The sequence below is a fragment of the Streptomyces viridiviolaceus genome (genome assembly GCF_014650995.1).
GTDB classification, from domain to species: Bacteria; Actinomycetota; Actinomycetes; order Streptomycetales; family Streptomycetaceae; genus Streptomyces; species Streptomyces viridiviolaceus.
Genome location: NZ_BMWA01000029.1, coordinates 1 through 53,787, shown reverse-complemented (window position 1 = coordinate 53,787; position 53,787 = coordinate 1). Strand labels below are relative to the sequence as shown.

Genomic DNA, 53,787 nt, shown 5'->3' with positions numbered 1-53,787 from the left:
GCCGAGCGTTCGGTGCCGTGTCTGCCCCCGAGCGTGCCGTTGCGTGCCCGTCGTGCCGTGCGTGCCCTCTCGTCCTCGACGCGGCGGGTGTGCCGACCATGCCCGACGCGCCGAGCGCGCCGTCTGGTGCTTTGCGTGCCGAGCGTTCGGTGCCGTGTCTGCCCCCGAGCGTGCCGTTGCGTGCCCGTCGTGCCGTGCGTGCCCTCTCGTCCTCTACGCGGCGGGTGTGCCCGCCGGTGCCCCACGTGCCGAGCGTGCCGTCTGCTGCTTGCGCGTCGAGCGTTCGGTGCCGTGTCCGCCGCCCCGGGTGTGCCGTCGCGTGCCCGTCGGGCCGGGTGTGCCGCTTCGTGCCCTCCGCCCCGAGCGCTGTCGCGCGACGCGCCGAGCGTGCGGTCCCGTTTCTGCCCCCTCCGGGCGTGCCATCGCGTGCCCGTAGCGCCGGGCGTGCCGTGCCCTACGCGCCCAGCGTGCCCTCTCGCGTCCGGACGCCGGCCGTGAGACGAACTCGCCGTCCTGTGCCCTGCGCACCCCTCCGCCGGGTACCCGCGTTCCGTACGCGCGGCAGCCGAACCCCAGGAGCCGAGCCATGTCACTGTTCGGACCGAAGTTCGACGACTCCGTCGTCGTCCGTGACGCCGAGGCCGAGGTCCTCGGCCGTGCCCCCGTCACCGTCAGGCTGCTGGCCGACAGCAGCGCGACCGGCGGGGCGCTGTCCACCCAGCGCGTCACCCTCACCGACGGCGCCGACGGTGCCCGCCCCCACTTCCACAAGGGCTCGGCCGAGATGTTCTTCATGCTGGACGGCGAGGCCCTGCTGCTCTCCGGCGAGGACGTGCTCACCGCCGAACGCGGCGACCTGGTCGTCGTCCCGCCGAACCGGCCGCACGCCTTCGCCGCCGCCCCCGGCGCCGACGCCGACATCCTGATCGTCCTCGCCCCCGGCGTCGAGCGCTTCGAGTACTTCCGCCATCTCCAGCGCATCCGCCTCGGCGAGGTCCCGCCGGAGAGCATCCTCGACGTCCAGGACCTCTACGACAACCACTTCCTGAGCAGCCCGGCATGGGACGCGCGTCGCTGACAGCCCCGGCTCGGGGGAAACCGTTTCACGGGCACCCGGCCCCGCCCCATAGGATTGGGCCAAACCACACACACTCACCCCAGAGGAACGCTGCATGCCTGGCATCACGCGCGAGGAGGTCGCCCACCTCGCCCGGCTGGCGCGTCTGGAGCTGAAGCCCGAAGAGCTCGAGCACTTCGCGGGACAGCTGGACGACATCATCGGCGCGGTCGCCCGCGTCAGCGAGGTCGCCGACCAAGACGTACCGCCGACCTCGCACCCGCTCCCGCTGACGAACGTCATGCGGCCGGACGAGGTCCGTCCGTCGCTCACGCCCGAGCAGGCGCTCTCCGGCGCCCCGGCCCAGGAGCAGCAGCGTTTCAAGGTGCCGCAGATCCTGGGGGAGGAGTAACCCGCCATGAGCGATCCCATCATCAAGCTCACCGCGGCCGAGATCGCCGCGAAGATCGCCTCCGGCGAGCTGACCGCGGTCGAGGTCACCGAGGCGCACCTGGCCCGCATCGAGGCCGTCGACGAGAAGGTGCACGCCTTCCTGCACGTGGACCGCGAGGGCGCCCTCGCCCAGGCCCGTGCCGTCGACGAGAAGCGGGAGCGCGGCGAGAAGCTCGGCCCGCTGGCCGGCGTCCCGCTCGCGCTGAAGGACATCTTCACGACCGAGGGCGTGCCCACGACCGTCGGTTCGAAGATCCTCGAGGGCTGGATCCCGCCGTACGACGCGACGGTCACCAAGAAGCTGAAGGCCGCCGACGTCGTCATCCTCGGCAAGACCAACATGGACGAGTTCGCCATGGGGTCCTCGACCGAGAACAGCGCCTACGGCCCGACCGGCAACCCGTGGGACCTCACCAGGATCCCCGGCGGTTCCGGCGGCGGTTCCTCCGCCGCGCTCGCCGCCTTCCAGGCCCCGCTCGCCATCGGCACCGACACCGGCGGCTCCATCCGCCAGCCCGCTGCCGTCACCGGCACCGTCGGCGTGAAGCCGACCTACGGCGGTGTCTCCCGCTACGGCATGGTGGCCTTCTCCTCCTCCCTCGACCAGGGCGGCCCCTGTGCCCGCACGGTCCTGGACGCGGCCCTGCTGCACGAGGTGATCGCCGGACACGACCCGATGGACTCCACCTCCATCGACGCCCCGGTCCCCGCGGTCGTCGAGGCCGCCCGCAACGGCAGCGTCGAGGGCATGCGCGTCGGCGTCGTCAAGCAGTTCCGCGGCGAGGGCTACCAGGCCGGCGTCATCCAGCGGTTCGACGAGTCCGTCGAGCTGCTCAAGGAGCTGGGCGCCGAGATCGTCGAGCTGGACTGCCCGTCCTTCGACCTCGCCCTGTCGGCGTACTACCTGATCGCGCCCTCCGAGTGCTCCTCCAACCTCGCCCGCTTCGACGGCCTGCGCTACGGCCTGAGGACCGGCGACGACGGCGGCCACTCGGCGGAGGAGGTCACCTCCCTGACCCGCGAGGCCGGCTTCGGCCCCGAGGTCAAGCGGCGCATCATGCTCGGCACGTACGCCCTGTCGAGCGGCTACTACGACGCCTACTACGGCAGCGCCCAGAAGGTCCGCACCCTCATCACGCGGGACTTCGAGAAGGCGTTCGAGCAGGTCGACGTGATCGTCTCCCCGACGACCCCGACCACCGCCTTCCCGATCGGCGAGCGCGCCGACGACCCGATGGCGATGTACCTGGCCGACCTGTGCACCATCCCCACCAACCTGGCGGGCAACGCGGCCATGTCGCTGCCCTGCGGCCTCGCCCCCGAGGACAACCTGCCGGTGGGCCTGCAGATCATCGCCCCCGCCATGAAGGACGACCGGCTGTACAAGGTCGGCGCCGCCGTAGAGGCCGCCTTCGTGGAAAAGTGGGGCCACCCGCTGCTGGAGGAGGCTCCGTCGCTGTGAGCAAGCTGTCGAAGGCCAAGGGCTTCAAGAAGTCCAAGAACGGCCTGTACCTGTCCATGGCCACCACCGCGTTCGGCGCGTTCAGCGTCGCCAAGCAGGCGAAGCTCGCCCGCGCCGAGAGCGACACGCTCCGCCTGGTCGACGCCGCCGTGTCCGCCGCCGCCATCGTCACCGGCCTCGCCATCCTCTACCGCGAGCTGAAGCGGCTGGGCGACGACGACGTCCTGCTGGGCTGAGAGGGAAGTTTCACCGTGACCACCACGACCGACCTGGTGTCGTACGAGGACGCACTCGCCTCGTACGACCCCGTCATGGGCCTCGAGGTCCATGTCGAACTCGGCACCAAGACCAAGATGTTCTGCGGCTGCTCGACCGCGCTGGGCGCCGACCCGAACACCCAGACCTGCCCGGTCTGCCTCGGCCTGCCCGGCGCGCTCCCGGTCGTCAACGCGACCGGCGTGGAGTCCGCCGTCAAGATCGGCCTCGCGCTGAACTGCGAGATCGCCGAGTGGTGCCGCTTCGCCCGGAAGAACTACTTCTATCCGGACATGCCGAAGAACTTCCAGACCTCCCAGTACGACGAGCCGATCGCCTTCAACGGCTACCTCGACGTGCAGCTGGAGGACGGCGAGACCTTCCGCGTGGAGATCGAGCGCGCCCACATGGAGGAGGACACCGGCAAGTCGACGCACGTCGGCGGCGCCACCGGCCGTATCCACGGCGCGTCCCACTCCCTGCTGGACTACAACCGTGCCGGCATCCCGCTCATCGAGATCGTCACCAAGCCGATCGTCGGCGCCGGGGAGCGCGCCCCCGAGGTCGCGCGGGCGTACGTCCGTGAGCTGCGCGAGCTCATCCGGGCGCTCGGCGTGTCCGAGGCCCGCATGGAGATGGGCCAGATGCGCTGCGACGTCAACCTGTCCCTGATGCCGAAGGGCGCCGACAAGTTCGGCACGCGCAGCGAGACCAAGAACGTCAACTCGCTGCGTTCCGTGGAGCGCGCCGCCCGGTTCGAGATCCAGCGGCACGCCGCCGTCCTGAGCGGCGGCGGCACGATCGTCCAGGAGACCCGCCACTTCCACGAGGACACCGGGTCGACGACCTCGGGCCGCGTGAAGGAGGAGGCCGAGGACTACCGGTACTTCCCGGAGCCCGACCTGGTGCCGGTCGCCCCGTCCCGCGAGTGGGTCGAGGAGATCCGCGCCGGTCTGCCCGAGCTGCCGCTGGTCCGCCGCAACCGGCTCCGCGAGGAGTGGGGCGTCTCCGGCACCGACATGCAGGCGATCCTCAACGCCGGTGCCCTGGAGCCGATCGTCGCCACGATCGAGGCCGGCGCCGACGCGGCGTCCGCCCGCAAGTGGTGGATGGGTGAGCTGGCCCGCAGCGCCAACGAGTCCGGCAAGGCGCTGGACGAGCTGGCGATCACCCCGGCGCAGGTCGCGCGGGTCACCGAGCTGGTGGCCAAGGGCGACCTGAACGACAAGCTGGCCCGCCAGGTCATCGAGGGCGTCCTCGCCGGCGAGGGCACGCCGGACGAGGTCGTCGACAAGCGCGGCCTGAAGGTCGTCTCCGACGAGGGCGCGCTCACCGCCGCCGTCGAGGAGGCCATCGCCGGCAACCCGGCCATCGCCGACAAGATCCGCGGCGGCAAGGTGGCCGCGGCCGGCGCCCTGGTCGGCGCGGTCATGAAGGCGACCCGGGGCCAGGCGGACGCCGCCCGCGTCAAGGAGCTGATCCTGCAGAAGCTGGGCGTCGAGGAGGGCTGAGACAGCCCTTCCGCACACCTCTGAGGGGGATGCATCGATCGCGATGCATCCCCCTTGGTGTGCCGTCCTTGTGTGTCTTCCTGGTGAGTCGTCCCGGTTCGGCCTCGGCTCCGGACGAAGGTTCTGGGACGGCGTCCCACGACCCGCGCGAAGCCCGGGGACCGGCCCTCGTCGGCGCGCGGCAGGTCCACCGAGTCGCGCGCCATGGCGGCCATGAACTCGCTCGGGCACTCCTCGGCACACACCTCGCTCCGCAGCAGCCGGTCCCGCCACCCGTCCGGCTGCCGGCCCCCGGCCTCGACCTGCACGGCCCCGCCGCGCGCCCAGCGGCGGCGCCACCACGCGGGGGAGTGGAACGCCCGGAACCCGGGTCCCAGAACGGCGCTTCAGATGCTCCGGCGGCTCCGCGCTCCCTCCGGCTCCTCGCGCAGCGCCGGGACGACCACGCCGGTCCGGCCGCCGGGGCGCAGGTCCTCGAGGCCGAGGGCCGGGGCCGGCCACTCCAGCAGCGACAGCGGGTGCGGGCCCGTCCGGTGGTCGACGATCCAGCCTCCCATTGCTGTGAAGAACGCCACGAAGTCCTCAAACGATCATGCTTGCCTGCAAGAGTGGCTTTGCATTGCTCATGCGTTCTTTGCGGGCTGTACACGTCATGGACGGCTGTTCCCGGTCAAAGATCCACAATCAGACACCCTGGGAGCACGTTCGTGGCAGCCCTTGCACGCTGGTGTGTCCAGCGCCGCCTCGTCGCCGTACTGCTCTGGCTGCTCGCCTTCGGCGGGGTCGCCGCGGCGGCCGCCGTCACGGGCTCCGCGTACTCCAACGACTACAGGGTCCCGGGTACCGACGCCGACCGTGCGTACCAGTTGCTCACGTCCGGCTTCCCCACCGCCGGCGGTGACGGCGACACGATCGTCTGGCACACCGCCTCCGGCACCGTCCGCGCCGCCGACGTCGAACAGACGATGACCCGCACCCTGGACCGCATCGAGGACCTGCCCGGGGTGGCCTCGGTGACCGACCCGTACGACGATCCGGACTCGGGCGGGATCAGCGAGGACGCCCACACGGCGTACGCCACGGTCGTCTTCGAGGAGGCGTCGGAGGACATCGACGCGTCCCAGGCACGGGCCGTAGTCGACACCGCGAAGGCCGCCGAGGCGGACGGGCTCCAGGTCGAGCTGGGCGGCGGGGCCGTCGCGCTCACCGAGGCGCCGGGCGGGCATCTCGCCGAGGCCCTGGGCGTGGCCGTCGCCGCGGTCGTGCTCTTCCTGGCCTTCGGCTCCCTCGCCGCCGCGACGCTGCCCATCGCCACCGCGCTGGTCTCCGTCGGCACCGCGTACGCGGGCATCACCCTGCTCGGCCACGCCATGACCGTCGCCGACTTCGCGCCCATGCTGGGCACCCTGATCGGGCTCGGCGTCGGCATCGACTACGCGCTGTTCATCGTCACCCGGCACAGACGCGGGCTGAAGCAGGGACTGTCCGTCACCGAGGCCGCCACCAACGCCGTCGCGACGACGGGACGCGCGGTCGTCTTCGCGGGTGCCACCGTTTGCATCGCCCTGCTGGGCATGCTGATCCTCCGGCTGAGCTTCCTCAACGGCGTCGCCATCGCCGCATCGCTGACCGTCGTCCTCACGGTCGCCGCCTCCGTGACGCTGCTGCCCGCCCTGCTGTCCTTCATAGGCCCCCGCGCGCTGAGCCGGCGCGAGCGGCGCCGCCTGGCCGAGCACGGCCCCGAGCCCGAGCTCCCGACGGGGCTCGCCGCCCGCTGGTCGGCGTTCGTCGAACGCCACCCCAAGCTGCTCGGCGCCGTCGCCCTGGTCGTCATCACCGTGCTCGCGCTGCCCACCCTCGGACTGCGCCTGGGCACCTCCGACCAGGGCAACGACCCCCGGGGGACCACCACCCGCCAGGCCTACGACCTGCTCGCCGACGGCTTCGGGCCCGGCGTGAACGGACCGCTCACCCTGGTCACGAAGGTCGGCGGGGCCGAGGACCGGCTCGCCCTGGACAACCTCGACGCCTCGCTGCGCGCCACCGAGGGCGTCGCCTCGGTGACGCCGGTGACGTACAACTCCGGCGGCGACGCCGCGTACCTCACCGTCGTCCCCGACTCGGCACCGCAGTCGCAGGCGACCAGTGACCTCGTCGACCGGCTGCGCGGCGAGGTCCTGCCCCGCGCCGAGACCGGCACCGCGCTCGACGTGCACGTCGGTGGCGTCACGGCCGGCTACGACGACTTCGCCGACGTCATCGTCGGCAAGCTGCCCCTCTTCGTCGGCGTCGTCATCGGCCTCGGCTGCCTGCTGCTCCTGCTGGCCTTCCGGTCCGTCGGCATCCCGGTCAAGGCCGCCGCGATGAACGTCGCCGCGGTGGCCGCGGCCTTCGGCATCGTGGTCGCCGTCTTCCAGTGGGGCTGGGGCAGCGAGACGCTGGGGCTCGGCAGCGCGGGCCCGATCGAACCCTTCCTGCCCGTGATCATGGTGTCGGTGCTGTTCGGCCTCTCCATGGACTACCAGGTCTTCCTGGTCAGCCGGATGTACGAGGAGTGGCTGGAGACCGGTGACAACCGCCGCGCCGTCCGCGTCGGCCTCGCCGAGACCAGCCGGGTGATCAACTCCGCCGCGGTCATCATGATCTCGGTCTTCCTCGCCTTCGTGCTCAGCGGGGACCGGGTGATCGCCATGTTCGGCATCGCGCTCGCCGCGGCCGTCGCCCTGGACGCCTTCGTGCTCCGTACGCTCCTGGTGCCCGCGCTGATGCACATGCTCGGCCGCGCCAACTGGTGGCTGCCCCGCCGACTGGACGCCCGTCTGCCACGCATCAGCATCGAGCCGCCCGAGTGCCGCGCCGCCCATGAGAGGCTGGCCGCCGCGACGGACGCCGAAGTGGCGGACGTCCTGGCGGAGGAGGAGCGACAGCGGGATGTACGCGATATCACTGGGTGACGACGGAGCCGAACTGCGCCCCCTGGAGACCTGGCACGCCGAGGAGTTCCTGGCGCACCTGGACCGCGGCAGGGAGTTCATCACACAGCACATCCCCTTCGGGACAAAGGCCACCGACGTCGAATCGGCCCGGGCGCTCCTGCAGTCCTACGCCGACCGGCACGCCGCCGACAGCGGCTTCCTGCACGGGCTGTGGCTGGACGGCAAGCTCGTCGGCGGTCTGCTCTTCCGTGTCTTCGACGCCGCCACCGGCGTGTGCGAGATCGGCTGCTGGCTGGAGCCGGCCGGGACCGGGCGCGGGCTCGTCACGCGCGGCGCCCGGGTCCTGATCGACTGGGCGTTCGAGGAGCGGGGCATGCACCGCGTGGAGTGGCACGCCTCGTCCGCCAACACCCCCAGCGTCAACGCCGCCCGGCGACTCGGCATGACGCGGGAGGGCGTACTGCGCGAGACCTTCCCCTACCGAGGTGTCCGACAGGACACGGAGGTATGGGCCGTGCTCGCGCCCGAGTGGCGTGCGGCACGCGCGCGTACCGCTCACAACGATCATTAAGAGACCTCTCAGACAGCGTCCGTACGGTGCGAGACATGGGAACGAAGACAGTGGACGAGACCGGCCCGAAGACCGACGACGACAAGGTGGACGAGGCGGCGGAGGCGAAGGCCGCCGAGAGCACCGAGACCGCTGAGCACACCGCCGCGGACGAGGACACCACGGAGGGTGACACCGACGCCGGGGCCGCCACCGAAGGGGGCCCGAGCGGCGTCGGCCAGGGCGCGGGCGCCGTCGTCTCCGCCGGGCTCGGCATCGTCTCGCTGACCGGCAGCTGGGTCGGCACCGTGGCCTCCGCCCGCGAGTCGCTGATCGGCCAGCTGGAGACCTCCACGTCCTCCGACGTCGCCACCATGATCGAGAAGGGCTACGGCAACGCCTGGCACGCCACCGCCCTGTGGGGCGGGCTGTTCGCCCTCGTCGCGCTGATCGTCGGCGTCGTGGTCCTCGCCCGGCCCGCGTTCGGGGCGCCGGGCCGGCCGCAGGCCCCCTGGATCAAGTCGGTGGCCTGGGCGGGTGTCGCGCTCGGCGTCATCGGCCTGCTCCTGGCCGTGCTGAAGTACACCGACGTCCTGCTGGGCCTGCCCTCCACGGGCTGAGGTCTCCGCAGGCCGTCCAAGGGGTCTTAGGGCATCCGAGCGCCGATGAGCGCGCCCTAAGACCCCTCACGCGCGTCTGAGGTGCGGACCGCCGCCGAAGATGCGGAACTTACCCGATGTGGCCGGCCCCCCTGGGAGACGAAGGTTGAGGCATCGCAACGAGCGAAGCCGAAACCGACCTCTCACCCAAGGAGACGCCATGTTCGCGTACGAACTCCAGCGCTACCGTTCCGACGATCTGCTCCGCCGCGCCGAGCGGGCACGGCTGGCCCGCGAGGCCGTCCTCGCCCGCCGCGCCGAGCGCCGGGCAGCGGCACGGAGCACCGCCGAGACGGAGAGCCATACCTCCCGCTTCAGGAGGCACCGGTTCGCCCGGGCCGCATGAGCGCCGGAACCCGGGAGGACGACCCTGCGGTCGTCCTCCCGGAAGCCGTTCCTCCCCGAGCCGCACTCCGGAAAACCGGTGCCGCCCCGTCGGCCCCGCATGCGATGCTCGGGCTCGTGGAGACCAGGTCCGTCAGTCCCGTGTTCGTCGGCCGCGCCGGTGAACTGGGCACCTTGAACGACGCGCTCCGCCGCGCGGAAGCCGGGGGCACCTCCCAGGGGTTCGGCCCGGGCGGAGAGCCGCAGGCGTTGCTGCTGGGCGGTGAGGCGGGCGTCGGCAAGACCCGCCTCGTCGAGGAGTTCGCCGCCGCCGCACGCCGGCAGGGCGCCGTCGTCGCACTGGGCGGCTGCGTCGAGATCGGCGCCGACGGGCTGCCCTTCGCGCCGTTCTCCACCGCGCTGCGGACCCTGCGCCGCGAACTGCCCGACGAACTGGCCGCCGCTGCCGCCGGGCAGGAGGAGGAGCTGGCCCGGCTGCTGCCCGAGCTGGGCGAGCCGGCCACGGCCGGCGGCACCGGGCGGCACGACGAGGAGAGCATGGCCCGGCTCTTCGAGCTCACCGCCCGCCTGCTGGAACGCCTCGCAGCCCGGCGAACCGTCGTCGTCGCCCTGGAGGACCTGCACTGGGCCGACGCCTCCACCCGCCACCTCATCGCCTACCTCTTCCGCACCCTGCGCACCGGCCGCCTCGTCGTCCTGGCCACCTACCGCTCCGACGACATCCACCGCCGCCACCCCCTGCGCCCCCTGCTCGCCGAACTCGACCGGCTGCGCACGGTCCGCCGCATCGAACTCGGCCGCTTCACCCGCGAGGAAGTGGGCCGCCAGATCGCGGGCATCCTCGCCCACGAGCCCGACCCGCGCCAGGTCGACGAGATCTTCGAACGCTCCGACGGCAACGCCTTCTTCGTCGAGGAACTCGCCGTCGCCGCCCACGAGGGCTGCTGCACCGGACTCACCGACTCCCTGCGCGACCTGCTCCTGGTCCGCGTCGAGGCGCTGCCCGAGAGCGCGCAGCAGGTCGCCCGGATCGTCGCCGAGGGCGGCTCCACCGTGGAGTACCGCCTCCTCGCCGCCGTCGCCCGGCTCACCGAGGACGACCTCATCGAAGCGCTGCGCGCCGCCGTGAACGCCAACATCCTCATCCCCGCGCCCGACGGCGCCGGGTACCGCTTCCGCCACTCCCTGGTGCGCGAGGCCGTCGGCGACGACCTGCTGCCCGGCGAGCGCTCCCGCCTCAACCGCCGCTACGCCGAGGCCCTCGACGCCGATCCGACGCTCGTGCCCGCCGACGAGCGCGTGATGCGCCTGGCCAGCTACTGGTACCACGCGCACGATCCCGCCAAGGCCCTCCCCGCCGTCCTCGACGCCTCCGTCGAGGCCCGCCGCCGCAACGCCTACTCGGAGCAGCTCCGGCTGCTGGAGCGGGCCATGGAGCTGTGGGACTCCACCCCCGACGACGTACGCGCCACCCTGCGCCCCGTCGACTACACCGAGGTCTACCCTCCGTGCGGCTGCGACCCGGCCACCGCGCCCCTGCGCTACCTCGACCTCATGGCCGAGGCCGCCGTCGCCGGGCGGCTGTGCGGCGAGCGGGAGCGCGCCCTGAAGATCACCAAGCGGGCGCTGCGCCTGCTCGAGGACGAGCAGGACAACGGCCCCGTCACCCGGCCCTCCCCGTCGGGCGGCGATCCCCAGCGCGCCGCCTGGTTCTGGACGCAGCGCTCCCTGCTGGTCCAGGCCCAGGGCCGCGGCGACGGCTGGCGGGAACTGGGCATCGCCCAGGAACTGGTCCGCGGACTGCCCCCGTCCAAGGTGCACGCCGAGGTGCTGGCCATGGCCGCCAACTGGTCGATGCTCCACAACCCCGGCCCCGACGCGGTGACCGCGGCGGAGCGCGCCGTGGAGTACGCACGCATGGTGGGCGCCGCCGACATCGAACTCAACGCCCGGCTCACCCTCGGCGGCCTCATGGTCGACGCGGGCCACATCGACGCGGGACTCGCGGAGATGTACCAGGTCAGAGATCTGGTGGTGGCTCAGGGGCGGTCCGCCGTGGTGGCCCGCAGCCACGTCAACCTGCCCTCGGTCCTGGAGAGCATCGGCCGCTCCGAGGAGGCCGTCGGCATCCTGCGCGAGGGCATCGACCTCACCCGGCGCATGGGCCTGCTGGAGTCCGAGGCCTGGGTGTGGGGCAACCTCGCCGAGTCGCTCATCTCGCTGGGCCGCTGGGACGAGGCGATCGAGGCGGCGGCCACGGCGGGGGCCCCCGGCCGGGGCGCGGGGCCACGGGGTGGCGCCTGCCTCAAACGCGCCGCCGTCGCGCTCGGCCGCGGCGACGTGGACGCCGCCGCCCGACTGCTCGACGAGGCCCGCGCCGCCTACGGCACGCACGACCCCATGCCGCAGAACAGACTGCCGTCGGCCACCCTCGCCGTCGGCATCGCCGCCGCCGAGGGCCGCCTCCCCGACGCCCGCGCCGAACTCGCCCGCGCCGTGGACGCGGGCTTCCCGCCCGGCACCCAGCGCTACGCCTGGCCCCTGCTGCTGTCCGCCGCCGAGGCCGAGGCCGACGCCCGTGGCCTGCCCGCCGCCGAGGAGGGCCGCGCCGCAGCGCTCGAAATCCTCGCCGAGGCCGCCAAGTCGCTCACGACCGGAGCCCCGGTCTGGATCGCCCACGAGAAGTGGGTCCGCGCCGAACTCCACCGCGCCGAGGGCCGGGACACCCCTGACCCCTGGTCGGAGGCGGTCAGCGCCTTCGAATGTCTGCAACGCCCCCACGACCTCGCCCGTGTCCGGTACCGCCTGGCCGCTGCCCTCCTGGCCACCGGCGGGGAGGACGAGCGCGCCCGCGCCACGGAACTGCTCCGCCTCGCCCACACCGTCGCCACCCACCTGGGCGCCCGCCCGCTCGCCGACGCCGTCACGCTGCTCGCCCAGCGCGCCCGGCTCGCCCTGGCCCGCGTCCCCGAGCCTGCCGCCGCTCCCGCCGACCCGGCCGAGGCGCTGGGCCTCACCAGCAGGGAACGCGACGTCCTGCGCCTGGTCTCCGACGGCCGCACCAACCGCCAGATAGCCGAGGAACTCTTCATCTCGCCGAAGACGGCCAGCGTCCACGTCTCGAACATCCTGGCCAAGCTCGGCGTCTCGGGTCGCGGCGAGGCCGCCGCGGTGGCGCATCGGCTGGCGCTGTTCCCGACCGGCACGCTCACCTCCGGGCCGGCGGACTGAGGCTTACGCTGTAACAGACCTCGCCGAGGGAGGCTTTGGTGTTCAACGTCTTCGAGGATCTGTTCGCCCCAGGCCGCAAGCACACCCGCGACGAGCAGAACCGGCTGGAACTGACCCGGGAGGACGTCGGCGACGGCGACCCGGGACACGGACCCATAGACCTCGGCTCGGGCAAGGTCGTCGTACGCCTGCCGGGTCCCAAGGACGCGGAGCCCGCCGACCAGCCGCCCGGGGAGGAGGACCCTCCGGGAGAGGGACGACGTCCCGGGTGAGGGACGGCGCCGCCTACTTCACCTCCAGCTCCAGAATCCGGTCGTCGCCCTCCTTTGCGTCGCCCCGGCCGTCCGTGTTGCTCGTCATCAGCCACAGCTTGTCGCCGCCCGCCGCGACCACCGTGCGCAGACGGCCGTACTCGCCCTCCAGGAACGCCTGCGGCTCGGCGGCGGCCTCCGTGCCCTTCAGCGGTATGCGCCACAGGCGCTGGCCGCGCAGGCCCGCCATCCAGACGGAACCCTCGGCGTGGGCGATGCCGCTGGGCGAGGCCTCGTCCGTGCCCCACTGGGCCAGGGGGTCGTGGAACTCGGTGCCGCCGGACCTGCCCTCCGCCTCCGGCCAGCCGTAGTTGTCACCCGGCTTGATCGCGTTCAGCTCGTCCCATGTGTTCTGGCCGAACTCCGAGGCGAACAGCCGCTGTTCTGAGTCCCAGGCCAGTCCCTGCACATTGCGGTGGCCGTAGGTGTAGACCGGGGAGTCCGGGAACGGGTTGCCCGGCGCCGGCTCGCCCTCCGGGGTCAGGCGCAGGATCTTGCCACCGAGGGAGTCCCTGTCCTGCGACAGGCCCGTGTCGCCGCTCTCGCCCGTGCCCGCGTACAGCATCTTGTCCGGGCCGAAGGCGATCCGGCCGCCGTTGTGGATGACGCCCTTGGGGATGCCCTTGAAGATCGTGTCCGGGGCGCCCAGTTGCTCACCGGACGGCTTCTTCGCGTCGTGGAGCATGCGGACGATCCGGTTGTCCGAGGCCGAGGTGAAGTAGGCGTAGATCATGTGGTCCGAGGCGTAGTCGGGGGAGAGCGCGATGCCGAGGAGACCACCCTCACCGGCCGGTGACACCCCCGGCACCTCGCCCAGCTCGGTCTTCCTGCCCGTCCTGTCGTCGACCCGGGTGATCGTGCCCTCGTCGCGGGAGGAGACCAGCAGGTCGCCGTCCGGCAGCGGGGCCAGGTCCCAGGGGCTCTTCAGGCCCGTGGCGACCGTGCGGACCACTTTCACGGAGCCCTTGGCGGGGGGCGTCTCCTCGGCCGTCCGAGAGGGCGGGGACTGAGCCGCCGTACGGCTCGGGGTGGCGTTGTCCTCCGCGCCCGGCGTCTCTCCGTCGTCGGAGGAGCAACCGGCTGTCAGCAGGAGCGTGGCGGCGGCCAACACGGCCGTCACGGCTCGACGTTGCACGATCATGGTCCCTTCGACGCGGTGGGTTCTACCTGTCTTACACCGCCCGAGCCTTCCAGGTTCCCGATCACCGATCCCCGAATCCCGCGAACGCGCGCCCCCGGGCAGGGGAGAGGCCCCTCACCGAGCGCCGCCCGGGCCCTGTCTGGCTCCTGTGTGCCGTGTGGCGCGCGGCCTGGATTGCGGTGGTCCCAGCAGCGGTTCCTGACCCGGCGCCGACCAGGGAACTGGTGTGGCCTGTGTGGGAGATGTGGTCCTCGGCCCGCTTGTGACGGTTCGTGCGCGGTGTGCTTCCGGCCCAGCGCCCGCCCTGGGGTCCCTCTGTGCTGTGTGGCCCTCGGCCGAGCTTGCGTGACGGTCCCTGTGCGGTGCGGTTCCCGGCCCGGTGCCTCACGTGACCGGTGTGGTCCCAGGTACGGAACGGTCCTTGGCCCGGTCGGCGCGGCCCGTGAACCGAGCGGCCCCAGGCCCGGCGTCCGACGGGATCGGCAAGCCCCGCCGACGGAACAGCCGGAGACCGCGGCCGGACGGGACCCGGGCGTCGGCCCGAGCCGTCACTCCCACGACCCCTGCGCCGCCGGGAGGCCGCGTATCTCCGCCAGGTCCTGCGGGGTCAGCCGCAGCGCGGCCGCCGCGGCGTTCTGCGCCGCCCAGCGCTCCTGCTTCGTGCCCGGCACCGGGACCACGTGCCGTCCCTGCGCCAGCACCCAGGCCAGCGCCACCTGGGCCGGCGTGACATCGTCGCCGTGCCGGGCCGCGATCCGGCGCAGGCCCACCACGATCGGCTGGTTGGCGGCCATCATCTCGGCGGTGAAGCGGGGATGCCGGGCGCGCAGGTCCTCCGGTTCGAAACCCTCGCCGGGCGTCAGCGTGCCGGTCAGGAAGCCGTTGCCGAGCGGCATCGCGGCGAGCAGGCCGACGCCCCGCGCCTCGCACCACGGCAACAGCGACTGAAGGGCCTCCGGCGACCACACCGACAGCTCGGCCTCCACCGCGCTCACCGGGAAGACCTGCTGCAGCCGCTCCAGCTGCCGGACCGTCGCGTCGTGCAGGCGCGCCCCCGGCCGCCGGGCCGACCGCGCGCCGACCGCGCAGAGCCCCAACGCCCGCACCTTTCCGGCCCGCACGAGCTCCGCCATCGCGCCCCAGGTCTCCTCGACGGGCACCTCGGGATCGGCGCGGTGCAGCTGGTAGAGGTCGATGACGTCCGTCTGCAGCCGGCGCAGGGAGGCGTCGCAGGCGCGCTTCACATAGCCGGGGCGGCCGTTGGCCACGATGTGCTGGTCGCCGACCAGCAGACCGACCTTGGTCGACACGAAGGCGTCGGAGCGCCGCTCCTTCAACACCCGCCCCAGCAGCAGCTCGTTGGTGAACGGGCCGTACATGTCCGCCGTGTCCAGCAGGGACGAGCCCAGGTCGAGCGCCCGGTGCACCGCCCTGAGCGACTCGTCGCCCCGTTGCCGCGACGCGCTGTACGCCCAGCTCATCGGCATGCACCCCAGGCCGACGGCCCCCACCGCGAGTGCCGCCGCGCCGATCGTCCTGCGCTCCACCTGGTCGTGACCCTCCCTCTTCAGGTCACCCAACCTAACCTCTGCGCCCACGAGCCCCTGACATAGCCTCCTGACCATGACTGCTGACGTGTGGCTGCCCATCCCGCCGGACGAGATCGAGGGACTCCCCGAGGGCCCCGCCTACCGCTTCTGGGACGGTGCCGAGGACTTCCCCGCGGACCCGGCCGACTGCGCGTACTACGTCGTCCCCTACATGAAGCCCAGCGAGATCGGCGTGCGTCCGCTGCCGGCGATGCGCTCCGTGCAGGTCGTGCAGACCCTGTCCGCCGGCATCGACCACGTGCTGCCGGGGCTGAAGCACCTGCCCGCGGGGGTGCGGCTGTGCAATGCGCGCGGGGTGCACGAGGCCAGCACGGCGGAGCTCACCCTGACGCTGATCCTGGCGTCGCTGCGCGGCGTCCCCGACTTCGTGCGGGCGCAGGACAGAGGGGAGTGGCTCGGCGGGTTCCGGCCCGCGCTCGCCGACCGCAGCGTCCTCGTCGTGGGCTACGGATCGATCGGCGCGGCGATCGAGGACCGGCTCGTGCCGTTCGAGGTCGCGCGGGTGGCGCGCGTCGCGCGCTCCGCTCGCACCACGGCGCGCGGGCCGGTGCATCCGCTCACCGAACTCCCCGCCCTGCTCCCGGAGGCGGACGTCGTCGTCATCTCCACGCCGCTCACCGAGACCACCCGTGGCCTGGTGAACGCGGACTTCCTGGCCCGCATGAAGGACGGTGCCCTGCTCGTCAACGTCGCCCGCGGCCCCGTCGTCGACACCAAGGCGCTGCTCACCGAACTGGAGAGCGGGCGCATCACCGCCGCCCTCGACGTCACCGATCCCGAACCGCTGCCGCCGGGCCACCCCTTGTGGCAGGCTCCGGGAGTGCTCATCAGCCCGCACGTCGGCGGGCCGACGTCCGCCTTCCTGCCGCGTGCGAAGCGGCTGCTGGTGGACCAGTTGAACCGCTTCGTGAACCGGGAGCCACTGCGCAACGTGATGCTTACGACGGGCGAGTGATCCGCTTCAGGCACCCTCCGCATTCCCTCGGACGCGGTGGGTACCCGCATTCCCGCTGGTCGTCACGGAGCGTAGAGAACCTATGTCCCTGAGTGACGAGACTGGTGTATCGTCCCGACAGGGGCTGCGCCGCGGACCGTTCGGCGCCGGGGATGGACATTGCAGACTGTGAGGGGGGCGACGGGCGATGCACGGCCTATGGACGAGCGATCCGACGCGGCGGAGCCGCCGGCGACGGCCCTGGCACGCGACCGCACGCAGACGCGGTCGGCACGGCGGCCACCACAGCCATCACCATCCCCACCAGCGCAGGCCGGGCACCCGCAGGAGGTACGCCCACCCGGTGCACCGGGACGCGCAGGACCGGGGAGCGGCGCGGACCGGGAGGGACCGGTGAGTCCGCCGCCCCCCGTACCGACCCTCGACGGAGCACTGCGGACGCAGACTCCGCCGGGGCCCCTGCTGCCCCGCCGGTCCGTCACCTCCGGCGGGCCGACCCTGTACCGCCAGCTCGCGCTGGCCCTCGTCTGCGCGGGATACGCCGTCGGTTCCGCGCTCGGCTGGGGTTCGGAGCTGCTGGCGAAGGTCATGGGTGACTTCGGGCTGAGCGCGGCTGCCGCGGCGGCGGCCGTGTCCTGCTTCCTCTACGCCCGTAGCCACCTGGTCCGCTTCCGGCCCGCCTGGCTGCTGTTCGCCCTCTCCTCGGCGATGGCTGCCCTGGGCAACCTGGTATGGGGCTGGTACGAGGTCGTCCTGGGGCAGCCCGTGCCCAGTCCCTCCTACGCGGACCTGTTCTTCCTGTGCTTCGCGCCGCCCGCCATCGTGGGGCTGCTGGTACTGGCCAAGCGGCCGGTGACGAAGGCGGGTTGGGTCTGCCTCGTGCTGGACGCCTCGCTGATCGGCGGCTCGCTGCTGACGCTGGCCTGGAGCCTGGCGCTGGCGCAGGCGGCGAAGGCCGACGGGGCGAGCGTGGCGCACACCGCGCTGTCGCTCGCGTACCCGCTGCTCGACATCGCCCTGATCAGCATGGTGCTCGCCCTGCACTTCAGGCGCTCGCCCTTCTACCGGTCCGCGGTCAACACCGCGATCGGCGCGCTCGCCCTGACGGTGCTGTGCGACGCCCTGTTCACCTCACCGCTGCTGCACAACAACTACCGCTCGGGCCAGTTGCTCGACGCGGGCTGGTTCGCCGGCTCGCTGCTGCTCGCGTACGCCCCCTGGGCCGGGTCCCGGCGGGGACGGCCGGCGGGGAACGACGGGCACGCGCGGGCGGTCCACGGGCAGGCGCCCGGACCGCGCACCGCGCGCCCCCAGCCGGTGCCCTCCCCGGGCGGGGAGCACAGCCGCTATCCGGCCGCCCGGCCCATCGCCGGCTCGCTGGCCGCGCTCACGCCCTACCTCGCCGCCGCGGTCTGCACGCTGGGGATCCTCTACAACGTCCTCAACGGCCGCAGCGTCGACCGCGTCGTGCTGCTCACCGGCGGCACGGTGGTGCTCGCGTTGGTGATACGCCAGGGCATCATGCTGCTCGACAACATCACCCTCACCCAGGAGCTGGCCCAGAAGGAGAACCACTTCCGCTCCCTCGTGCAGGGCTCCAGCGACGTCATCATGATCGCCGCGCCGAGCGGCATCCTCCGGTACGTCTCCCCGGCCGCAGCCGGGGTCTACGGACGCCCCGCCGAGGACCTCGTCGGCAGCGAACTGGCCGGGCTCATCCATCCGGAGGACCTCGGCTGCGTGGTGCACGAGGTGCGCCGCTTCCTCGCCGCCAGCCCGGTCGAGGAACCCACCACGCGCATCGAGTGCCGCTTCCGTTCCGGTGACGGCGGGTGGCTCAACGTCGAGTCGACCGTCAACCGTCATCAGGGTGGCCTGATCTTCAACAGTCGTGACGTGACCGAGAGAGTGCGCCTCCAGGCGCAGCTCCAGCACAACGCCGAGCACGACCCCCTCACCGACCTGCCCAACCGGGCCCTGTTCACCCGGCGCGTCCAGCAGGCTCTGTCCGGCCGCCGGGCCTCCGACCGGGGCGCCGCGCTGCGGGGCACGGCGGTCCTCTTCATCGACCTCGACGGCTTCAAGGCCGTCAACGACACGATCGGGCACCAGGCCGGGGACGAATTGCTCGTCCAGGCCGCCCGCAGACTCCAGGAGGCGGTCCGCAAGGGCGACACCGCCTCCCGGCTGGGCGGCGACGAGTTCGCCGCCCTGATCGTCGGTGACGGCGCCCGGGACCGGGCGGCCCGCGAACGGCACATCCTGGAGCTCGCCGACCGCCTCAGGGTGACGCTGTCGCAGCCGTACCTCATCGACGGCAACGATGTCCGCGTCAACGCCTCCATCGGCGTGGCCTTCGCCGAACCGGGCCTCGGGGCGGGCGAGCTGCTGCGCAACGCCGACCTCGCCATGTACCGCGCCAAGGCGGGCGGCAAGGGGCGCGTCGAGCTGTACAAGCCGCAGATGCAGCAGGACGTCGTACGCAAGGCCGAACTGGCCACGCGACTGCGTGCCGCGCTGCACGACGGCGAGTTCGCGCTGCTGCACCAGCCGGTGGTCTCCCTCGCGGACGGCCGGATCGCCTCGGTCTGCGCCCAGGCGCGCTGGCGCTCCTCCCAGGGGGTGCTCTTCACGCCCGCCGAGTTCCTGCGCGTGGCCGAGGACGGCGACAAGACCGCCGAACTGGACCGCTGGATGCTGGAGGAGGCCGTCGAACAGGCCGCCGAACGCGCGGCGGCGGGACTGTCGGCGCCGGTGTCCGTCCGGATCGGCGCCCGCCGGCTGCTGGACCGCTCCATGCCGCTCGGCTCGGTGGAGGCCCTGCTGACCCGGCACGGGCTGCCGCCCGGCTCCCTGGTGATCGAGCTCTCGGACACCGACCCAGGGGTCGGCCTGGACGAACTGGAGCGCCGGCTGAACGCCCTCAGGCGGGTCGGCGTCCGGATCGCTCTCGACGGCTTCGGGAGCGGCTACGCGGCGATCGCGGCCCTCAGGCGGCTCCCCGTGGACGTGCTCAAGCTCGACCGCGGCCTGGTCGAGGGGGTCGTCGAGTCGGCGCGGCTGCACAAGATCACCAGCGGTCTGCTCCGCATCGCCACCGATCTGGGGCTGAAGTCCGTGGCCGACGGGGTGGACCTGCCCGAGCAGGTCGTCGCCCTGCGCGCGATGGGCTGCACGCACGGGCAGGGCATGGCGTTCTCCGGGCCGCTGGACGAGTACCGGCTGCGCAGAGCGCTCGGTACCGGCCGCTACCCGGTGCCGCACGGGCCGGCCGAACCGGCGTTCGCGGGCGGCGGCACGGGGGCCGTGTACACCAACGGCGCAACCAGCGGCACCGCCACCGGCCTGCCCGCCGTCCTCGGAGGCGGCACGGCCCTACGCTCACATAATGAGACTCCCGTCCCACCTACTTGACAGTGGGTGCGTGCCGGGGGGAGGGTCAGTGCCATGCGCACCCGAATTCTCGTACTTGGAAAGCGCGTCGGCTGAAGCTGGTGACGTCCGGACCGACCCGGACTCCCGGCGACCCACACCCGGCGCGCTCCCCTCGCTTGCCTTATGGCACGAGGGGTTTTTTGTTGCACCAGCACCTGCCGTACCGCGGCCACACACCGCGCAAACTACGCAAAAACCCTCAGCATCGAGAAGAGAATGCCGATGACCGAGCAGGCCACCGGGGCCCATCACCCGCAGCCGCGGCCCCGATCCGGAGGACAGCAGTCCGCGCCCGAGCACGTCACGGGTGCGCAGTCCCTCATCCGCTCTCTCGAGGAGGTCGGCGCCGACACGGTATTCGGCATTCCCGGTGGTGCGATCCTTCCGGCGTACGACCCCCTGATGGACTCGACCCGGGTGCGCCACGTCCTGGTCCGCCACGAGCAGGGCGCGGGCCACGCGGCCACCGGCTACGCCCAGGCCACCGGCAAGGTCGGCGTCTGCATGGCGACCTCCGGTCCCGGCGCCACCAACCTGGTCACCCCGATCGCCGACGCGCACATGGACTCCGTGCCGATGGTCGCGATCACCGGCCAGGTCGCCTCGTCGTCGATCGGCACGGACGCCTTCCAGGAGGCGGACATCGTCGGCATCACCATGCCGATCACCAAGCACAACTTCCTGGTCACCAAGGCCGAGGACATCCCCCGGGTGATCGCCGAGGCGTTCCACATCGCCTCCACCGGCCGCCCGGGCCCCGTCCTCGTCGACATCGCCAAGGACGCCCTCCAGGCGAAGACCACCTTCTCCTGGCCGCCGGTCATGGACCTGCCGGGCTACCGCCCGGTGACCAAGCCGCACGCCAAGCAGATCCGCGAGGCCGCAAAGCTCATCACCTCCGCCAAGCGGCCCGTCCTCTACGTCGGCGGCGGCGTGCTCAAGGCACAGGCCACCGCCGAGCTGAAGGTCCTCGCCGAACTCACCGGAGCGCCCGTCACCACCACCCTGATGGCGCTCGGCGCGTTCCCCGACAGCCACCCGCTGCACGTGGGAATGCCGGGCATGCACGGTGCGGTCACCGCCGTCACCGCGCTGCAGAAGGCCGACCTGATCGTCGCCCTCGGAGCCCGCTTCGACGACCGCGTCACCGGCAAGCTGGACAGCTTCGCCCCGTACGCCAAGATCGTCCACGCCGACATCGACCCTGCCGAGATCGGCAAGAACCGCGCCGCCGACGTGCCGATCGTCGGCGACGCCCGCGAGGTCATCGCCGACCTGATCCAGGCCGTCCAGAAGGAGCACAGCGAGGGCCACACGGGCGACTACACCGCCTGGTGGAAGGACCTCAGCCGCTGGCGCGACACCTACCCCCTCGGCTACGACCAGCCGGAGGACGGCTCGCTCTCCCCGCAAGCGGTCATCGAGCGCATCGGGCAGCTGGCCCCCGAGGGCACGATCTTCGCCGCCGGCGTCGGTCAGCACCAGATGTGGGCCGCGCACTTCATCCAGTACGACAAGCCCGCCACCTGGCTGAACTCCGGCGGCGCCGGAACCATGGGCTACGCCGTCCCGGCCGCCATGGGCGCCAAGGCCGGCGCGCCCGGCCAGACCGTCTGGGCCATCGACGGCGACGGCTGCTTCCAGATGACCAATCAGGAGCTCACCACCTGCGCCCTGAACAACATCCCGATCAAGGTCGCCGTCATCAACAACGGTGCCCTCGGGATGGTCCGCCAGTGGCAGACGCTGTTCTACAACCAGCGGTACTCCAACACGGTGCTGCACTCCGGTCCCGACGACGTCAACCCGGACGCCCGCGGCACCCGCGTCCCCGACTTCGTGAAGCTGTCGGAGGCCATGGGCTGCTACGCCATCCGGTGCGAGGACCCCGCCGACCTCGACAAGGTCATCGAGGAGGCGAACTCGATCAACGACCGGCCGGTCGTCGTCGACTTCGTCGTCCACGAGGACGCCATGGTGTGGCCGATGGTCGCCGCCGGCACCTCCAACGACGAGATCATGGCCGCCCGGGACGTCCGCCCCGACTTCGGCGACAACGAAGACGACTGAGCGAGGAAGACCAAGAGATCATGTCCAAGCACACGCTCTCCGTCCTGGTGGAGAACACGCCCGGCATCCTCGCCCGGATCGCCGCCCTGTTCTCCCGCCGCGGCTTCAACATCGACTCGCTCGCCGTCGGCGTCACCGAGCACCCCGACATCTCCCGCATCACCATCGTCGTGGGGGTGGAGGACCTGCCGCTGGAGCAGGTGACCAAGCAGCTCAACAAGCTCGTCAACGTTCTCAAGATCGTCGAGCTGGAGCCCTCGCAGGCCGTTCAGCGCGAACTCGTTCTGGTGAAGGTGCGCGCGGACAACGAGACCCGTTCCCAGATCGTCGAGATCGTCCAGCTGTTCCGCGCCAAGACCGTCGACGTCTCCCCGGAGGCCGTGACGATCGAGGCCACCGGCAGCGGCGAGAAGCTGTCCGCCATGCTCAAGATGCTGGAACCGTACGGCATCAAGGAGCTGGTCCAGTCCGGCACGATCGCGATCGGCCGCGGCGCCCGTTCGATCACGGACCGCTCGCTGCGCGCTCTCGACCGCTCCGCCTGACGATGGAACAGGGGCGGCCGGCGAAAACTCCGGCCGCCCGTATTCCGAGACCCCGAAACTTCCCTTCCCCTCACCGGCATACGGTGGGACGCAACACCTGCACACAAGGAGAGAACCCAAAGTGGCCGAGCTGTTCTACGACGCCGACGCCGACCTGTCCATCATCCAGGGCCGCAAGGTCGCGGTCATCGGTTACGGCAGCCAGGGCCACGCCCACGCCCTGTCGCTGCGCGACTCCGGCGTCGACGTGCGCGTCGGTCTGCACGAGGGCTCCAAGTCCAAGGCCAAGGCCGAGGAGCAGGGCCTGCGCGTGGTGAGCCCGTCGGAGGCCGCCGCCGAGGCCGACGTCATCATGATCCTGGTCCCGGACCCGATCCAGGCCCAGGTCTACGAGGAGCACATCGCCGGCAACCTGAAGGACGGCGACGCCCTGTTCTTCGGCCACGGCCTGAACATCCGCTACGGCTTCATCAAGCCCCCGGCCGGCGTGGACGTCTGCATGGTCGCCCCCAAGGGCCCGGGCCACCTGGTGCGCCGTCAGTACGAGGAGGGCCGCGGCGTTCCCTGCATCGCCGCCGTCGAGCAGGACGCCTCCGGCAACGCCTTCGCGCTGGCCCTGTCGTACGCCAAGGGCATCGGCGGCACCCGCGCCGGCGTCATCAAGACGACCTTCACCGAGGAGACCGAGACCGACCTGTTCGGCGAGCAGGCCGTGCTCTGCGGCGGCACCGCCGCGCTGGTCAAGGCGGGCTTCGAGACCCTGGTGGAGGCCGGCTACCAGCCGGAGATCGCCTACTTCGAGTGCCTGCACGAGCTGAAGCTGATCGTGGACCTCATGTACGAGGGCGGCCTGGAGAAGATGCGCTGGTCGATCTCCGAGACCGCCGAGTGGGGCGACTACGTCACCGGCCCGCGGATCATCACCGACGCCACCAAGGCCGAGATGAAGAAGGTCCTCGCCGAGATCCAGGACGGCACCTTCGCCAAGAACTGGATGGACGAGTACCACGGCGGCCTGAAGAAGTACAACGAGTACAAGAAGCAGGACTCCGAGCACCTGCTGGAGACCACCGGCAAGGAGCTGCGCAAGCTCATGAGCTGGGTCGACGAGGAGGCGTAAGCCGCCCGCCCGAAGGGGCCGGAGCATGTCGCTCCGGCCCCTTCGGCGAACCACGGGTAACGTCGTAGGTACGGCGTTGTCCAACCCGTCCAGCCACGGACGGGTGATCCTTCCGTAGCGGCGTAAGACGACGCCCTCGGCGCCACTACACTGCTGCACAACATACGCGTCAGGCCCACAGCGTCGTGCGTCTTCCACGCGGCTTAGCGACCCCGGAGAAGTGCAGGCACGTCCCCGGTGTCACTCCCCTCCACCGCCTGCGGCCGTCGGGACGGCCGTCCGCATTGGACTTGTGAGGACTCACGTGAGCTCGAAACCCGTCGTACTCATCGCTGAAGAGCTGTCGCCCGCGACCGTGGACGCGCTTGGCCCGGACTTCGAGATCCGCCACTGCAACGGCGCGGACCGAGCCGAACTGCTCCCCGCCATCGCCGACGTGGACGCGATCCTGGTCCGTTCGGCCACCAAGGTCGACGCCGAGGCCATCGCCGCCGCGAACAAGCTCAAGGTCGTCGCACGAGCCGGCGTCGGCCTGGACAACGTCGACGTCTCCGCCGCCACCAAGGCCGGCGTGATGGTCGTCAACGCCCCGACCTCGAACATCGTGACCGCCGCCGAGCTGGCCTGCGGTCTGCTCATCGCCACCGCCCGCAACATCCCGCAGGCCAACGCCGCGCTGAAGAACGGCGAGTGGAAGCGCAGCAAGTACACCGGCGTCGAGCTGGCGGAGAAGACCCTCGGCGTCGTGGGCCTGGGCCGGATCGGCGCCCTCGTCGCGCAGCGCATGTCGGCCTTCGGCATGAAGGTCGTCGCCTACGACCCCTACGTGCAGCCCGCGCGGGCCGCCCAGATGGGCGTCAAGGTGCTGTCCCTGGACGAGCTGCTGGAGGTCTCCGACTTCATCACCGTCCACCTGCCCAAGACCCCCGAGACCCTCGGCCTGATCGGCGACGAGGCGCTGCGCAAGGTCAAGCCCAGCGTCCGCATCGTCAACGCCGCGCGCGGCGGCATCGTCGACGAGCAGGCGCTGTACTCGGCGCTGAAGGAGGGCCGCGTCGCCGGCGCCGGTCTGGACGTGTACGCCAAGGAGCCGTGCACCGACTCGCCGCTGTTCGAGTTCGACCAGGTCGTCTGCACCCCGCACCTCGGTGCCTCCACCGACGAGGCGCAGGAGAAGGCCGGTATCGCCGTCGCCCGCTCGGTGCGGCTCGCCCTCGCCGGTGAGCTGGTCCCCGACGCGGTGAACGTCCAGGGCGGTGTCATCGCCGAGGACGTCAAGCCGGGCCTGCCGCTCGCCGAGCGCCTCGGCCGCATCTTCACTGCACTCGCCGGCGAGGTCGCCGTCCGCCTCGACGTCGAGGTCTACGGCGAGATCACCCAGCACGACGTGAAGGTGCTGGAGCTGTCCGCGCTCAAGGGTGTCTTCGAGGACGTCGTCGACGAGACCGTGTCGTACGTCAACGCGCCGCTGTTCGCCCAGGAGCGGGGCGTCGAGGTCCGCCTCACCACCAGCTCCGAGTCGGCCGACCACCGCAACGTCGTCACCGTGCGCGGCACGCTCTCGGACGGCGAGGAGGTGTCGGTGTCCGGCACGCTGGCCGGCCCGAAGCACCTGCAGAAGCTCGTCGCCGTCGGCGACTACGACGTCGACCTCGCGCTCGCCGACCACATGGTGGTGCTGCGCTACGAGGACCGTCCGGGCGTCGTCGGCACCGTCGGCCGCATCATCGGCGAGGCGGGCATCAACATCGCCGGCATGCAGGTCGCCCGGGCGGCCGTCGGCGGTGAGGCGCTCGCCGTGCTGACGGTCGACGACACGGTGCCCGCCGGTGTGCTGGCGGAGGTCGCGGCGGAGATCGGCGCGACGTCCGCCCGCTCGGTGAACCTGGTCTGAGGCCACCGTCGTCCCCGGGGGCTCGGCCCCCGGGCCCCGTTCGCCTTGAACGGGCTCGTCCTCAGACGCCGGACGGGCTGAGTCGGTCAGCCTGTCCGGCGTTTTCCGTGCCCGATTCCTCCCGCGCCCGGACCCGGCGCAGCGTCACCGACGCGAGTACGGCCGCTGCCGCCAGCACCGTCGCCGCGGCGACCGCCGCCCCCTGCATCCCCTGCGTGAACGCCTCCCTGGCCGACGCGAGCAGGGCGTCTCCCGCCCGCTCGGGCAACTGCTCGGCGACGGCGAGCGCGCCGCCCAGCGTCTCGTGGGCCGGAGCCGGTGCCGAGTCCGGGATGCCGTGGCGGTAGACGGCGGTGCCGATGGAGCCGAGGACGGCCATGCCCAGCGCTCCGCCGAACTCCGCGCCGGTCTCCATCAGGGAGGACGCGGCGCCCGCGCGCTCCACCGGCGCGGCCCCCAGGGCCAGATCCATGATCTGGGACATCACCATGGTGACCCCCGAGGCCAGGACGCCGCAGGCGACCAGAACCAGCACCAGTGAGTCGGTGTCCGCGAGGGCCAGCAGGCCGTAGCCGCACGCGGCGGTCGTGAAGCCCGCGGAGACGACGTGGGCGCGGTTGACGCCCTTCTGCACCAGCAGCGTCGCGAAGGGGGCCGCGAAGCCGATCGGCACCGAGGGCACCAGAGCCCACAGCGCCGCCTCCATCGCGCTGTGGCCGAGCACCGACTGCAGGTACTGAGTGGTGAAGAAGGCCGAGCCCATCATCCCGAACATGGTGACGAGGTTGAGGACGACGGCCGGGGCGAACCCGCGCCCGCGGAACAGGGCCGGGGGGATCATCGGCGAGGCGGCCGTCCGCTGACGGTGGACGAACAGGGCCGCGAACAGCAGACCCACGGTGATCGACACGACGTAGCGGACGTTCCAGCCCTGGGACGGGATCTCCTTCAGTCCGTAGACGACCGGGAGGACCGCCGCCATCGACAGCGGGATGCTCGGCCAGTCGAAGCGGCCGGGGGCGGGGTTCCTGGACTCGGGCAGCAGCACGGGCCCGAGGAGCAGCAGCAGGGCCATCGCCGGCAGGTTGACCAGGAAGACCGAGCCCCACCAGAAGTGCTCCACCAGCACGCCGCTGAGCACCGAACCGAGGGCGACACCGGCCGTCATCACGCCGGACCACATCGCGATCGCCTTGGCCCGCTGGGCGGGGTCGGTGAAGAGGGTGCGGACCATGGCCAGTGTGGACGGCATCAGGGTCGCGCCGCCGATGCCGAGAACCGCGCGGGCCGCGATCAGCATCTCGGCGCTGCTCGCGTACGCCGCCGCGAGGGAGGCCGCGCCGAACGCGGCGGCGCCGATCAGCAGCAGCCTGCGGCGGCCGATCCGGTCGCCCAGCGAGCCCATCGTCATCAGCAGGCCGGCCAGGACGAACGCGTAGATGTCGAAGATCCACAGCTGCTGGGTGCCGGTCGGCTCCAGGTCGGCGCTGATCGCCGGGACCGCGAAGTAGAGGACCGAGACGTCCATCGAGACCAGCAGCAGCGGAAGCATCAGCACACCGAGGGCGGTCCATGCGCGGCGCCCGGCGGGCGCGGTCGGGGTGGTGCTCGTCGGGTTCGTCGTCATGACGGCGACTGTACGCATGTATTAAACGGCTGTCTATGACGCACGTATAATTCGGTTGTCTAGGACGTCTGTATGGGCGAGAGGTAGGGTTTCCGCCATGGGACACCGCGAAGACCTGCTCGAGGGCGCCAAGCGCTGCCTGCTGCAGAAGGGGTTCACGCGCACGACGGCGCGCGACATCGTCAAGGAGTCGGGGACCAACCTGGCGTCCATCGGCTACCACTACGGGTCGAAGGACGCGCTGCTCGCGCGGGCCTACGTGGCGTTGGTCGAGGAGATGGGCGACGCCTTCGACGGCGGCGGGCTGGACGACACCGAGCCCGGTTCCCTGGAGCGCTTCGAGCGGACGTGGTCGAACATCATCGCCACCATGAAGGAGCCCGGCTCCCTGTGGCGGCTCAGCATGGAGGTCCTCGCCCTCGGGGACCGGCTGCCCGAGGTGCGCGACCATCTGGCGGCGGCGCAGCGGGAGGCGGGGCGCGGGCTGATCCCGCTGCTGATGGGCGGCCGGGAGGAGGACGTGTCCGACGAGACGGCGGACACCCTCGGCATGTTCTACGTGACCCTGATGACGGGGCTCATCGCCCAGTGGACCTTCGACCCGAGGACCGCTCCCGACGCCGGGCAGCTGACGGCCGGCCTCCGCCGGGTCGTCGAAGGCATCAGCAACAGCTGACGCGGACTCACAGCCGCGCGCCCTTCAGCGCCATGTGCAGCAGCAGCCGGTCCTCGCCGTCGTCCAGGTCCAGGCCCGTGAGCTGCTCGACCCGGGACAGCCGGTAGTAGAGGGTCTGGCGGTGGATGCCCAGCTCGGCGGCCGTACGGCCGGCCTGGCCCGCGCAGTCGAGGTAGACCTCGGCCGTGCGGGCGAGTTCACGGTGCGCGGGGGAGAGCAGCACCCGCACGACGGGGTCGTGGGCGGCCGTCGCGGGCAGGGCGGTCAGCAGCCGGAACGGACCGATGGACGCCCAGTCGGCGACCGGACCGAGCCGGGGCTCCGCGAGCGCCGCCCGCGCCGCCGCCGACGCCTCCCGCCAGGCGGTACCCAGCTCCGCCAGCCCGGTGCGCGCATCCGCGATCCCGGCCGCGGCACCGGACGCCCCGTCCGCCCCCCGCACCCGCTCCAGCAGCCGGCCCGCCGCCGACGTCGCCGGCGTCAGCACGTCCGTCGAACGCAACCGGACCAGCAGTGCCAGGGACTGGGCCGCCGCCCCCCACGGCACCGTGCACAGCGCCGTCGCCCCCGGCACCGTACGGACCGAGGGCGCGTCCTCCGGATCGGCGGACGGCCAGGGGGCCACGCACACGACGGTGTGCAGGGCGTCGGCGCGGGACCCGAGGGCGGTGCGCAGCTCGGCGACCGCCATGTCCCGCTGCCAGTCGCGCTCGGCGGTCAGCACGGCCCGCAGCTCCCGGCTGAGATCGGCGCCGTGCTGCGCCTCGTCCGCGAGCAGCGCGCCGATCCGGGCGGTGACCTCCATCGCCGCCGCCAGCTGGCGGTCGGTGGGCCCGGGATCGGTGTCCAGCAGCCAGACGTAGCCGAGGACCACGCCCCGGTGGCGTACCGGCAGACAGGTGCGTCCCCGGTACACGCCCGCCTCCGGGGTCGGCGGGATGCGGACCGGGCCGGTGGCGCGGGCGATGCCGAAGCTCTCGAACCAGGCCCGGACCGCCGCCGTCGAGCGGCGGGTGAGGATCGAACGGGTGCGCACCGGGTCCAGGGCCGACGGGTCGAGGTCGCCCTCGCTGTCGTACGCGCCGAAGGCGATCAGCTCGAAGTGGCGGCTCTCCAGGGTCGCGGGCGCGCCCAGCAGCTCCGAGATCTCGTCGACCAGCTCCTGGTAGTCACCCTTGAAATCCGACGTCACCCGGGCATTCTGCCGCATTTGCGCGCGGCCTTCATACAGCTGTCTGAGATCCGTGGCACGGATGCGTGACAGCTGTCGATGGCTGACGATCGGGGGGATCCTTAGATTTCACGGTGGTTCTCCGTGCCGTTCCCGGAAGTCCGGGCTTCGCGGCGCGGCCTCGTGTTGCTTTGTAAGTGGAGGTGCCCCGTGCTGGGTCCCGTGATTCTCGCCGCGTCGCGCAGCGACCGGATGCGACGTCTGGTCTCGGCGGCCCCGGTGACCAAGCCGGTCGTCGACCGTTTCATCCCCGGCGAGTCCGTCGACGAGATCCTGCCGATCATCCAGCGCCTCACCGCCCAGGGCCTGGAGCTGACGATGGACGTCGTCGGCGAGGACATCACGAACCCCGCTCAGGCCGAGGCCGCCCGGGACGCCTACCTCGAGCTGATCGACCGGCTGAAGCCGCTGGACCTCGGCACCCGCGCCGAGATGTCCGTGAAGCTGTCGATGTTCGGCCAGGCACTGGACGGCGGCCACGAGCTGGCCCTGAAGAACGTCCGACCGGTCGTCGAGGCCGCCGCCGAGATCGGCACCACGGTCACCCTCGACGCCGAGGACCACACGACCCTCGACTCGATGTTCGCCATCCACGAGGAGCTGCGCAAGGACGTGCCGCAGACCGGCTGCGTCATCCAGGCGTACCTCTTCCGCACCGAGGCCGACGCGCGCCGGCTCGCCGAGAGCGGCAGTCGCGTACGGTTGGTGAAGGGCGCCTACAAGGAACCCGCCGAGGTCGCCTACCAGCAGAAGCAGGAGATCGACAAGGCGTACGTGCGCATCCTGAGGACGCTGATGGAGGGCGAGGGCTACCCGATGATCGGGTCGCACGACCCGCGCCTGATCACCATCGCCCAGGAACTCGCCAGGCGCGCCGGGCGAAAGCTCGACGAGTACGAGTTCCAGATGCTGTACGGCATCCGCAGCGACGAGCACCTGCGACTGGCCGCCGAAGGCCACCGCATGCGCGTCTACACCGCGTACGGCACCGACTGGTACGGCTACTTCATGCGCCGTCTGGCGGAGAAGCCGGCGAACCTGCGCTTCTTCGTCCGCTCGATGGTCAGCAAGGGCTGAGCCCCGCACCCGCTCGCAACACCGCTCAAGTCAAGGAGTTACGGAACCCATGGACGCTGTGACCCAGGTCCCCACCCCCGTCAACGAGCCGGTGCACGGCTACGCCCCCGGCTCGCCCGAGCGTGCCCGTCTGGAGGCCAAGCTCAAGGAGCTGGCCGACAACCCGATCGACCTGCCCTGCACCATCGGCGGCGTCAAGCGGATGGGCGGCGGCGAGCGCTTCGACGTGGTGCAGCCGCACAACCACAAGGCGCGCCTGGGCACGTACGCGAACGCCACCCAGCAGGACGCGCAGGACGCCATCGACGCGGCCCTCGCCGCCGCCCCGGCCTGGCGCGCGATGTCCTTCGACGACCGCGCGGCGATCATCCTGCGCGCCGCCGAGCTGCTGTCCGGCCCGTGGCGCGAGACCATCGCCGCCTCCACCATGCTCGGCCAGTCCAAGACGGCCCAGCAGGCCGAGATCGACAGCCCCTGCGAGCTGATCGACTTCTGGCGATTCAACGTCCACTACGCCCGCCAGATCCTGGCCGAGCAGCCCCCGGCCAACTCGCCGGGCGTGTGGAACCGTCTGGACCACCGCCCGCTGGAGGGCTTCGTCTACGCGATCACCCCGTTCAACTTCAGCGCCATCGCGGCCAACCTGCCCACCGCGCCCGCGCTCATGGGCAACGTCGTGGTCTGGAAGCCGTCCCCGACCCAGACCCACGCCGCCGTGCTGCTGATGCAGCTGCTGGAGGAGGCCGGTCTGCCCAAGGGCGTCATCAACCTGGTCACCGGTGACGGCCTGGAGGTCTCCGAGGTCGCCCTGAACCACCGCGACCTGGCCGGCATCCACTTCACCGGCTCGACCAAGACCTTCCAGCACCTGTGGAAGACGGTCGGCAACAACATCGAGAAGTACCGCACCTACCCGCGCCTGGTCGGCGAGACCGGCGGCAAGGACTTCCTGGTCGCCCACCCGAGCGCCGACCGTGCCGTGCTGAAGACCGCCCTGACCCGCGGTGCCTTCGAGTACCAGGGCCAGAAGTGCAGCGCGACCTCCCGTGCGTACATCCCGGCGTCGATCTGGAACGACGGCTTCAAGGAGGAGTTCGCCGCCGAGGTCGACTACCTGACCATGGGTGACGTCACCGACCTGTCGAACTTCATCGGCGCCGTCATCGACGAGCGGTCCTTCGCCAAGAACAAGGCCGCCATCGACCGCGCCAAGGAGGACGACGCCTGCACGATCGTCGCGGGCGGCTCCTACGACGACTCGGTCGGCTACTTCGTCCGCCCGACCGTCATCGAGTGCACCGACCCGGAGAACGAGGTCTTCCGCACCGAGTACTTCGGCCCGATCCTCGCCGTGTACGTCTACGAGGACGACAAGTACGACGAGATGCTGACCCAGATGGAGTCGGTCTCCGACTACGCCCTCACCGGTTCGGTCATCTCCAACGACCGCGCGGCGGCGGCGTACACGATGGAGAAGCTGCGCTACGCGGCCGGCAACTTCTACATCAACGACAAGTCGACCGGTGCGGTCGTCGGCCAGCAGCCCTTCGGCGGCGGCCGTGCCTCCGGCACCAACGACAAGGCCGGTGCCCCGCAGAACCTGATGCGCTGGACCCTGACCCGCGCCATCAAGGAGACGCTGGTCGCCCCGACCGACTACAGCTACCCGCACATGGGCTGACGCCCACCCGATCCCGGACGGGCCAGGTCTCCCCCCGACCTGGCCCGTCCGCGTGTCCGCCCGGCGACGGCGTCCGCGGTCTCCGCGGTTGTCCCGTCTAGCCGGGCATCTCCGTGCGCTCCCACCACTCGTACACGGGCAGCCTGCCCTCCGGAGTGTCCGCGCGGCGGTCGGTGGGCCTGAAGTGCTCGTAGCCGTTGCGCAGCTCGATCTTCAGGTCCTCTCCGGGGGTCGTGATCGGGACGATCCGTTCGGGGAGGTCCTGCGGACCGCCCTCGAGAAGTGCCTTTGCCGTGTCGCTCATGCCCTCACCGTTCCCGCGGCCGGAACGCGATGCCACACGCGGTGCACAGGATCAGTCGTGTGGACCACCCGGGGCGTCGGCGAAACCGCAGGTCAACGGCGTGTGGCCCACTGCACCGTCTCAGATAGTAGGAAGTCCGAGTAATTGTGCAGACAGGAGCGCGCCGCTCCCTTAGCTTTGTAGGAGCCGAACGTCTCGCTCGATCAAGCGAATGGCGGTCGTGAGCCGGGCCCCGTGCAGGCAACCCCTGCGGCCCATGGCCCCCCGCCCCTTCCGGCGTCTCGTAACCCCCTTTCCGCACTCCACATCTGTGTCGAAGGAGTCGATTCCCCATGGCCGAGACGACCGTCCGCCGCCGAGTCCGCCACATCTCCCGTACGAGCGACTCCGACCGCAAGAACGCCGCCGCCGCCCTCCAGCGCGCCCTCGACCGCCGCGACAACGGTGGCGCGACGGGGCACTGACGCCGCGCGGTGTCCGGATGACGGACACCGCATGTCATCCCGTGGGACGAGGAGTAGGGTGCGGGCATGTCTCGCAGCCTCAATCTCGCAGTGATCCCCGGTGACGGCATCGGCCAGGAGGTCGTGGCCGAAGGTCTCAAGGTCCTCTCCGCCGTCCTTCCGCAGGATGTGAAGCTGGAGACCAAGGAGTACGACTTCGGCGCCAAGCGCTACCACGCCACCGGTGAGACCCTCACCGACGCCGACCTCGACGCCCTCAAGGCGCACGACGCGATCCTGCTCGGCGCGATCGGCGACCCGTCGGTGCCGTCCGGCGTCCTGGAGCGCGGCTTCCTGCTCAAGCTCCGGTTCGCCTTCGACCACCACGTCAACCTGCGCCCGAGCAAGCTCCTGCCCGGCGTGGCGACCCCGCTCGCCGGGCAGCCGGAGATCGACTTCGTCGTCGTCCGCGAGGGCACCGAGGGCCCGTACACCGGCAACGGCGGCACCATCCGCAAGGGCACCGAGCACGAGGTCGCCACCGAGGTCTCCGTCAACACGGCCTACGGCGTCGAGCGCGTGGTCCGCGACGCCTTCGCCCGCGCGCAGGCCCGCCCGCGCAAGAAGCTGGCGCTCATCCACAAGAACAACGTGCTGACCTTCGCGGGTCACCTGTGGACGAACGTCTTCAACAAGGTGGCCGAGGAGTTCCCCGAGGTCACCACCGAGTACATGCACGTGGACGCGGCGACGATCTACCTCGTCACCCAGCCCGAGCGCTTCGACGTGATCGTCACCGACAACCTGTTCGGCGACATCATCACCGACCTCGCCGCGGCCGTCTCCGGCGGCATCGGCGTCGCCGCCTCCGGCAACATCAACCCGAGCGGCGCGTTCCCGTCCATGTTCGAGCCCGTCCACGGCTCGGCCCCGGACATCGCCGGCCAGGGCAAGGCCGACCCCACCGCCACGGTGCTGTCCGTCGCCCTGCTGCTGCGCCACCTCGGCTACGACGCCGAGGCGACCCGGATCGAGGAGGCGGTCGCCGCCGACCTCGGCGAGCGCGGTGACAAGCCCGCCCGCAGCACCTCCGAGATCGGCGACGCACTCGCCGTACGAGTAGCCGGCTGACCCCGGCGCACTCGAAATCCAACCTTTCGAAGCCGCCGGGTCCGAAAAACAAGGCACCCGGCGGCTTTCTCCTGCGTCCTCCAGGTGCGACCATCGAACCCTGGACCGCATTCACCCCGTTTCATCCGGCGCAGCCCTCGCGCGATAATCGAACGCGAAGCCGCGACATGAGGGAATGCTCGGACGTCCTAGGACCGGCCACCGGCCGTACGGGCGTGACTGCGGCCCGTCACAACCGACCGGTGAAGGACATCAACCCATGACGACGCCCACGATCGAGCTCAAGCCCTCCGCCAGCCCGCTCTCCGACGCCGAGCGCGAGGCGATTCTGGCCAACCCCGGGTTCGGCCGCCACTTCACCGATCACATGGTGACGATCAAGTGGACCGAGGGCCGCGGCTGGCACGACGGTCAGCTCGTTCCGTACGCCCCGCTCTCCCTCGACCCGGCCACCATGGTCCTGCACTACGCGCAGGAGATCTTCGAGGGTCTGAAGGCCTACCGCCGGCCCGACGGGTCCGTCGCCACCTTCCGTCCGGAGAAGAACGCCCAGCGCTTCCAGGCGTCCTCGCGTCGGCTCGGCATGCCGGAGCTGCCGGTGGAGACGTTCCTCGAGGCGTGCGACGCGCTGGTGAAGCAGGATCAGAACTGGGTTCCGGCGCACGGCGGCGAGGAGTCCCTCTACCTGCGCCCGTTCATGATCGCGACCGAGGTCGGCCTGGGCGTCAAGCCCGCCAACGAGTACCTCTTCATCGTCATCGCCTCCCCGGCCGGCGCCTACTTCCCGGGCGGCGTCAAGCCGGTCTCCATCTGGGTCTCCGAGGACCGTGTCCGCGCCGTCCCCGGCGGCATGGGCGACGCCAAGACCGGCGGCAACTACGCCGCGTCCCTGCTCGCCCAGGCCGAGGCCGCCGCCAAGGGCTGTGACCAGGTCTGCTACCTCGACGCGGTCGAGCACACGTGGGTCGAGGAACTCGGCGGCATGAACCTGTACTTCGTGTACGGCAACAAGATCGTCACCCCGTCCCTCACCGGCTCCATCCTGGAGGGCGTCACCCGCGACTCCCTCCTCACCGTCGCCCGCGACCTCGGCTACGAGGCCGAGGAGGGCCGGGTCTCCGTCGACCAGTGGCAGCGCGACTCGGAGAACGGCACCCTCACCGAGGTCTTCGCCTGCGGCACGGCGGCCGTGATCACCCCGGTCGGCACGGTCAAGCGGGCCGGTGCCGAGTGGCAGCAGAGCGGGGGCGAGCCCGGCGAGGTGACCCTCCGGCTGCGGCAGGCCCTCCTGGACATCCAGCGCGGCACGGCGGAGGACAAGCACGGCTGGATGCACACGCTGGGATAGGGCTCCGGTCGGCTGAGGCCTCCGGCGGCGGTGTGGCCGTCGCCGGGGGCCTCGCCCTCCGACTCCCGCCCTAAGCCCGCCCGCCGCCCGTCTCGGTCGGGCAGGCAGCGGGGCCCGCCGCCTCGGCTGCGGATGCGGGCGGCGTGACGCCACCCGGAGCCGACACGAGGTACACGACGCCTCCGACCAGTCCCGACAGCAGGAAGCTGCAGTCCACCGAGCCGGTCAGTGCCAGCAGCGGACCCTCGTACGACGGCAGGGACACCGCCAGGACGCCGACGACGGCGCCGGCCGCCCAGGAGAGGGTCGCCGGGACGTTCCAGCCCGCGTGGTACCAGTAGATCCCGCCCCGGGCGCGGCGGTTGAAGACCTGGAGGGCGTCGGCGTCGTACACCCCGCCGCAGCGGGCGAAACCGATGAGCGTGATGACCGCCCAGGGCGTGCCGATCGCCGTCAGCAGCAGCACGAACGAGGTCATCGCGGACTGCGCGTCCCACGCGTAGTGGCCGGCGAACACACAGGCGGTGGCGACGACGGCGACCGCGCAGGTGGCCCGGGCGCGGGAGGCGCGCGGAAGGATGGCGTCCAGGTCCAGGCCCATGGAGTACAGCATCAGACCGGCGTTGCCGACCGAGCCCGCCGAGGCGGCGAGCAGCAGCGGCACCAGGTACCAGCCGGGGGAGGCGTCGACCAGCGGACCCGCGTAGTCCAGCGCGGCGCGGGCGGCGTACGAGGTGAAGGTGCCGAACAGTTGCGGCACCAGCAGGCCCAGCATCAGGCCGAGCCAGGTCGCGTGCAGCACCCGCCGCGAGGAGTGGCGGGCGGGGGAGATGTAGCGGGTGTAGTCGCCGAGCAGGGTGATGAAGGCGATCGGCCCGGACAGTCCCGCGGCCACGGCCGCGAGCAGCCAGGTCGGCCAGAACCCGCCCAGCAGGTAGCCGCCCGCCTCCGGCAGCGCGGCGGTCGTGAAGTCGGGCGCGTACGCGATCACGCCCAGCACCAGCAGGGCCGTCATGCCCACCGCCAGCACGCGCGACATCGCGAGCAGCACCCGGTAGCCGTACACCGCGCCCGCGACGGTGGCCGCCGCCAGCAGCCCGTAGACGACGGCGTACGACACCCCGCCCTGCGGCAGACCGGCCAGCCGGCCCAGCACGCTCACCATCACGTCGCCGCCGATCCACACGGTCAGCGCGGTGTAGCCGAGGGCCAGCAGCAGGCCGACCACCGAGCCGACCAGCCGTCCGCGCACGCCGAACTGGGCACCGGACGACGTCGACAGGTTGGTGCCGGTGCGCAGCGAGACCAGGGCGAGCGGGGCCGTGAACACCGTGCCCGCCACCACCGCGCTCACCGACGCCCACCAGTCGAGACCGAAGGACGGCGGCAGCCAGCCGAAGACGATCACGCCGAGGCAGAGATTGGAGCCCAGCAGGATCGAGACGAGGTCGCGGGGGCCGCTGGTGCGTTCGGACTCGGGGATGGTGTCGACTCCGCGCTGTTCTATCGGCATGGCTGGTCTCCTTCGACGGCCGCCTGAGAGGTTAGAGCGACGTTCAATGTGACGTCCGCCAAGCTCATTCGTCAATGTTTCCGTTCCAGGAATTCGCGGTTTAGAGTCATGCTCTAATGCGAGGAAGGCAAGGAGGTGCCGCGACGTGAGACTCACCCCCACGGAACGTGACCGGCTGCTGCTCTTCGGGGCGGCCGAGCTGGCCCGCGCCCGGCGGGCCCGGGGACTCAGGCTGAACGTCCCCGAGGCGACCGCGCTGATCGCGGACACCGTCTGCGAGGCCGCCCGCGACGGCGCACGGCTCGCGGAGGCGATCGAGCGCGCCCGGTCGGTGCTCGGCCCCGACGACGTGCTACCCGGCGTCGCCGACGTGGTCACCGAGGTGCACGTGGAGGCCGTCTTCGACGACGGCTCGCGGCTGGCGGTCGTCTCCGACCCCATCGGCGGCGGCCTGGGCGAGGACGCGCCGGGCGCGCTGCTGCCGGGGCCCGACCACGCCGAGCCCGAAGCGGCGCTGCGGCTGACGGTCACCAACACCGCGGCCGTGCCCGTCTCCGTCACCTCCCACTTCCACTTCTTCGAGGCCAACCCGCGCCTGGACTTCGACCGCGAGCGGGCCTACGGCATGCGCCTCGCCGTCCCCGCCGGTTCCTCGGTGCGGTTCGGTCCGGGGGAGAGCGCCGAGGTCGGTCTCGTGCCCATCGGCGGACGGCGCGTCGCGATCGGGTTCGCCGGACTGGTCGACGGCCCGCTCGACGCGCCGGGCGCCAAGGAAGAGGCCCTGCGCCGGGCCGCGGCCTGCGGATATCTGGGAGTCACGCCGGAAGGAGGCGAGCGATGAGCCGCTCGAAGGGACGCGAGATCAACGAGTCGATCCACATCGACCCCCACGCCTACGCCGCCACCCACGGCCCGCGCGCCGGCGACCGCGTCCGCCTCGGCGACTCGGGCCTGGTCGTCCGCGTCGAGTCCGACGCGCAGAGCCACGGCGACGAGTTCCTCGCCGGCTTCGGCAAGACCGCCCGCGACGGACTGCACCTCAAGGCCGCCGCGGTGCGGGAGACCTGCGACGTCGTCATCAGCAACGTCGTCGTCATCGACGCGGCGCTGGGCATCCGCAAGGTGTCGATCGGCATCCGCGAGGGCCGGATCCACGCCATCGGCCGGGCCGGGAACCCCGACACCCTGGACGGGGTCGACGTCGTGGTCGGCACCGGCACCTCGATCGTCTCCGGCGAGGGTCTCATCGCCACCGCCGGCGCCGTCGACACCCACGTCCACCTGCTGTCGCCGCGCATCATGGAGGCCTCGCTGGCGTCCGGCGTGACGACGATCATCGGGCAGGAGTTCGGCCCGGTGTGGGGCGTCGGCGTCAACTCGCCGTGGGCGCTGAAGCACGCGTTCGGCGCCTTCGACGCCTGGCCGGTCAACATCGGCTTCCTGGGCCGGGGTTCGTCCTCCCACCAGGCCCCGCTCATCGAGGCGCTGGCCGAGGGCGGCGCCTGCGGTTTCAAGGTGCACGAGGACATGGGCGCCCACACGCGGGCGCTGGACACCGCGCTGCGCGTCGCCGAAGAACACGACGTCCAGGTCGCCCTGCACAGCGACGGCCTGAACGAATGCCTCTCCGTGGAGGACACCCTCCGGGTGCTGGAGGGCCGCACCATCCACGCCTTCCACATCGAGGGCTGCGGCGGCGGACACGTCCCCAACGTGCTGAAGATGGCCGGCGTCCCCAACGTCATCGGCTCCTCCACCAACCCCACCCTGCCCTTCGGCCGGGACGCGGTCGCCGAGCACTACGGCATGATCGTCTCCGTCCACGACCTGAAGACCGACCTGCCGGGCGACGCCGCCATGGCCCGCGACCGCATCCGCGCCGGGACCATGGGCGCCGAGGACGTGCTGCACGACCTGGGCGCCATCGGCATCACCTCCTCCGACGCGCAGGGCATGGGCCGCGCAGGCGAGACCGTCCGCCGGACCTTCGCCATGGCCGGGAAGATGAAGGCCCAGTTCGGTGCCGACGGGGACGACGACAACGAGCGCGTCCTGCGCTACATGGCCAAGCTGACCATCAACCCCGCCATCGCCCACGGCCTCTCCCACGAGGTCGGCTCCATCGAGGTCGGCAAGCTCGCCGACATCGTGCTGTGGCGGCCGGAGTACTTCGGCGCCAAGCCGCAGCTCGTGCTGAAGTCCGGCTTTCCGGCGTACGGCGTGGTCGGCGACCCGAACGCGGCCACCGACACCTGTGAACCCCTCGTGCTCGGCCCGCAGTTCGGGGCCCACGGCGCCACGCCGGCCGACATCTCCGTCGCCTTCGTCGCCCAGGCCGCCCTCGACCAGGGAGGCGACACGATGCCGACCCGCCGTCGCAGGGTCGCCGTGCGCGGCACGCGCGGCATCGGCCCGGCCGACCTGCGCCTGAACTCCCGTACCGGAGCGGTCGAGGTCGACCAGCGCACCGGGCTGGTCACCCTCGACGGCGACCCGCTGCGCTCCGACCCGGCCGACTCCGTCTCCCTCAACCGCCTGTACTTCCTGTGAAGGACCAAAAGGACCCCCGTATGAACACGCCTGCCGCCGACGGCTTCCGCATGCCCCCCGAGTGGGCTCCGCACGAGCGCACCTGGATGGCGTGGCCCGGCCCCAACCCCACCTTCGACGACCCCGGGGACCTGGCCGCATCGCGCCGCGCCTGGGCGTCGGTCGCCCGCGCGGTACGGCGCTTCGAGCCGGTCACGGTGGTGTGCGGCCCGGGCCAGTCGGCCGAGGCGCAAGCCCTCCTCGGCCCGGACGTCGACACCGTCGAACGCGAGCTGGACGACGCCTGGATGCGCGACATCGGCCCGACGTTCCTGACCGACGGCCGGGAACTCGCCGCCGTCGACTGGACGTTCAACGGCTGGGGCGCCCAGGACTGGGCCCGCTGGGAGCACGACGCGAAGATCGGCCGTCACGTCGCCGACCTCGCGGGCGCCCGGACGTACGCCTCCCGGCTCGTCAACGAGGGCGGCGGCATCCACGTCGACGGCGAGGGCACGGTGCTGCTCACCGAGACCGTGCAGCTCGGCCCCGAGCGCAACCCCGGCTGGACCAGGGAACAGGTCGAGGCGGAGATCCACGCCCACCTCGGCACCAGCAAGGCGATCTGGCTCCCGCGCGGCCTCACCGCCGACTACCCCCCGTACGGGTACGGCACCCTCGGCCACGTCGACATCGTCGCCGCCTTCGCCGGACCGGGCGTCGTCGTCGCCCACCACCAGCCCGACCCGGCCCACCCCGACCACGAGGTGACGAAGGAGGCCATCGGCATCCTGAAGTCCGCCACCGACGCCAAGGGCCGCCGCCTGGAGGTCGTCGAGGTCCCCGCCCCGACCGTGCTGGAGGCCGACGGCCACTGGGCCGACTACTCCTACATCAACCACTACGTCTGCAACGGCGGCGTTGTGCTCTGCGGCTTCGACGACCCGCGCGACGAGATGGCGGCCGGCATCTTCCGCCGGCTCCACCCGCAGCGCACGGTGACCCTGGTCGACGCGCGTACGATCTTCGCGGGTGGAGGAGGCATCCACTGCATCACCCAGCAGCAGCCGAGGATCCAGTGACCAGGGGAGCAGCACATGGCCGGTGGGCGCAGGCAGGCCCCGCCGCGTGAGGACGTCCTCGCCGCCGCCATGGAGATGATCGCCGAGCGCGGCCTGGAGAAACTCACCATGGCGGCGCTCGGCCGCGAGGTCGGCATGAGCAGCGGCCACCTGCTCTACTACTTCCACTCCAAGGACGAACTGCTGCTGCAGACCCTGGAGTGGAGCGAGGGCCGCCTCGGCGCCGCGCGCGGCCGGCTGCTCGCCCGGCCGGGGCCTGCCCGCGAACGCCTCGACGCCTACGTCGACCTGTACGTCCCCGAGGGTCACCGCGACCCGCACTGGACGCTGTGGCTGGAGGTGTGGAACCGCTCGCAGAACGCCGCCGACGACGCCCGCGACCGGCAGGCGGCCATCGAGGGCGCCTGGCACCGGGACCTGGTCGCCCTGCTCGCCGAGGGCATCTCGCGCGGCGAGTTCCGCCCCGTCGATCCCGACCGTTACGCGGCCCGCCTGCGCGCCCTGCTCGACGGCTTCTCCATCCACGTGGCGATCGGGCTGCGGGGCATGGACCGGGACCAAGTCCTCGGCCACGTAAGGGAGTTCCTGGCGAGCGGCCTCCTCGCGGACGCCTGAGCCCCCGCCCGGGTTGTACGCAATACGGGTGATTGACCCTGCCGCGTGCGATGCGTTTGGCTCGGGGGGAGCCCTCGGCGCGGGGCCGGGGGAAAGGCGTCAACGGGGATACAGGGGGAACAGTGCACAGATCCATGCGTGGAGCGTCCGTCGCGGTGCTCGCGGGGGCGATGGTCGCGCTGTCGGCGACCTCGGCGGCACCGGCGCCGAAGCCGGGCACCGAGAGGGTCACGCTGGCGGCGACGGGAGAGCAGGGCGACGGCGACTCGTACGGCCCGCAGCTCAGCGCCGACGGCCGGTTCGCGGTCTTCTCGGGGTACGCGTCCAACCTGGTGCCCGGCGACACCAACGCGCTCGCCGACGTCTTCGTGCGCGACCTGCGCAAGGGCACCGTCGAGCGGGTCAACGTCGGCCCGGACGGCGTGCAGGCCGACGGGGACTCGTCCGCGCTCGCCGTCAGCTCCGACGGGCGGTACGTCCTGTTCCGCTCCCAGGCCAGGAACCTGGTCGAGTGGGAGACACCGCCCGCGGACGCGGGGGCGTACGACATCTACCTGCACGACCGGCGCACCGGCACCACCGAGCGGATCAGCGTCGGCCTCGACGGGGGTTCCGCCCACGCGGGCGGTGCCGTCATGTCGGCGGACGCCCGCTACATCGCCTTCAACGCCAAGGCCGACCGGATGGAGCAGGAGCCCGGCGACCTCTTCGGAGCCGTGTACGTCCTCGACCGGCGCACCGGCGCCGTGGAGCGGATCAGCAACCGCGACCGCCCGTCCAACCCCGCCCTGCTGCAGGCCATCAGCGCCGACGGCCGCCATGTGGCGTACACCCAGATGGTGCCGCGCAGCTCAGGCGGCGCCACCTGGGTCCACGACCGCCGCACCGGTACCGAGGAGCAGGTCAACGTCAGGGCGGACGGCACCCCGGCCGAGCGGTATGCGTTGCCCGCCTCGCTCTCCGCGGACGGCCGGACCATCGCCTTCCAGTACTGGGGCGACGACCTGGTGCCGGGCGAGACCCCCGGGGACGACACCCACCTCTACGTCCGAGACCTGCGCGCGGACGTCACCCGGCGCGTCGATCCGGGAGCGGCCGGGGAGGCGGGGCCCCGCCAGCCGGTGCTCAGCCCGGACGGCCGGTATCTGGCCTACCAGGCGGATCCCCGGTCGGCGGACGGGCGGCTCGGACCGGCCAACGTCTACCTCCGTGACCTGCGCACCGGCACCACCCGTACGGTCAGCGAATCCGTCGCCGGGGGCCCGGTGACAGACGCCCCCGTCACGGTGTCCTGGGTGAGCGCCGACGCCCGGCGCATCGGCCTCGGCAGCGACTCCGCGCAACTCGTCCCGGGCGACACCAACGGCCACTACGACGGCTTCGTCCGGCGCCTTCGCTGAACGCCCTCTGTTCGCATCCTGAGACGGACGGTGAGCACGGGGACGGAATGTGCCAGACTGCCCCCGTGCTCTCGTTCGCCATGGTTATTGGCAGCAGGCGCGCCGGTCCGCAGTGACCGCCACGTACGACCAGGTACGGGCGGACACCGTCGTCCTCGACCCGCGCGCAGACCTCTCGCACCCGCGAGAGGTTTTTCGTTTTCCTGGCCCACCACAAGCCGGGAGGGGAGCGCGAGGGATCATAGGGGCGGTGGAGCCGGTCATTCCGGTAGACCGAGATCCCATATCAGGAGCCTTCAGATCATGACCGCTACCAGCGAACTCGACGATTCCTTCCACGTCTTCGACACCACCCTGCGCGATGGCGCGCAGCGCGAGGGCATCAACCTCACCGTCGCGGACAAGCTGGCCATCGCACGGCACCTGGACGACTTCGGCGTGGGCTTCATCGAGGGCGGCTGGCCCGGCGCGAACCCGCGGGACACCGAGTTCTTCGCGCGCGCCCGGCAGGAGATCGACTTCCGGCACGCCCAGCTGGTCGCCTTCGGCTCCACCCGTCGCGCCGGGACCACCGCCGCCGAGGACCCGCAGGTCAGGGCACTGCTGGAGTCCGGTGCCCCGGTGATCACCCTGGTCGCCAAGTCCCACGACCGGCACGTGGAGCTGGCGCTGCGCACCACCCTCGACGAGAACCTGGCGATGGTCCGCGACACGGTCTCCTTCCTCAGGGAGCAGGGCCGCCGGGTCTTCGTCGACTGCGAGCACTTCTTCGACGGCTACCGCGCCAACCCCGAGTACGCCAAGGCGGTGGTCCGCACGGCCTCGGAGGCCGGGGCCGACGTCGTCATCCTCTGCGACACCAACGGCGGCATGCTCCCGGCGCAGATCCAGGCCGTCGTCTCCACGGTGCTGGCCGACACCGGCGCCCGGCTCGGCATCCACGCCCAGGACGACACCGGCTGCGCGGTGGCGAACACGCTCGCCGCGGTCGACGCCGGCGCGACCCACGTCCAGTGCACGGCGAACGGCTACGGCGAGCGCGTCGGCAACGCCAACCTCTTCCCGGTGGTGGCCGCCCTGGAGCTGAAGTACGGCAAGAAGGTCCTCCCCGAAGGGCGCCTGAGCGAGATGACCCGCATCTCGCACGCCATCGCCGAGGTCGTCAACCTCACCCCCTCCACCCACCAGCCCTACGTCGGCGTCTCCGCCTTTGCCCACAAGGCGGGCCTGCACGCCTCCGCCATCAAGGTCGACCCGGACCTGTACCAGCACATCGACCCGGAGCTGGTCGGCAACACCATGCGGATGCTGGTCTCCGACATGGCGGGCCGCGCCTCGATCGAGCTCAAGGGCAAGGAGCTGGGCATCGACCTCGGCGGCGACCGGGAACTGGTCGGCCGGGTCGTGGAGCGGGTGAAGGAGCGGGAGCTCAAGGGCTACACCTACGAGGCGGCCGACGCCAGCTTCGAACTGCTGCTGCGCGCCGAGGCCGAGGGCAGGCCCCTGACGTACTTCGAGGTCGAGTCCTGGCGGGCCATCGTCGAGGACCGCCCCGACGGCACCCACGCCAACGAGGCCACCGTCAAGCTGTGGGCCAAGGGCGAGCGCATCGTCGCCACGGCCGAGGGCAACGGACCGGTCAACGCCCTGGACCGGGCCCTGCGCGTCGCCCTGGAGAAGATCTACCCGCAGCTCGCCAAGCTGGAGCTGGTCGACTACAAGGTCCGCATCCTGGAGGGCAAGCACGGCACCCAGTCCACCACCCGCGTACTGATCTCCACCTCCGACGGGGCGGGGGAGTGGTCCACGGTGGGCGTGGCGGACAACGTCATCGCCGCCTCCTGGCAGGCCCTGGAGGACGCGTACGCCTACGGGCTGCTGCGGGCCGGGGTGGAGCCGGCGAAGTAGCGGGGGTCCCCCCGCCGGCCCGGGTGGGCGTCGGGAGGTCCGCCGCGGCACCCGTCACAGGGCCGTGTCGCGGGGACGCTGCGTCTGGTCGGCTGTCCGCTCACGCCCGGGCAGCCGGTCCAGCCGGAACAGACCGGTGGGGCCCGGCCGCTGACCTGAGGCGTGCGCCGTGGAGCGGGTGAGCTCCTCCATCCCGTCCGCCAGATAGCCGACCCACGCGGCGCTCTCCTCCTCCATGAGGCGCTGGGCGTCCGCGCGGAGCCGCTCGATCACTCCCAGGAGCGCGGCCGTCTCCTTGTCGCTGGGCGACTCGGTGCTCTTCAGGAAGGTCTGGGTCCACTCCGACTGGGCCCGCTTGAGGACCTGCTGCAGTGCCAGTTCGGTGCGTATGTAGCGGGTCCAGGAGGCGGAGAAGCCGAAGATCCGGTCGAAGAGCACGCAGCCGGCGCCTCCGGCCAGGAAGACGAAACCCCACTCGGCCGGCACGGCCGTCGGGTCGGCCGCGTGCACCAGCGGGGTGATGGTGCCGACGATGCCCAGCAGTGCGGCGAGGGCGCGCAGCGAACGCGACCACCGGGAGGGGCCCCGGCGCCGGGCCAGGTACCAGCCGATGGCGGTGGTCACCTCGCTCTCCGCGTGCCGGAACAGCTCCCACAGGAGGTCGGCCCGCGTGCGTGACCGGTCCAGTTCGGTGAGTTCGGACACCGTCATGTCCGCGGCCCTGCGTCTGCCCAGCATGCCCGCCCCTGTCCTTCAGCTGTAGCCCGTCGGCCGGCCGGCCCACGGGGGCGACTGCATCGTATGCGCAGCCGCCTCGTCTGTCGCAGGAGTTCAAGTGCTGGTGGTGACCGGTGTGTTGGGGCGACTCGTGCGCCACGGGCGCCCGGTGCGGGTCCCGCCGGGTCCGGCGCCGGCGCCCCCGGAAGGGACACCGACTCGGACGGGCTCGGATCAGCCACCGGTGACGATGTCTCTTTGTCCTGTATTCGGGTACTTTCGAACATATGAAGGGCGCCCGCATTCCCGTTCTCGTACGCCTGCTGGTCGTGCCGGTCCTCGCCGCACTGGCGGCGCTGACGGCCGGTGCCCCGGGTGCGCACGCGGCCACCGACGTCTCCGAGATCGCCGCGGCCCTGCGCGAGAGCCCCGTCTACGTCGACCCGGCCGCCTCCGACCTGCTGTCGCGGGCGGACGCGGATGCGCTCGCCGACAAGATCGAGGACGCGGACAAACCCGTCTTCGTGGCGGTCCTCCCGGACGGCTACCCCACGGCGAACCTCTTCCAGAACCTCCGTACCGAAACCGGTGTCACCGGTCTGTACGGCATCCGGCTCGGCGACCGCTTCGACGCCCGCGCCGACAGCAGCGTGCTCAGCCGCCAGGGAGTGGAGAACCTGGTCACGGCCGTGCAGGGGGCGGGTGACCCCAAGGCCCAGCTGAACGACTTCGTCGAGGACGCGCTGCGCAGCGTGCGCGGCGCGGCCCCGGCGTCCTGGGACACCGGCGGCGAGTCCGTCCCCACCGGGGCGCTGATCACCACCGGCGCCATCCTGGTGGCCGGCGGCGCGGGCGCCTACGCGCTGGTACGCCGCAACCGGCGCCGCCACGAGGAGGAGCAGCGGCAGGCCCTGGAGAAGCTGCGGGTGGTGGTGGACGAGGACATCACGGCGTTCGGCGAGGAACTGGACCGGCTGGACTTCCACCCGGCGGAACCGGGCGCGGACGACGCGATGCGCGCGGACTACGAACGCGCGCTGGACGCCTACGAGCAGGCCAAGACGTACATGGCGGAAGCCCGCCGGCCGGAGGACGTCCGCGCGGTCACCCAGGCCGTGGCGGACGGCCGGTTCTCGCTCGCCCAGCTCGCCGCCCGCCGGGAGGGCACGCCGCTGCCCGAACGGCGCCCGCCCTGCTTCTTCGACCCGCGCCACGGCCCCTCCGTCGCCGACGTCACCTGGACCCCGTCGGGCGGCGCCACCCGCGAGGTGCCCGTCTGCGCCGCGGACCGCACCCGTCTGGCCGAGGGCCGGGACCCCGAGATCCGCGAGGTGGACACCGACTACGGCCGCCGCCCGTACTGGGACGCGGGTCCCGCGTACGGTCCCTGGGCGGGCGGATACTTCGGCGGCGGCATCCTGCCCGGCCTGCTGGTCGGCACCCTGCTCGGCAGCATGATGGCCACCCCGGCCTACTCGGCCGACTACGGCGCCGGGTACGGCGACTTCGGCGGCTACGAGGGCGGCGACGTCTCCGGTGCGGACTTCGACACCGGAGACTTCGGCGGCGGCTTCGGCGACTTCGGCGGTGGTGGCGGCTTCGGCGGCGGAGGGGACTTCGGCGGCGGATTCTGACCGCGCGCTCCCCGCGTCAGCGCACCAGGGCGGCCTCCCGCCGGCGGAAGCCCACGGCGGCCGTCGCGAGGCAGAGGGCGACGAGTCCGGCGCTGACCCACAGCGGCGAGCGGTACCCCAGTCCGGCACCGATCGCGGTGCCCCCGGCCCAGGGGCCCAGCGCGGCGCCCACGTTGAACGCGGCCGTGGCGAAGCCGCCGGCCAGGGTGGGGGCGCCGGGTGCCGCGTAGAGCACCTGTGAGATCAGCGTCGAGCCCACGCCGAAGGACAGGGCGCCCTGCACGAGCACGAGGCCGAGCGCGCCGGCCGGACTGCCGGCGCCGAGCGCGAGGGCGACCCATCCGGCGCACAGCGCGGCCCCGCCCGCCATCAGCACCGGCACGGGCCACCGGTCGGCGAGCCGCCCGCCGACGCTCACCCCGATGAAGGATCCCGCCCCGAACAGCGCCAGCACGCCGGGCACCCAGCCGCTGCCGAGCCCGGTGACATGGGTGGCCAGCGGGGCCAGAAAGGTGAACGTGCAGAAGGTCGCCCCGTTCACCAGGGCGCCGAGCAGGAGCGTGAGCCGGAGCCGGGGGCTGCGCAGGGCCCGGAGCTCGGCACCCAGTGCGGGGCGTTCCCCGGCGTCGGCGCTCCCGCCCGGCACCGACCGGGCGACGGCCACCACGGCGGGCAGCGACAGCAGCACCACCGCCCAGAAGGCCGAGCGCCAGCCCCACACCTGCCCGAGCAGCGCCCCGGCGGGCACCCCGATCACGCAGGCCAGGGTCACCCCGCCGAGCAGCATGGACGTGGCCCGCCCCTTGGCGTCCGGCGGGACCATACCGACGGCGGTCACCAGGGCGACGGCCAGGAATCCGGCGTTGGCTAGCGCACCGGCCACCCGGGTGGCCAGCAGTACCGCGAAGCTGTCGGTGAGGGCACCGACGGCATGGACGGCGAGGAAGGCCAGGAGGAACGCGAGCAGCGCGCCCCGCCGGGACCACCGCCGGCCGAGCACGGCCATCAGCGGTGCCCCGACCACCATTCCCACCGCGAAGGCGGAGGTGAGCGCCCCCGCCGCCGGGACGGAGACCCCCAGATCCCGGGCGATGTCCGGCACCAGACCGGACAGCATGAATTCGGACGTTCCCTGCGCGAAGACAGCAAGGCCCAGCAGAAGAAGAGCGAACGGCATGAAGAAACTCCGCACCCCGAAGTCGACGTCGAACACGACACGGCGGACGGCCGTCCGGCGGCGGTGACGACATGCCGACTCGACGGAGTGCGTGGAGCGCGCCTCCTCAGCCCGACGTCACGAACAGCCACCGGAGAGCCGGTGGCCGGAGTCTGGACGCCTCGGGACTGTTCACGGTGGCAGACTAGCGCGCCCCACAACGACCGGACCACGGATTTCCACCCGGCCACGACCTCAGCCGGGGCCTCAGGCCACCGCGAGGGGCGCTGAGGCGGGCGCGCCGGTCGCCGAGCGGTCGGAGCGGCGGAGGGGCCCGGCGGCTTCCTGACCGTGGGTCGACCGGGGAGATCGGCGCCGCGCGGGTCTGCCGCGCGGCGGTTGGCGCGCCCACAACGACCGGACCACGAATTCCCGCCCGGCCACGACCTCAGCCGGGGCCTCAGGCCACCGTGACGGTCGCCGGGCGGGCGAGTGGCGGAGGGGCCGGAGCGGATTCGCGGCGGTCGGGTCAGCGGGGAAATCCGGCGGCGCGGGGGTCTGCCGCGCGGCTACGGTGAGCCCATGCCGCACACCGCCGCGCTTCTCGTCATCGACATGCAGAACGCCCTGGTCGACATCGCGCACCGGGCCACCGAGACCGTGGCCGCGATCGCGGGGCTGAGCGAGCGGGCCCGGGCGGCGGGCCTACCCGTGGTGACCGTGCGGCAGCGGGACGGGGAACTGGTGCCCGGGACCGAGGGCTGGCGGGTCGTGGCGGAGCTGACGCCCCGAGAGGGGGAGCCGGTCGTCGACAAGACGACGCCCGACAGTTTCCTGGACACCGGCCTCGACGGGATTCTGCGGGCGCTCGGTGTCACCGAGGTGATCGTGACCGGGTTCGCCACGGAGATCTGCGTGGACACGACGGCTCGGCAGGCGCTCAGCCGGGGTTACGACCTGGTTTTCGTGGCCGACGGGCACACCACCTCGCGGCGCGGTGAGGCGGACGGCGACGACCTGGTGCCCGCCGATCGTTCGATCCGCCAGTACAACACGATCTACCGGACCATTGGCTGGCCCGGCCGCCGTATCCGGGTCCGGGTCGCCGCCGACGTGGACGTCACTGCTTGATCGCCGAGACGTCGAAGTTCAGCTTGATCTTGTCGGACACCAGGACGCCACCGGTCTCCAGGGCCGCGTTCCAGGTCAGACCCCACTCCGAGCGCAGGATCTCGGCCTTGCCCTCGAAGCCGACGCGCTCGTTGCCGAAGGGGTCCTTCGCGACGCCGTTGAACTCCAGGTCGATGGTGATCGGCTTGGTGGTGCCGAGGACGGTCAGGTCCCCGGTGATGCGGTAGTCGTCGCCGCCGAGGGCCTCCGCCTTGGTGGAGCGGAAGGTCATCGTCGGGAACTCGTCCGTCCTGAAGAAGTCCGAGCTCTTGAGGTGGCCGTCACGGTCGGCCGATCCCGTGTCGATGCTGTCCATCGTCACGTCCAGGGACGCGGTGGAGCGGGCCGGGTCGCTGCCGTCCAGGTGCAGCGTGCCGCTGAAGTCGAGGAACTTGCCCTTGACGTTGGTGACCATGGCGTGCCGGGCGACGAAACCGATCGTGGTGTGCGACGGGTCGATCGCGTAGTCGCCGGTCAGTGCGGCGAGGTCCGGGTTGACGGCGGCGGGGGCGGCGGCGGAGCGGGTGGCGGACTTGTTGCCGAAGAGGCCCATGATGTACTCCCGAGGTGATCGTTGAACGTTCAATCAGTGCAACGAGAACGACGGTAGACCTATTCCGTTCAATATTCAACATCATCCGCCGTGTTTCTCGAACCGATCACTCCCGCGCCTGCCTCGCCCCCCGGGTGTGGACGTACAGCCGGCGCCGGTCCCCGACGTCGACGGGCTGCGGCAGCGGCAGTTCGTAGCGCACGGGCATCCGGTGGTCGGCGAGCTGCCGGCGCGGGTTGTACACCTGGTTGAACTTCCACAGCATGCGGGCGAAGTTGGTCTGCCCGCGCAGCAGATTGCGGCCGAGGATGCGCGCCGCGCCGAACGCGGTGCGCAGACCCAGGTGCTTGCGGTTGATCACGGCCTGGGTGCGGACCAGCTCCTCGTAGAAGCGTTCCAGCGGCAGCGTGGTGGGGACCACGGCGTGCTGGATGTCGAAGAGGCGGTAGTCGCGGGTGGTCAGCCGGCGCGACTCCGTGTGCCAGATCTCCGTGCCGGGATACGGCGTCATCACGGTGAAGTGCACGATCTCCGGAACGGACAGGGCGAACTCCCGCACCACGCGGAACCGCTCCTCGTCCCAGGCCGGATCGACGATGAGGTTGATGGCGACCTGGATGCCCATGCGGCGGGCGGCCTCCAGGGCCCGGAAGTTCTCGTCGGGGCTGATCCGCTTGCGGAACAGGTCCAGGCCCTCGGCGTCGATGGCCTCCATGCCGAGGAACATGTAGCGCAGGCCCAGCCGCGCCCACCGCTCGAACACCTCGGGGTGGCGCAGCAGCACGTCGCTGCGCGTCTCCAGGTAGTACTGCTTGCGGATGCCGCGCCGCTCCACCTCCTCGGCGATCGCGTTGCCGTGCTCGGGCCGGATGAAGGCCACGTCGTCGACGATGAAGACGTTCGGCTCGCGGATCCTCGCCAGATCCTCCGCCGCCGCCTCGGGGGAGGCCTTGCGGTAGCTGCGGCCGTAGAAGGTCCAGGCCGAGCAGAACGAGCAGTCCCAGGGGCAGCCGCGGGTAAACTCGATGGACGCGCACGGGTCCAGTTCCCCGATGAAGTAGCGGCGGCGGTTGCGCATCAGGTCGCGCGCCGGGAGCGGGGAGTCGATGCTGTGCAGCATCAGCGGCGCCGGGCCCCGCCCCGAGGCGGTGACGACTCCGGGCACGCCGTCGACCCCGCCGTCGCGGACCGCCTCCAGCAGCGGGGTGATCGCCGGCTCGCCCTCGCCGCGGACCACCGCGTCCACCGCGCCCGCCGCCTGCTCCAGCACGTCCTCGGCGACGAAGGAGACGCTGTGCCCGCCGAAGAACACGAAGCAGTCGGGCACCTCCCGCTTCACCTTCGCGGCCAGGTCGATCGCCTCCGGGATGTTCGCGAGGTAGTTCAGCGATACGCCGACGGCCTGGGGCCGGAACGACCGGACCTCGTCGCGCAGCGTCGCCAGGCCGAGCACCTGGAGGTCCACGACCCGGACCTCGTGCCCCGCCTCGCGGGCCGCACCCGCCACCCGTTCCAGGCCGAGGGGTTCGAGCCGCAGGAAGATCTCTGAGTACATCAGCGCACTGGGGTGGACGAGCAGCAAACGCATGGGTCACCTCGTCACGGGATCGGCGGATCGACAGCGAACCGGAACGAAGGGGAACCGGAACGAACGGGAACTCTGCCCCCTTGCTATCCGGCGGTCCCGGCCCCCGCACCGCCCGTACCGCCGCCTGGCGGCACCCGGCGCACGCACGGGTGGCGCCGTCCGCCCGCCGGTGTTCCACGAGACGTCGTTCCGCTTCCCCCGCCGACGTGGTAAACGGCATGAGCATGACTTCACCGCGGCCCCCACGACGTCCCGCCGTCCCGCCCACCCGCCGTGCCGTCCTGCTCGCGGCGGCCCTCGCAGCCACCCTCCCCCCGGCGCTCGCCACCCGCGCCACGGCCGCGGACGAACCCGCCGCCGACCCCTACGACGCCCTCCGCAGACGCTGGCTCGACATCGCCCTCGGCACCGGTTACGACCCGGCCGCCGAACCGTACGCCGCCCGCCTGGCCGAGACCGGCGAACTCGCCCGCGGCTTCGCCGCCACCATGACCCCGGCTCCCACCTCCCTGTGGCCCGGCCGTCCCTTCGACCCGCCCTCCGGCATCACCTTCAGCTACGGCCGCCTGTGGACCATGACCCAGGCGTACGTCCAGCAGGGCACCGGCAGCACGGGCGACGAGGCCCTCCTCGCGGCCGTCCTGCGCGGCCTCGACCACCTCTCCGCCACGGTGTACAACCCCGCCACCACCCGCTACGGCAACTGGTGGGAATGGCAGATCGGCAGCCCCCGCCTCCTCACGGACATCACCGCCGCCCTGTACGACCACCTCGGTTCCGACCGCGTCGCCGCCGCCTGCGCCGCCGTCGACCACTTCGTCCCCGACTCCGCGCTCGGCGACTACACCGGCACCTCCACCGGCGCCAACCGCGTCGACCTGTGCCGCTCCGTCGCCCTGCGCGGCATCCTCGGCCGGAATCCCGCAAAGATCGCGCTGGCCCGCGACGCGCTCTCGCCGGTCTTCCCGTACGTCACCGAGGGCGACGGCCTCCACGCCGACGGCTCGTTCGTCCAGCACACCTGGGTGGCCTACTCGGGGACGTACGGCCAGGTCCTGCTGGACGGCCTCGGCCGCCTGTTCACGCTGCTCGCCGGATCGGAGTGGGAGGTCACGGACCCCGCCAGGCAGATCGTCCTCGACAGCGTCGAGCACGCCTACGCGCCGCTGATCCACGACGGACTGGTCATGGACGGCGTCAACGGACGCGCCATCAGCCGCGGCCTCCTCAGGAGCGACGACCGGCACGTGATGCGCAGCGACCACTTCCACGGGCAGCAGCTCATCGCGGCCATGGCGATCCTCGCCGGCGGTGCGAGCGACGCCGAACGGCGGCGCTGGTACGCGCGTATCAAGGGCTGGATCGAACGGGACACCGTCACGCCCGTCCTGACGGCCCCGCAGTTCCCGGTCGCCGACCTGGCCCGGCTGCGCGCGATCGCCGACTCCCCGGTCGAGGCGGCGCCCGAACCCACCGGGCACCGCCTCTTCGCGGCCATGGACCGGGCCGTGCACCGCGGCCCCGGCTTCACCGCCGGCCTCGCCATGGCCAGCGACCGCATCGCCCACTACGAATGCGGCAACGGCGAGAACCCGCGCGGCTGGCACACCGGTGCCGGGATGCTCTCCTGGTGGCCGGCCGGCCGCTCCGACCAGTACACGGACTGGTTCTGGCCCACCGTCGACTGGTACCGCCTGCCCGGCACCACCGTCTCCACCAAGCGGCTCCCCGACCGGGCGGGCGGCGAATGGGGCGCGCCCAAGCCCGCCGTCCGCTGGGTCGGCGGCACCACCGACGGCGAGTACGCGGCGGTCGGGCAGCATCTGAAGGGGCTCGGCTCGACCCTCGAAGCCCGCAAGTCCTGGTACTTCCTCGCCGACGCGGTGATCTGCCTGGGCGCCGGGATCACCTGTTCGGACGGCGTCCCGGTCGAGACGGTCGTCGACAACCGCAATCTGGGGGAGGGCGGCACCGACGCCTTCGTCCGCGGACCGGGCTGGGCCCACCTGGAGGGCCACGGCGGCTGGATCGTCCCCGAGGGCGATCTGCGGGCCCTGCGAGAGGACCGTACCGGTGCCTGGTCCGACATCAACACCACCAGCACGACCGAGCGCCGCACCCGGCGCTGGCAGACCCTCTGGCTGGACCACGGCACCGACCCGACCGACGCAGGCTACGTCTACGTCCTCATGCCGGGCGCCTCCCGACGGACCGTCGCCCGGCGTGCCGCCGACCGTCGTTGGCTCTCGGTGCTCGCCAACGACGCCGGATGCCAGGCCGTCGCCGTCCCCGCGCTCGGTCTGACCGCCGCGAACTTCTGGCGGGCCGGCACCGCCGGCCCCCTCACCACGACGGCGGGCGCGAGCGTGCTCGTCCGCCGCCGGGGGCGCACCGCTACCCTCTGCGTGAGCGAGCCGCCGCGCACGGGGCAGCCGCTGGAGATCGTCTGGGACCACCCGGTGCGGGGCGCGCTACGGTCCGACGAGACGGTCGAGATCCTGGCGACGGGCCGCCGACTGCGCCTCCGTGTCACTCCAGGGGTGGTATGCGGCACCCACGAATGTGAGGTGACTCTCAGCTGACGGCTTTGTGTGACTCCTACAACCCACAAGCCCTCTGAGCAGTCGAAACGGCTGCATGGCGTCCGGGTTCTGTTCAGGGGCACCAGGAAAACACGTCGGAGACTGTACGGAGTCGACGGCTCGCATTCCGCGGTCTGCTTCGTAAGGTCACTACATGACCGTTTTGGATGAGGCGCCGGGTGAGCCGACGGACGCGCGCGGACGAGTGGCGGAGCTGCACGAGATCCGTGCGCGGGCACTGGCCGGTCCGGGCGAGAGGGCGACCGAGGCGCAGCACGCCAA

Annotated in this window: 43 protein-coding genes; 32 read left to right on the top strand and 11 right to left on the bottom strand. The window is 71.8% G+C overall.

The genetic code is table 11. From position 1 onward, the window contains the following. Positions 1-586 precede the first annotated feature (586 nt). The 5 genes from IE260_RS33250 to gatB all read left to right on the top strand — a co-directional run bounded on the left by IE260_RS33250 (position 587) and on the right by gatB (position 4,738). Positions 587-1,078 (top strand): cupin domain-containing protein, encoded by a 492-nt coding sequence (locus tag IE260_RS33250; protein WP_189878709.1) that lies wholly within the window; start codon positions 587-589, stop codon positions 1,076-1,078. Between the two features lie 94 nt (positions 1,079-1,172). Beyond that, positions 1,173-1,469 carry an Asp-tRNA(Asn)/Glu-tRNA(Gln) amidotransferase subunit GatC gene (gene gatC, locus IE260_RS33245; protein ID WP_003973500.1) on the top strand — a complete coding sequence of 99 codons (297 nt, stop codon included), beginning with the start codon at positions 1,173-1,175 and terminating at the stop codon, positions 1,467-1,469. 6 nt (positions 1,470-1,475) lie between these two features. Further along, entirely contained in the window at positions 1,476-2,972 is a 1,497-nt protein-coding gene (gene gatA / locus IE260_RS33240) for an Asp-tRNA(Asn)/Glu-tRNA(Gln) amidotransferase subunit GatA (protein WP_189878707.1), read from the top strand. Next, the gene (locus tag IE260_RS33235; RefSeq protein ID WP_043504295.1) at positions 2,969-3,208 is read left to right on the top strand and encodes a hypothetical protein; all 240 of its coding nucleotides are present in this window, start codon (positions 2,969-2,971) and stop codon (positions 3,206-3,208) included. Before gatA ends, IE260_RS33235 begins: the two co-directional genes overlap by 4 nt. A 15-nt stretch (positions 3,209-3,223) precedes the next feature. After that, complete coding sequence (gene gatB, locus IE260_RS33230) at positions 3,224-4,738, top strand: Asp-tRNA(Asn)/Glu-tRNA(Gln) amidotransferase subunit GatB (protein WP_189878705.1); 1,515 nt, start codon at positions 3,224-3,226, stop codon at positions 4,736-4,738. Between the two features lie 386 nt (positions 4,739-5,124). On the opposite strand, the gene IE260_RS33225 is transcribed toward gatB, so the two are convergent. Continuing rightward, positions 5,125-5,313, bottom strand: coding sequence for a hypothetical protein (locus tag IE260_RS33225; protein ID WP_189878703.1), 189 nt, complete (start codon positions 5,311-5,313; stop codon positions 5,125-5,127). 132 nt (positions 5,314-5,445) lie between these two features. Here IE260_RS33225 and IE260_RS33220 point away from each other — a divergent pair, with 132 nt between their 5' ends. From IE260_RS33220 to IE260_RS33195, 6 genes are all read left to right on the top strand, one after another. Beyond that, positions 5,446-7,692: an MMPL family transporter gene (locus IE260_RS33220; protein WP_189878700.1), complete on the top strand. Its 2,247-nt coding sequence runs from the start codon at positions 5,446-5,448 to the stop codon at positions 7,690-7,692. Then, complete coding sequence (locus tag IE260_RS33215; RefSeq protein WP_189878698.1) at positions 7,670-8,245, top strand: GNAT family N-acetyltransferase; 576 nt, start codon at positions 7,670-7,672, stop codon at positions 8,243-8,245. The genes IE260_RS33220 and IE260_RS33215 overlap by 23 nt, the downstream gene beginning before the upstream one ends. 35 nt (positions 8,246-8,280) lie before the next feature. After that, the gene (locus IE260_RS33210; protein ID WP_189878696.1) at positions 8,281-8,844 is read left to right on the top strand and encodes a hypothetical protein; all 564 of its coding nucleotides are present in this window, start codon (positions 8,281-8,283) and stop codon (positions 8,842-8,844) included. A 199-nt stretch (positions 8,845-9,043) separates the two neighbouring features. After that, complete coding sequence (locus tag IE260_RS33205; protein ID WP_189878694.1) at positions 9,044-9,229, top strand: hypothetical protein; 186 nt, start codon at positions 9,044-9,046, stop codon at positions 9,227-9,229. Between the two features lie 104 nt (positions 9,230-9,333). Further along, positions 9,334-12,459 carry a helix-turn-helix transcriptional regulator gene (locus IE260_RS33200; RefSeq protein WP_189878692.1) on the top strand — a complete coding sequence of 1,042 codons (3,126 nt, stop codon included), beginning with the start codon at positions 9,334-9,336 and terminating at the stop codon, positions 12,457-12,459. Between the two features lie 38 nt (positions 12,460-12,497). Then, positions 12,498-12,731 carry a DUF6191 domain-containing protein gene (locus IE260_RS33195; RefSeq protein ID WP_189878690.1) on the top strand — a complete coding sequence of 78 codons (234 nt, stop codon included), beginning with the start codon at positions 12,498-12,500 and terminating at the stop codon, positions 12,729-12,731. A gap of 13 nt (positions 12,732-12,744) precedes the next feature. On the opposite strand, the gene IE260_RS33190 is transcribed toward IE260_RS33195, so the two are convergent. Both IE260_RS33190 and IE260_RS33185 read right to left on the bottom strand, forming a co-directional pair. Continuing rightward, positions 12,745-13,911, bottom strand: coding sequence for a PQQ-dependent sugar dehydrogenase (locus tag IE260_RS33190; protein WP_189878688.1), 1,167 nt, complete (start codon positions 13,909-13,911; stop codon positions 12,745-12,747). A gap of 548 nt (positions 13,912-14,459) precedes the next feature. After that, positions 14,460-15,458, bottom strand: a complete 999-nt coding sequence (locus tag IE260_RS33185) for an aldo/keto reductase (RefSeq protein WP_189878686.1) — start codon at positions 15,456-15,458, stop codon at positions 14,460-14,462. Positions 15,459-15,534: 76 nt separating this feature from the next. On the opposite strand from IE260_RS33185, the gene IE260_RS33180 reads away from it, so the two are divergent. The 6 genes from IE260_RS33180 (at position 15,535) to serA (ending at position 25,540) form a co-directional block, all read left to right on the top strand. After that, entirely contained in the window at positions 15,535-16,476 is a 942-nt protein-coding gene (locus IE260_RS33180) for a 2-hydroxyacid dehydrogenase (RefSeq protein WP_189878684.1), read from the top strand. 393 nt (positions 16,477-16,869) lie between these two features. Continuing rightward, on the top strand, positions 16,870-19,890 hold the full coding sequence (locus IE260_RS33175) for a putative bifunctional diguanylate cyclase/phosphodiesterase (protein ID WP_189878682.1): 3,021 nt from the start codon (positions 16,870-16,872) through the stop codon (positions 19,888-19,890). Between the two features lie 243 nt (positions 19,891-20,133). Beyond that, entirely contained in the window at positions 20,134-21,981 is a 1,848-nt protein-coding gene (locus tag IE260_RS33170) for an acetolactate synthase large subunit (RefSeq protein WP_189878680.1), read from the top strand. 20 nt (positions 21,982-22,001) lie between these two features. Further along, complete coding sequence (ilvN, locus tag IE260_RS33165; protein ID WP_010048631.1) at positions 22,002-22,526, top strand: acetolactate synthase small subunit; 525 nt, start codon at positions 22,002-22,004, stop codon at positions 22,524-22,526. Between the two features lie 121 nt (positions 22,527-22,647). Further along, positions 22,648-23,646 carry a ketol-acid reductoisomerase gene (gene ilvC / locus IE260_RS33160; protein WP_189878678.1) on the top strand — a complete coding sequence of 333 codons (999 nt, stop codon included), beginning with the start codon at positions 22,648-22,650 and terminating at the stop codon, positions 23,644-23,646. Between the two features lie 304 nt (positions 23,647-23,950). Then, positions 23,951-25,540, top strand: coding sequence for a phosphoglycerate dehydrogenase (gene serA, locus IE260_RS33155; RefSeq protein WP_189878676.1), 1,590 nt, complete (start codon positions 23,951-23,953; stop codon positions 25,538-25,540). Between the two features lie 61 nt (positions 25,541-25,601). Here the strand turns inward: serA and IE260_RS33150 are convergent, their stop codons facing one another. After that, positions 25,602-27,167 carry an MFS transporter gene (locus tag IE260_RS33150; RefSeq protein WP_229881529.1) on the bottom strand — a complete coding sequence of 522 codons (1,566 nt, stop codon included), beginning with the start codon at positions 27,165-27,167 and terminating at the stop codon, positions 25,602-25,604. Positions 27,168-27,264: 97 nt separating this feature from the next. Between IE260_RS33150 and IE260_RS33145 the strand changes: the two genes are divergently transcribed. Further along, positions 27,265-27,843 (top strand): TetR/AcrR family transcriptional regulator, encoded by a 579-nt coding sequence (locus tag IE260_RS33145; RefSeq protein WP_189878672.1) that lies wholly within the window; start codon positions 27,265-27,267, stop codon positions 27,841-27,843. Positions 27,844-27,850: 7 nt separating this feature from the next. On the opposite strand, the gene IE260_RS33140 is transcribed toward IE260_RS33145, so the two are convergent. Continuing rightward, the gene (locus tag IE260_RS33140; RefSeq protein WP_189878671.1) at positions 27,851-29,053 is read right to left on the bottom strand and encodes a PucR family transcriptional regulator; all 1,203 of its coding nucleotides are present in this window, start codon (positions 29,051-29,053) and stop codon (positions 27,851-27,853) included. A gap of 171 nt (positions 29,054-29,224) precedes the next feature. On the opposite strand from IE260_RS33140, the gene IE260_RS33135 reads away from it, so the two are divergent. Both IE260_RS33135 and pruA read left to right on the top strand, forming a co-directional pair. Beyond that, a complete protein-coding gene (locus IE260_RS33135) occupies positions 29,225-30,151 on the top strand; it encodes a proline dehydrogenase family protein (protein ID WP_189878669.1) in 927 nt (308 codons plus the stop codon). Positions 30,152-30,200: 49 nt separating this feature from the next. After that, positions 30,201-31,832 (top strand): L-glutamate gamma-semialdehyde dehydrogenase, encoded by a 1,632-nt coding sequence (gene pruA / locus IE260_RS33130; RefSeq protein WP_189878667.1) that lies wholly within the window; start codon positions 30,201-30,203, stop codon positions 31,830-31,832. A 97-nt stretch (positions 31,833-31,929) separates the two neighbouring features. Here pruA and IE260_RS33125 read toward each other — a convergent pair whose 3' ends face one another. Next, the gene (locus tag IE260_RS33125) at positions 31,930-32,136 is read right to left on the bottom strand and encodes a DUF5988 family protein (RefSeq protein WP_189878665.1); all 207 of its coding nucleotides are present in this window, start codon (positions 32,134-32,136) and stop codon (positions 31,930-31,932) included. A gap of 332 nt (positions 32,137-32,468) precedes the next feature. Between IE260_RS33125 and IE260_RS42690 the strand changes: the two genes are divergently transcribed. The 3 genes from IE260_RS42690 (at position 32,469) to IE260_RS33115 (ending at position 35,058) form a co-directional block, all read left to right on the top strand. Further along, entirely contained in the window at positions 32,469-32,600 is a 132-nt protein-coding gene (locus tag IE260_RS42690) for a hypothetical protein (RefSeq protein WP_268254953.1), read from the top strand. Between the two features lie 66 nt (positions 32,601-32,666). Continuing rightward, positions 32,667-33,710 (top strand): 3-isopropylmalate dehydrogenase, encoded by a 1,044-nt coding sequence (locus IE260_RS33120; RefSeq protein ID WP_189878663.1) that lies wholly within the window; start codon positions 32,667-32,669, stop codon positions 33,708-33,710. Positions 33,711-33,969: 259 nt separating this feature from the next. Continuing rightward, positions 33,970-35,058: a branched-chain amino acid aminotransferase gene (locus IE260_RS33115; RefSeq protein WP_189878661.1), complete on the top strand. Its 1,089-nt coding sequence runs from the start codon at positions 33,970-33,972 to the stop codon at positions 35,056-35,058. Between the two features lie 70 nt (positions 35,059-35,128). Here the strand turns inward: IE260_RS33115 and IE260_RS33110 are convergent, their stop codons facing one another. Then, positions 35,129-36,571: a cytosine permease gene (locus IE260_RS33110; RefSeq protein ID WP_189878659.1), complete on the bottom strand. Its 1,443-nt coding sequence runs from the start codon at positions 36,569-36,571 to the stop codon at positions 35,129-35,131. A 145-nt stretch (positions 36,572-36,716) separates the two neighbouring features. Here IE260_RS33110 and ureA point away from each other — a divergent pair, with 145 nt between their 5' ends. The 6 genes from ureA (at position 36,717) to cimA (ending at position 44,105) form a co-directional block, all read left to right on the top strand. Further along, positions 36,717-37,412, top strand: a complete 696-nt coding sequence (ureA, locus tag IE260_RS33105; protein WP_189878658.1) for an urease subunit gamma — start codon at positions 36,717-36,719, stop codon at positions 37,410-37,412. After that, positions 37,409-39,121 (top strand): urease subunit alpha, encoded by a 1,713-nt coding sequence (locus tag IE260_RS33100; RefSeq protein WP_189878656.1) that lies wholly within the window; start codon positions 37,409-37,411, stop codon positions 39,119-39,121. The genes ureA and IE260_RS33100 overlap by 4 nt, the downstream gene beginning before the upstream one ends. A 20-nt stretch (positions 39,122-39,141) precedes the next feature. Beyond that, positions 39,142-40,182, top strand: coding sequence for an agmatine deiminase family protein (locus IE260_RS33095; protein ID WP_189878653.1), 1,041 nt, complete (start codon positions 39,142-39,144; stop codon positions 40,180-40,182). 15 nt (positions 40,183-40,197) lie between these two features. Beyond that, the gene (locus IE260_RS33090) at positions 40,198-40,797 is read left to right on the top strand and encodes a TetR/AcrR family transcriptional regulator (protein WP_189878651.1); all 600 of its coding nucleotides are present in this window, start codon (positions 40,198-40,200) and stop codon (positions 40,795-40,797) included. 134 nt (positions 40,798-40,931) lie between these two features. Then, positions 40,932-42,197 carry a TolB family protein gene (locus tag IE260_RS33085; RefSeq protein WP_189878649.1) on the top strand — a complete coding sequence of 422 codons (1,266 nt, stop codon included), beginning with the start codon at positions 40,932-40,934 and terminating at the stop codon, positions 42,195-42,197. Positions 42,198-42,500: 303 nt separating this feature from the next. Then, complete coding sequence (cimA, locus tag IE260_RS33080) at positions 42,501-44,105, top strand: citramalate synthase (RefSeq protein ID WP_189878647.1); 1,605 nt, start codon at positions 42,501-42,503, stop codon at positions 44,103-44,105. Between the two features lie 54 nt (positions 44,106-44,159). Here cimA and IE260_RS33075 read toward each other — a convergent pair whose 3' ends face one another. After that, a complete protein-coding gene (locus IE260_RS33075) occupies positions 44,160-44,843 on the bottom strand; it encodes an SLATT domain-containing protein (RefSeq protein ID WP_189878645.1) in 684 nt (227 codons plus the stop codon). Between the two features lie 266 nt (positions 44,844-45,109). On the opposite strand from IE260_RS33075, the gene IE260_RS33070 reads away from it, so the two are divergent. After that, positions 45,110-46,456, top strand: coding sequence for a hypothetical protein (locus tag IE260_RS33070; RefSeq protein WP_189878643.1), 1,347 nt, complete (start codon positions 45,110-45,112; stop codon positions 46,454-46,456). Positions 46,457-46,472: 16 nt separating this feature from the next. Here IE260_RS33070 and IE260_RS33065 read toward each other — a convergent pair whose 3' ends face one another. Further along, entirely contained in the window at positions 46,473-47,633 is a 1,161-nt protein-coding gene (locus IE260_RS33065) for a Cmx/CmrA family chloramphenicol efflux MFS transporter (protein WP_189878642.1), read from the bottom strand. A 561-nt stretch (positions 47,634-48,194) separates the two neighbouring features. Between IE260_RS33065 and IE260_RS33060 the strand changes: the two genes are divergently transcribed. Further along, positions 48,195-48,743: a cysteine hydrolase family protein gene (locus tag IE260_RS33060; protein WP_189878639.1), complete on the top strand. Its 549-nt coding sequence runs from the start codon at positions 48,195-48,197 to the stop codon at positions 48,741-48,743. On the opposite strand, the gene IE260_RS33055 is transcribed toward IE260_RS33060, so the two are convergent. After that, positions 48,733-49,335 (bottom strand): YceI family protein, encoded by a 603-nt coding sequence (locus tag IE260_RS33055; protein WP_189878637.1) that lies wholly within the window; start codon positions 49,333-49,335, stop codon positions 48,733-48,735. The two genes, IE260_RS33060 and IE260_RS33055, sit on opposite strands and share 11 nt — an antisense overlap. 106 nt (positions 49,336-49,441) lie before the next feature. Further along, positions 49,442-50,923 (bottom strand): hopanoid C-3 methylase HpnR, encoded by a 1,482-nt coding sequence (gene hpnR / locus IE260_RS33050; protein ID WP_189878635.1) that lies wholly within the window; start codon positions 50,921-50,923, stop codon positions 49,442-49,444. Positions 50,924-51,141: 218 nt separating this feature from the next. Between hpnR and IE260_RS33045 the strand changes: the two genes are divergently transcribed. Then, entirely contained in the window at positions 51,142-53,505 is a 2,364-nt protein-coding gene (locus tag IE260_RS33045; protein WP_189878633.1) for a polysaccharide lyase 8 family protein, read from the top strand. Positions 53,506-53,787: the final 282 nt, after the last annotated feature.

Bases quoted from the DNA above. Each gene is read 5' to 3' on its own strand.
- IE260_RS33250 (WP_189878709.1), top strand. From the start codon at position 587: ATGTCACTGTTCGGACCGAAGTTCGACGACTCCGTCGTCGTCCGTGAC.
- gatC (WP_003973500.1), top strand. From the start codon at position 1,173: ATGCCTGGCATCACGCGCGAGGAGGTCGCCCACCTCGCCCGGCTGGCG.
- gatA (WP_189878707.1), top strand. From the start codon at position 1,476: ATGAGCGATCCCATCATCAAGCTCACCGCGGCCGAGATCGCCGCGAAG.
- IE260_RS33215 (WP_189878698.1), top strand. From the start codon at position 7,670: ATGTACGCGATATCACTGGGTGACGACGGAGCCGAACTGCGCCCCCTG.
- IE260_RS33210 (WP_189878696.1), top strand. From the start codon at position 8,281: ATGGGAACGAAGACAGTGGACGAGACCGGCCCGAAGACCGACGACGAC.
- IE260_RS33205 (WP_189878694.1), top strand. From the start codon at position 9,044: ATGTTCGCGTACGAACTCCAGCGCTACCGTTCCGACGATCTGCTCCGC.
- IE260_RS33200 (WP_189878692.1), top strand. From the start codon at position 9,334: ATGCTCGGGCTCGTGGAGACCAGGTCCGTCAGTCCCGTGTTCGTCGGC.
- IE260_RS33190 (WP_189878688.1), bottom strand. From the start codon at position 13,911: ATGATCGTGCAACGTCGAGCCGTGACGGCCGTGTTGGCCGCCGCCACG.
- IE260_RS33180 (WP_189878684.1), top strand. From the start codon at position 15,535: ATGACTGCTGACGTGTGGCTGCCCATCCCGCCGGACGAGATCGAGGGA.
- IE260_RS33170 (WP_189878680.1), top strand. From the start codon at position 20,134: ATGACCGAGCAGGCCACCGGGGCCCATCACCCGCAGCCGCGGCCCCGA.
- ilvN (WP_010048631.1), top strand. From the start codon at position 22,002: ATGTCCAAGCACACGCTCTCCGTCCTGGTGGAGAACACGCCCGGCATC.
- IE260_RS33150 (WP_229881529.1), bottom strand. From the start codon at position 27,167: ATGACGACGAACCCGACGAGCACCACCCCGACCGCGCCCGCCGGGCGC.
- IE260_RS33145 (WP_189878672.1), top strand. From the start codon at position 27,265: ATGGGACACCGCGAAGACCTGCTCGAGGGCGCCAAGCGCTGCCTGCTG.
- IE260_RS33140 (WP_189878671.1), bottom strand. From the start codon at position 29,053: ATGCGGCAGAATGCCCGGGTGACGTCGGATTTCAAGGGTGACTACCAG.
- pruA (WP_189878667.1), top strand. From the start codon at position 30,201: ATGGACGCTGTGACCCAGGTCCCCACCCCCGTCAACGAGCCGGTGCAC.
- IE260_RS33125 (WP_189878665.1), bottom strand. From the start codon at position 32,136: ATGAGCGACACGGCAAAGGCACTTCTCGAGGGCGGTCCGCAGGACCTC.
- IE260_RS42690 (WP_268254953.1), top strand. From the start codon at position 32,469: ATGGCCGAGACGACCGTCCGCCGCCGAGTCCGCCACATCTCCCGTACG.
- IE260_RS33120 (WP_189878663.1), top strand. From the start codon at position 32,667: ATGTCTCGCAGCCTCAATCTCGCAGTGATCCCCGGTGACGGCATCGGC.
- IE260_RS33115 (WP_189878661.1), top strand. From the start codon at position 33,970: ATGACGACGCCCACGATCGAGCTCAAGCCCTCCGCCAGCCCGCTCTCC.
- IE260_RS33110 (WP_189878659.1), bottom strand. From the start codon at position 36,571: ATGCCGATAGAACAGCGCGGAGTCGACACCATCCCCGAGTCCGAACGC.
- IE260_RS33100 (WP_189878656.1), top strand. From the start codon at position 37,409: ATGAGCCGCTCGAAGGGACGCGAGATCAACGAGTCGATCCACATCGAC.
- IE260_RS33095 (WP_189878653.1), top strand. From the start codon at position 39,142: ATGAACACGCCTGCCGCCGACGGCTTCCGCATGCCCCCCGAGTGGGCT.
- IE260_RS33090 (WP_189878651.1), top strand. From the start codon at position 40,198: ATGGCCGGTGGGCGCAGGCAGGCCCCGCCGCGTGAGGACGTCCTCGCC.
- IE260_RS33085 (WP_189878649.1), top strand. From the start codon at position 40,932: ATGCGTGGAGCGTCCGTCGCGGTGCTCGCGGGGGCGATGGTCGCGCTG.
- cimA (WP_189878647.1), top strand. From the start codon at position 42,501: ATGACCGCTACCAGCGAACTCGACGATTCCTTCCACGTCTTCGACACC.
- IE260_RS33075 (WP_189878645.1), bottom strand. From the start codon at position 44,843: ATGCTGGGCAGACGCAGGGCCGCGGACATGACGGTGTCCGAACTCACC.
- IE260_RS33070 (WP_189878643.1), top strand. From the start codon at position 45,110: ATGAAGGGCGCCCGCATTCCCGTTCTCGTACGCCTGCTGGTCGTGCCG.
- IE260_RS33065 (WP_189878642.1), bottom strand. From the start codon at position 47,633: ATGCCGTTCGCTCTTCTTCTGCTGGGCCTTGCTGTCTTCGCGCAGGGA.
- IE260_RS33060 (WP_189878639.1), top strand. From the start codon at position 48,195: ATGCCGCACACCGCCGCGCTTCTCGTCATCGACATGCAGAACGCCCTG.
- IE260_RS33055 (WP_189878637.1), bottom strand. From the start codon at position 49,335: ATGGGCCTCTTCGGCAACAAGTCCGCCACCCGCTCCGCCGCCGCCCCC.
- hpnR (WP_189878635.1), bottom strand. From the start codon at position 50,923: ATGCGTTTGCTGCTCGTCCACCCCAGTGCGCTGATGTACTCAGAGATC.
- IE260_RS33045 (WP_189878633.1), top strand. From the start codon at position 51,142: ATGAGCATGACTTCACCGCGGCCCCCACGACGTCCCGCCGTCCCGCCC.